Below are 56435 nucleotides of genomic sequence, written 5' to 3'. Positions count from 1 at the left end.
GGACAGAAGATACATCCAACCGGTTTCCGTCTGGCCGTAACCCGTAACTGGGCTTCGCGCTGGTACGCTGGCAATGGCAACTTTGCTGCCATGCTGAATGAAGACCTGAAAGCACGCGCTTTCCTGAAAACCAAGCTGAAGAACGCTTCGGTCGGCCGCATCGTGATCGAGCGTCCAGCCAAGAACGCGCGCTTCACCATCTACAGCTCGCGTCCGGGCGTGGTCATTGGTAAAAAAGGCGAAGACATCGAAGTACTGAAGTCGTCGCTGACCAAGATCATGGGCGTGCCTGTGCATGTGAACATCGAAGAAATCCGCAAGCCAGAAATCGACTCGCAGCTGATCGCTGACTCGATCGCTCAGCAGCTGGAAAAGCGCATCATGTTCCGCCGCGCGATGAAACGTGCTATGCAAAACGCCATGCGTCTGGGTGCCCTGGGCATCAAGATCATGTCGTCGGGCCGTCTGAACGGTATCGAAATCGCTCGTAAAGAGTGGTATCGCGAAGGTCGTGTGCCTCTGCACACCCTGCGCGCCGATATCGACTACGGTACCAGCGAAGCTTCGACCACCTACGGCATCATCGGTGTGAAGGTTTGGGTTTACAAAGGCGATCGTTCGGCTAACGGCGACGCACCAGTGATCGATACCCCACCAGACGAGAAGAAGCCACGTGGCCCACGTCGCGACGACGGTAAACCAGCTGGCCGTCGTCCAGCCGGTGCCGGCCGTGTGCGTAGCGCCGCCAAGCCGGCCGAGAAAGCAGGAGAATAATCATGCTGCAACCAGCACGCAGAAAGTATCGTAAAGAGCAGAAAGGCCGTAACACCGGCATTTCGCACACCGCCGGCACTTCGGTGTCGTTCGGCGAATTCGGTCTGAAAGCCGTGGCCCGTGGTCGTATCACGGCCCGTCAAATCGAGGCTGCACGTCGCGCCATGACCCGTCACATCAAACGTGGCGGCCGTATCTGGATTCGCGTGTTCCCGGACAAACCGATTTCGAACAAACCTGCCGAAGTCCGTATGGGTAACGGTAAAGGTAATCCGGAATACTACGTCGCCGAAATCCGTCCAGGCAAAGTCCTGTACGAAATGGATGGCGTCGCAGAAGAACTGGCGCGCGAAGCATTCCGCCTGGCCGCTGCCAAACTGCCACTGGCAACCACCTTCGTGGTTCGTCAAGTTGGTCAATAACAGGAGTGAAATATGAAAGCATCTGAACTCCGCGGCAAAGACCAGGACGCTCTGCAAAAAGAGCTGAATGACCTGTTGAAGGCCCAGTTTGGCCTGCGTATGCAAATCGCTACGCAACAACTGAGCAACACTTCGCAGCTCAAGAAGGTACGTCGCGATATCGCACGTGTAAAAACGGTAATGAACACGAAGGAAGCCAAATGACTGATCAAGTAAAGCTGAAGCGTACTCTGATCGGTAAGGTGGTGTCCGATAAAATGGACAAAACCGTTACCGTTCTGATCGAACGCCACGTCAAACATCCTTTGTACGGTAAGATCATCGTCCGCTCGAACAAGTATCACGCGCACGACGAGACCAACCAGGTGAAAGCCGGTGACACGGTGGAAATCACGGAAGGTCGTCCGATCTCCAAAACGAAGGCATGGACCGTAACGCGTGTGGTGCAAGCCGCACAAATCGTTTAATTGACGATCTCGCCTCCGACCTTAGGGCCGGGGGCGGTTTTTCAATTAGTTCTTGCAAGCCCGCAAATTGTATGTAATACTTGCGGGCTTCGTTCATGTAACGCCGCAAAGTGTCTGGCCACAGACGCAGAACCGCGCGGTCAGTAGCAGTACGAAGGTCAAGCACCCAAACAGTGGGCTCTGCATGAGCACTCTGGCGGGACCAAGACTGACCGCAGGTCCGCATTGTGTGGATTCTTCGGCTTAAGTTGGGAAAGAGAATACTATGATTCAAACTGAAAGCCGGCTCGAAGTGGCCGACAACACCGGTGCAAAAGAAGTTCTGTGCATCAAGGTGTTGGGCGGCTCCAAGCGCCGTTATGCAAGCATTGGCGATGTGATCAAAGTAACCGTTAAGGTTGCTGCGCCACGTGGCCGTGTTAAAAAAGGTGAAATTTATAACGCCGTGGTTGTGCGTACCGCTAAAGGTGTGCGCCGCCAAGATGGTTCCCTGGTGAAGTTCGACGGCAATGCCGCCGTTCTGCTGAACGCCAAACTGGAACCAATCGGTACCCGTATTTTTGGACCAGTAACGCGCGAACTGCGTACTGAAAAGTTCATGAAGATCGTGTCCCTGGCACCTGAAGTCCTGTAAGGAGTCGTAATGGATAAGATTCGTAAAAACGACGAAGTCATCGTTCTGGCCGGGAAAGACAAGGGCAAGCGTGGCGTCGTTCAGCGTCGTGTAGATGCTGAGCACGTCGTGGTTGAAGGCGTCAACGTTGCTAAAAAAGCGACCAAGCCTAACCCAATGACTGGCGTACAAGGTGGTATCGTCGATAAGACTATGCCGATTCACGTGTCCAACGTTGCACTGTTCAATGCAGCGACTGGCAAGGCAGACCGTGTTGGTTTCAAAGAAGTGGATGGTAAAAAAGTCCGCGTCTTCAAATCGTCCGGCGAAGTAGTGAAGGCTTAAGAAATCATGGCACGTCTCCAAGAGTTCTATAAAGAAAAAGTCGTTGCTGACCTGACCGCTAAGTTCGGTTACAAGTCGGTAATGGAAGTTCCACGTCTGACCAAAATCACCCTGAACATGGGTGTGGGTGAGGCTGTTGCGGACAAGAAGGTCCTCGAGCACGCTGTCGGCGACCTGACCAAGATCGCTGGTCAAAAACCAGTGACCACCAAATCGCGTAAAGCAATCGCGGGTTTCAAAATCCGTGAAGGCTACCCGATCGGTACCATGGTTACCCTGCGCGGCGCTCGTATGTACGAGTTCCTGGATCGCTTCATCACCGTGGCCCTGCCACGCGTGCGCGATTTCCGCGGTGTGAATGGCCGTGCGTTCGATGGTCGTGGTAACTACAACATCGGCGTGAAAGAGCAGATCATCTTCCCGGAAATCGAGTACGACAAGATCGATGCGCTGCGTGGTCTGAACATTTCGATCACCACCACCGCCAAGACCGACGACGAAGCGAAAGCTCTGCTCGCCGCCTTTAAATTCCCGTTCAGGAACTAAGTAGATCATGGCAAAACTCGCACTGATTAACCGTGAACAGAAGCGCATTGACCTGGCAAACAAGTTTGCTCCAAAGCGCGCTGCACTGAAGGCCATCATTGATGACCAGTCGAAGTCGGAAGAAGAACGTTACGAAGCGCGCCTGAAGCTGCAAGCGCTGCCACGTAACTCGGCACCGACCCGCCAGCGTAACCGCTGCGCCGTCACCGGTCGTCCACGCGGCACCTTCCGTAAATTCGGTCTGGGCCGTATCAAGCTCCGTGAATTCGCCATGCGTGGTGAAATTCCGGGTATGACTAAAGCAAGCTGGTAATAGGAGAATATGCAATGAGTATGAGCGATCCTATCGCCGATATGCTGACCCGCATTCGTAACGCCCAAGGCGTGCAAAAAGCGACCGTGGCTATGCCATCGTCGAAAGTTAAAGTTGCGATTGCCAACGTCCTGAAGGACGAGGGTTACATTGAAGATTTCGCTGTTGCCGAAGCTGGTGGCAAAGCGGAACTGAAAATCGGTTTGAAGTATTATGTTGGCCGTCCCGTCATTGAGCGCCTGGAGCGCGTGTCCCGTCCGGGCCTGCGTATCTACAAAGGCAAAGACGAGATCCCTACTGTGATGAATGGCTTGGGTGTGGCGATCGTGTCGACTCCGCAAGGCGTCATGACTGACCGCAAAGCACGCGCTACCGGTGTCGGCGGCGAAGTTATTTGCTACGTCGCATAAGGAGTTACACATGTCTCGAGTAGCTAAAATGCCTATCGCTGTGCCAGCTGGCGCTGAAGTCGCCATCTCCGCACAAGCGATCACCGTCAAAGGCCCGCTGGGCGTTCTGACCCAGTCCCTGAACGGTCTGGTAGCAGTAGAAAACAATGCAGGTACCCTGAGCTTTACGCCAGCTAATGACTCCCGCGAAGCCAATGCCATGTCCGGCACGCTGCGCGCTCTGGTCAACAACATGGTGAACGGCGTTACCAAGGGTTTCGAGAAGAAGCTGAACCTGATCGGCGTGGGCTACAAAGCTCAAGCACAAGGCGACAAGCTGAACCTGTCGCTGGGCTTCTCCCACCCTGTTGTGCACACCATGCCAGAAGGCGTGACCTGCGCAACGGCCACCCCGACCGAGATCGTCATCAAAGGCATCGACCGTCAAAAAGTGGGCCAAGTGGCTGCTGAAGTTCGTGCTTACCGCGCTCCTGAGCCATACAAAGGCAAGGGCGTCCGTTATTCGGACGAAGTGGTTAAGATCAAAGAAACCAAGAAGAAGTAATTTAGGGGCTGACGATGGACAAGAAAGAATCACGTCTGCGCCGCGGACGCCAAACCCGGATCAAGATCGCGCAATTGAAAGTGAACCGCCTGTCGGTACACCGCACCAATCAGCACATTTACGCGAACCTGACCTCGCCAGATGCCAAAGTACTGGTATCGGCCTCCACGGCAGAAGTCGAAGTGCGCAACGAACTGGCTGGCAAGTCGGGCAAAGGCGGCAATGCTGCTGCTGCCGCTCTGGTTGGCAAGCGCGTCGCAGAGAAAGCACTGAAAGCAGGGATTACCGAAGTAGCGTTCGATCGCTCCGGTTTCCGTTACCACGGCCGTGTGAAGGCGCTGGCAGAAGCCGCGCGCGAAGCCGGTCTGAAGTTCTAAGGAACGATCATGGCAAAAATGCAAGCAAAAATGGCAAGCGACAAGCCGGATGATGGCATGCGCGAAAAAATGATCGCGATCAACCGCGTGACCAAAGTGGTCAAAGGTGGTCGTATCATGGGTTTCGCCGCGCTGACCGTAGTTGGTGACGGCGATGGCCGCATCGGCATGGGCAAAGGCAAGTCGAAGGAAGTTCCAGTCGGTGTGCAGAAGGCAATGGAAGAAGCCCGTCGCAACCTGATCAAGGTTTCCCTCAAAAACGGTACCCTGCAACACACCGTGACCGGTCGTCACGGCGCATCGAAAGTGATGATGTCGCCTGCGAAACCTGGTACCGGCGTGATCGCTGGCGGCGCTATGCGCGCAATCTTCGAAGTAATGGGCGTGACCGACGTGGTGGCAAAATCCACCGGTTCGAGCAACCCTTACAACCTGGTGCGTGCAACGCTGGACGGTCTGGCAAAAATGAGTACTCCTGCTGAGATTGCTGCTAAACGCGGCAAGTCGGTAGAAGACATCCTGGGCTAAGGTGAACGCGATGACACAAAAAACCATCAAAGTACAATTGGTCAAGGGCTTGATCGGCACGCGTGAAGATCACCGTGCTACCGTTCGCGGTCTGGGTCTGCGTCGTGTTAACTCGGTTTCCGAGCTGCAAGACACCCCATCCGTGCGCGGCATGATCAACAAAGTCTCGTACCTCGTTAAAGTTGTTGCGTAAGCCCCCGGGCTTACACACGGAGAAATCATGGAACTGAATACCATTCAACCAGCCGAAGGCGCGAAGCACGCTAAGCGTCGCGTAGGCCGCGGTATCGGCTCCGGCCTGGGTAAAACCGCAGGTCGTGGTCACAAGGGTCAAAAATCGCGTTCGGGCGGCTTCCACAAAGTCGGCTTCGAAGGCGGTCAGATGCCTCTGCAGCGCCGTCTGCCTAAGCGCGGTTTCAAGTCGCTCAACGCTACCTTCAAAGCTGAAGTGCGTCTGTCCGACCTGAACAACCTGGCTGTTGGCGATGTCGACATCCTGGTACTGAAACAAGCTGGCGTACTGAGCGTGCTGGCACGCGATGTGCGCGTCATTCTGTCCGGCGAGATCACCAAAGCGGTGAACCTCAAAGGCCTGAAAGTGACCGCTGGCGCGAAAGCCGCCATCGAAGCAGCCGGCGGCTCGGTAGCCTGAGTTGACCGCTAACAGCTTGATCGGAGCGAAAATTGGCGACTAACCCACAATTAGCTAAAAGTGCAGCAGCTGGTTTCCCTTGGGGCCGGCTCTGGTTCTTGCTTGGCGCATTGGTGGTGTATCGTATCGGTGCTCACATCCCCGTTCCGGGGATTGATCCGGTGCAATTGGCCGCGCTGTTCAAGTCGCAAGAGGGTGGCATCCTGGGCATGTTGAACATGTTCAGCGGTGGCGCTCTCGCGCGCTTCACAGTCTTTGCGTTGGGTATCACGCCTTACATCTCGGCATCGATCATCATGCAACTGGTGTCGATCGTTTCGCCACAGATGGAAGCGCTCAAAAAAGAAGGCGAAGCAGGCCGTCGCAAGATCACCCAGTACACCCGTTATTTCACGGTGGTGCTGGCGACGTTCCAAGCGTTGGGCATTGCAGTCGCACTGGAGTCGCAGGCAGGTCTGGTGCTGGATCCAGGCTATGCATTCCGCTTCGTTACGGTCGTGACGCTGTTGACCGGAACTATGTTCGTGATGTGGTTGGGCGAGCAAATTACTGAGCGTGGTCTCGGTAATGGTATCTCGATCATCATCTTTGCAGGTATCGCGGCTGGTCTGCCGGGTGCACTGGGAGGCCTGGCCTCGTCGGTTGCCAACGGTTCGATCGGTGCCTTCTCTGCAATCGTCATCATGATCCTGGTTGTGGCGGTAACGTTCTTCGTAGTCTTTGTCGAACGTGGCCAACGCAAGATTCTGGTGAATTATGCGAAACGTCAAGTGGGCAACAAGATTTACGGTGGTCAAACCTCGCACCTGCCATTGAAGTTGAATATGGCCGGCGTGATTCCACCGATCTTCGCTTCGTCGATTATCTTGTTCCCGGCAACGATCGTGGGCTGGTTTACCACGGGCGCCGATACGGCGAATCCCGCGGTCCGGTTCCTGAAAGATTTGGCTGCATCGATGGGGCCAGGCGAGCCCATCCACGCACTGTTGTACGCCATTGCGATCGTGTTTTTCTGTTTCTTCTATACAGCGCTGGTATTTAACAGCAAGGAAACAGCGGATAACTTGAAGAAGAGCGGGGCCTTTGTGCCAGGGATCCGTCCCGGTGAGCAGACTGCCCGTTACATCGACAAGATCCTGACACGTTTGACACTGGCTGGCGCCATCTACATTACCCTGGTGTGTTTGTTGCCGGAATTCATGCAAGCCGAGTGGAAAGTACCGTTCTATTTTGGTGGTACTTCTCTGTTGATTATTGTAGTTGTGACCATGGATTTCATGGCCCAGGTACAAAACTATGTAATGTCGCAGCAATATGAATCGCTGCTGCGCAAAGCAAACTTCAAAGGCGGAATTCCGACGCGATAAGCGCGGTAAACATACCGAATGGCAAAAGACGACGTCATACAGATGCAGGGCGAGATTCTTGAGAATCTGCCAAATGCAACATTTCGAGTAAAGCTGGAAAACGGACACGTGGTGCTCGGGCATATTTCGGGTAAAATGCGGATGAACTATATCCGCATTCTTCCTGGCGACAAGGTGACGGTAGAGCTGACACCTTACGATCTGAGCCGCGCACGTATCGTGTTCCGGACCAAGTAATTTTAGATAATCGAACCAACAAGAGAGTGCAAAATGAAAGTTAACGCCTCAGTCAAGCGGATCTGCCGCAACTGCAAGATCATCAAGCGCAAGGGCGTTGTTCGCGTAATCTGCGTCGAACCACGTCACAAGCAGCGTCAAGGTTAATAACCGTTATTTATCGAGGAATAACGAATGGCACGTATTGCAGGGGTTAATATCCCAAATCATCAGCACACCGTTATCGGCCTGACGGCCATCTACGGTGTAGGCCGTCCACGCGCAAAGTTCATCTGCGCCGCTACGGGTATTGCGACCGATAAAAAGGTCAAAGATCTGGACGACAGCGAACTGGAAAAACTGCGCGATGAAGTAGCTAAATTCATCGTCGAAGGCGATCTGCGTCGCGAACTGTCCATGAACATCAAGCGTTTGATGGATCTGGGTTGCTACCGCGGCCTGCGTCACCGTAAGGGCCTGCCGGTCCGCGGTCAACGCACCCGCACCAATGCACGTACCCGTAAGGGCCCGCGCAAAGCCGCTCAATCGCTCAAGAAATAATCTAGGGAAATCACATGGCTAAGCAACAAAGCAGCGCCGCAGCAGCGCGCGTACGCAAGAAGGTCAAGAAGAACGTTGCCGAAGGTATCGCTCACGTTCACGCTTCCTTCAACAACACCATCATCACCATCACCGACCGTCAGGGCAATGCTCTGTCGTGGGCGACCTCCGGTGGTGCTGGCTTCAAGGGTTCGCGTAAATCGACCCCGTTCGCAGCGCAGGTTGCGGCTGAAGCAGCTGGTAAAGTCGCAATCGAATGCGGCGTGAAGAACCTGGAAGTACGTATCAAGGGCCCAGGTCCTGGTCGTGAATCCGCAGTGCGCGCACTGAACAACCTGGGCATCAAGATCACCGAGATCCAGGACGTGACCCCAGTACCGCACAACGGCTGCCGTCCTCCAAAACGTCGTCGTATCTAATGGCCTGCCCGCCTCGGCGGGTATGCTGTTAAAAAAAGCTGGAGCAGTAGGCTGGAAACGGCTATACTCTCCGGCTGTTCTCGTCTTGCGGGTACACAAACTGTACACCGCGGATTTTATTTAGCCACCGTCTGGCCCACCCTGAGGATCAGACTAGCGCCTAACCGTCGCAAGATGGCTGGGGCGTTATTATTTATAAAAAGGAAGCATCGTGGCACGTTATATCGGTCCTAAAGCTAAACTCTCCCGTCGTGAAGGTACTGACCTGTTCCTGAAGAGCGCACGTCGCTCGCTGGACAGCAAGTGCAAACTGGACGTCAAACCAGGCCAGCACGGCGTTAAATCGGGTGCCCGTACCTCGGACTACGGCAACCAACTGCGCGAAAAGCAAAAAGTTAAGCGTATCTACGGCGTGCTGGAACGTCAGTTCCGTCGCTACTTCGCTGAAGCTGACCGTCGCAAAGGCAACACCGGTGAAACCCTGCTGAAACTGCTGGAAACCCGTCTGGACAACGTTGCTTACCGCATGGGCTTCGGCTCGACCCGCGCTGAAGCACGTCAGCTGGTTTCGCACAAAGCCTTCACCGTGAACGGCCAGGTTGTGAACATCGCTTCGTACTCGGTTAAAGTCGGCGACGTGATCGCTGTACGCGAAAAATCGAAAAAGCAGACCCGTATCATCGAAGCGCTGTCGCTGGCTGAACAAGTCGGTATGCCTTCGTGGGTATCGGTTGATGCCAAGAAAATGGAAGGTACCTTCAAGTCCCTGCCAGAGCGTAACGAAATCGCTCAAGACGTCAACGAATCGCTGATCGTCGAGCTGTACTCGCGTTAATCTGTAGTTCGCTGCAAAAAACCCCGCCCGCTCCTACGAGTGGGCGTTTTCACTAATGCCATCAGCCTTATCGGCCTAACGCGCCGAGGGTATTGAAAAGGACATTTACATGCAAAACAGTCTGTTGAAGCCACGTATTATCGACGTTGAGGCACTCGGTGCCGGTCACGCCAAAGTCGTGATGGAACCGTTCGAACGCGGCTACGGCCACACCCTGGGTAACGCGCTGCGCCGCGTACTGCTGTCGTCGATGGTAGGCTACGCGCCGACCGAAGTGACGATCGCTGGTGTGGTACACGAATACTCGTCGCTGGACGGCGTGCAGGAAGACGTGGTTGACCTGCTGCTGAACCTGAAGGGCGTGGTCTTCAAAGTCCACAACCGTGACTCCGTCACCCTGACCCTGAAGAAAGAAGGCGAAGGCGCCGTGCTGGCATCGGATATCGATCTGCCGCACGATGTAGAGCTGATCAACCCTGAGCACGTGATTGCCCACCTGACCGCTGGCGGCAAGCTGGACATGCAGATCAAAGTGGAAAAAGGCCGTGGCTATGTGCCAGGTAACGTCCGCCGTCTGTCCGAAGACACCAACAAAACCATCGGCCGCATCATTCTGGATGCCTCGTTCTCGCCTGTGCGTCGCGTTTCCTACGCCGTGGAATCGGCCCGTGTGGAACAGCGTACCGACCTGGACAAGCTGATCATCAACATTGAAACCAATGGTGTGATCTCGCCGGAAGAAGCGATCCGTCAATCGGCTCGCGTACTGGTAGACCAACTGAACGTGTTCGCTGCACTGGAAGGCACCGAAGCTGCTGCCGAAGCGCCATCGCGCGCACCGCTGGTCGATCCTATCCTGCTGCGTCCAGTGGACGATCTGGAACTGACCGTACGTTCGGCCAACTGCCTGAAAGCAGAAAACATCTACTACATCGGCGATCTGATCCAGCGTTCGGAAAACGAACTGCTGAAGACGCCAAACCTGGGTCGCAAGTCGCTCAACGAAATCAAAGAAGTACTGGCTTCGCGCGGCCTGACCCTGGGCATGAAGCTGGAAAACTGGCCACCTGCTGGTCTGGAAAAGTAATTCGCTGTATTGCTGTACCCGTCCGGCACATGGTGTGCCGGACGTCATCCCTAGAACCGGTCCGCGCCTAGTAGCGATATCAGGCGATCGAAGAACTCGGATTTAAACACTGAAAGGAAGTACCATGCGTCACCGTCACGGCCTCCGTAAGCTGAACCGTACCTCGTCCCACCGTCTGGCAATGCTGCGCAACATGACCGTATCTCTGCTGCGTCATGAAGCCATCAAAACCACGCTGCCAAAAGCTAAAGAACTGCGCCGCGTAGTTGAGCCTATCCTGACCCTGGGCAAGACCGACACCCTGGCTAACAAGCGTCTGGCATTCTCGCGTCTGCGCGATCGTGAAATGGTTCTGAAGCTGTTCGCAGAACTGGGCCCACGTTACGCTAACCGCAATGGCGGTTACCTGCGCATCCTGAAAATGGGTTTCCGTGTTGGCGACAACGCTCCAATGGCTTACGTTGAGCTGCTGGACCGTCCAGAAGCAACCGACATCGAAGCCGCTCCAACCGCTGAAGAGTAATCTTCGCGTTAGTGCGCATTAAAAAAGCCGGGTTCGCCCGGCTTTTTTTTCGTCCGGGGTCAGGTCGGGCAAAGTGCAGGTGTCAGGTCGGGCGTTGGTGCGTTATTTGAGAAATCTCAAAAACTGCACTTTGCCCGACCTGACACCGACACTTTGCCCGACCTGACCCCAAGTTGTATTAACGCAGGCGGCGTTGGCCGGCGGCTTTGAACTCGGAACCGTCGCGCCATTGCGGTGTGCTGCCGTTGGCGATCTCAAGTCCTACCTGGAACAGCAGGCCGATATCCTGCACGCCGCCGCTGAAGTCCCAGTCGGTGCGTACGATGTCGCTGGTCTGGTGGTAGTCGTGCGCGACATAGTGGTTGACCACTTCGGCCGCGTAGTTGTCGGGGCGCTCGAGGTAGCCGCTGCGCGCTTTGGTGTACAGCACGGGCACGCCGGCACGGGCGAATTCGAGCTGGTCGGCGCGGTAGAAGCTGCCCAGTTCGGGACGGCTATCGTTTTCCATTTTGCGCCCCTGTGCGGCCGCATATTTGGCCAGCAGCTCGTCGATGCTGGAATGGCCGGAGGTGACGTTCTCGATCTGCGCCGTCTTGCCCCACGCATTGATGCCGTCGATGTTGATGTTGGCTACCGTCTGGCGCAACGGCACTAGCGGGTGGGCGGCGTAGTATTTGGCGCCCAGCAGACCCCGTTCTTCCGCCGTGGTGGCGAGGAACAGAATCGAGCGTTTGGGTGCCTGTGCGGCCGGCAAGGTTTTGTAGGCCTTGGCCAGTGCCAGCAGGGCCGCCGTGCCGGAAGCGTTATCCAGCGCGCCATGGTAGATCTGTTCGGTGCGGCTGCCCGGCAAGCGGGTGTCGATGCCGAGGTGGTCCCAGTGCGCGCTATAGATCACATACTCGTGCTTGAGCTTGGGATCGCTGCCCTCGATCAGCGCCACCACATTGTTCGATTTCAGGCTGCGCGTCTGGTTGTCGATCTGGAAGTCGGCCTTGGCTTTCAGTACCACCGGCTGGAACTCTTTCTTCAGTGCCTGCTGCTTGAGCTGCTCGAAATCATAACCGGCCGTCGCCAGCAGTTCCTTGGCACGCTCCAGCTGTATCCAGCCAGGCACGGTAGGGGCGTCCGGATCGGCGCCTTTGCGCTGCAGGCTGAAATGTTCGCCTACGCCGCCACTGCGCACCACGTCCCACGGGTAGGCGGCCGGTTTGGTTTCATGGATGATGATGGCTGCTGCCGCGCCCAGCTTGGCGGCGATTTCGTATTTGTAGGTCCAGCGCCCGTAGTAGGTCATGGCCTTGCCCTTGAACATGGCCGGATCGAGCTGCTCGGGATTATTCGGGTCGGGTATGGCGGGATCGTTAATCAGCATCAGCAGCGTCTTGCCTTTGACGTCCAGCCCCTTGTAATCATCCCAGCCGTATTCGGGCGCCTGTACGCCGTAGCCGACAAACACGATGTCCGAACCCTTGATCTTGGCGTGATCGCCGGGCGTGGTGGAGTGGGCGACGTAATCCTCGGGGAACTTCAGGCTGACCTGTTTGCCATTCACCGTATAGCTGAACTGCGGCACCGGCTTCTGCCCGCGCATGGGCACACCCTGCACCCAGCTGCCGTCCGGATTGCCGGGGCGCAGACCGAGCTGGCGGAACTGCTGCTTGAGGTAGTCCACGGTGCGGGTTTCGCCCAGCGATCCCGGTGCGCGGCCTTCGAATTCGTCCGAGGCCAGCACCTTGATGTGCTGCAGCAGTTCATCGGCCTTGATGCTGGCCAGCGCCGCATCGGGATTCTGTGCTTGCGCAGCAGCGCAGACCAGCAGGGTAGAGCACAGCAAGGGGCGTATCGTCGCCATGGTTCACTCCGTCTGAAAAAATTTTAGTTTCGCACAGAATGCTGACCTTTACCCAGCTTTAAGGGGGCTATCAGACGGTCTGGGCTGAGTCGGTGTACTATGCGGGAGACCCGTTTTGTCGAAAGAAGTCCATGTTGCGTTTTGTCCGTCTTTGCCTTGCGCTATTCTCTCTGATCGCTGTTCTTGGCCCTGTGCCGACCCGCGCCGAGGATACTTTCCTCGAACCGGAAGCGGCCTTCAAATTCTCGGCGCGCATGGTGGATGGCCATACGGTTGCCGTCACCTTCCAGATTGCCGATGGCTATTATATGTACCGCGAGCGCTTCAAGTTCAGCGCCGTGGGGGCCAAAGTGGGCGCGCTGGCGATACCTGCTGGCACCGTGCATTTCGACGAAACTTTCCAGAAAAATGTAGAAACCTATCGCAAGTCCGTCACCATGACCATGCCGGTCGACGCCGCTGGCAGCTTTACGCTGCAAGGCACGGGGCAGGGCTGCTCGGACAAAGGCCTGTGCTACGCGCCGCAGGACTACAAGATCACGCTGGTCGGCAGTGGTTCGGTGCCGCTGCCGGCCGCTGCTGCCGCGCCGGCGTCTACGCCAGTTGCAGCAGCGAGCGCCGTCGCTGGTGCCAGCGCACCCGCCAGCAAAGGCGCCACAGCCGGCGATAGTGGCGCAGGCGCGCTCGCCTCCGCTGCTGCCAGCGCTGGTCTGGACGGCAAGCCTGCGCCAGTCTCGCCCGGCGTCACCATCCGTGCCATTCCCGAACCTGTGACCACCGTGCTGGCGCCAGAAACCGCACCGGCCGCGGCCGGAGCAGCCGGTAATGAGGCCGGCAAACTGGAAGCCGCGCTCAAGTCCGGCAAGCTGCTGGTGATTCTGCCGCTGTTTGCGCTGCTGGGACTGGGCCTGTCCTTCACGCCCTGCGTGCTGCCTATGGTGCCGATTCTGTCGTCTATCATCGTCGGCGAAGGGGCGAATACCACCCGTGGCCGCGGTCTGCTGCTGTCGGCTACCTACTCGCTAGGCATGGCCATTGTCTACACAGCGCTCGGCGTGGCGGCTGGGCTGGCCGGCGAAGGGCTGGCGGCCGCTTTGCAGAACCCGTGGGTGCTGGGCAGCTTCGGTGTGCTGATGGCCATTTTGTCGCTGTCCATGTTCGGCGTGTACGACTTGCAGGTGCCGGCCGCACTGCAATCGAAACTCAGTGATGTCTCGAACCGCCAGTCGTCTGGCAAACTGGCCGGCGTATTCGTCATGGGCGCCATCTCCGCCCTGATCGTTGGCCCTTGTGTGGCCGCACCGCTGGCTGCCGCGCTGGTCTACATCAGCCAGAGCCGCGATGTGCTGATCGGCGGTAGCGCGCTGTTCGCCATGGCTATCGGCATGAGCGTGCCGCTGATGCTGGTGGGCGTGTCGGCCGGTGCGCTGCTGCCGCGTGCGGGCATGTGGATGGATAGCGTCAAGCGCTTCTTCGGCGTGCTGATGCTGGCCATGGGCTGGTGGCTGGTCGCACCGGTGCTGCCAGCGGCCGTCCAGATGCTGGGCTGGGCCGCGCTGTTCGTCGGCTACGGCATGTATCTGCTGCTCAATCGCGGCCAGTGGCTCGCCAAGTCGGCGGCGCTGGTGTTTATCGCACTGGGGCTGGTGCAACTGGTGGGCGTGGTCAGCGGCGGACGCGATCCGCTCGCACCGCTGGCCCATCTGGGTGCGCAGCAGCATAAGCCGCTGGCATTCCAGCGCATCAAAACGGTACAGCAGCTCGATGCCATGCTGGCCAATACGGGTGGCAAGACCGTGATGCTGGACTTTTACGCTGACTGGTGCGTGTCCTGCAAGGAGATGGAAAAGCTGACCTTCGTCGCGCCATCGGTGCAGGCTGCGCTGGCCAACACCGTGCTGCTGCAAGTGGATGTGACGGCCAATGATGCCGACGACAAGGCCATGCTGAAACGCTTCGGCCTGTTTGGTCCGCCGGGCATCATCCTGTTCGATCGTAGCGGCAAGGAAATCGCCGGTGCCCGCGTGATCGGTTTTCAGGACGCGGCGAAGTTCACCACCTCGCTGGAACGTCTTCGCTAAAAAAGTCTAGAATGGTCTAGAACGGTCTAGAACGACCTAGACCAGTCTAGAACTGGTCTAAAGAAGTCTAGAAAAGTCGAAAAAGTCTAAAAAGTAAGCGGCGTGGCACGGGGTTTAGCCTTCGTGCCGCGCCGTTGCTACTTTACTTGGCCGGTTTGGCCGCCTCCCCGTGATGCTCGCCCCAGCCGCCATGGGCGCGGCGCTGCATCATCCCGTGGCCACCATGGGCGCCACCCATGGTGCGGTCATCGAAGATGGCTTTCTGCTCCGTGCTGAGCTGGCCGTAGAAGGTGTTCAGCGCGGCCAGATGGGTCTCCATTTTGGCCTGGCGCTGTTTGTGATGCTCGAGCATCTTGCTCATGCGCTCAGGCGCTGTCATCTTGGCGGCCGCGCCGCGTTCCGGCCACGCATGATCGCCTGCCGCAGGCTTGATGGCGGCCTGATAGGTGGCCCAGGCCGATTCCTGCTGCGCCGTCAGCTTCAGCAAGTCATGCAGACGGGCCTGACGCTTGGCAAACATATCGCCCATCTTGGCCTGCATCTGGGCCCGCTCCGGCATACCGTGGCCTGCGGCCGGTGCTTTGTCCTGTGCCTGAGCAGCAGCCATGCCCAGTACCGTGAAACCGATCAGTAGAGTAGTGCGTAAGGCTTGCATGGTAGTTCCTTTATCAGTGAATTAATCTGTCGCGCTGCCTCTTTGTGAGCACCGCGCTGGACACCATCTTGGCAGCGCAAGTTTGCCACCAAGTTTCCCTTGCCGCGCTTTTTGTATCGAGATGTTTCGCCGTGGCTCCCATATACAAGACGATACAATTGGCGATTGCCCACAGCTAGGTGAACTGGGGATAATGAGCGCATGGAACCCACATCTACTATCTTGATCGTCGACGACGATCGCGACATCCGCTCCCTGCTGGCCGATTATCTGGAATCGAACGGCTACCGCGCGCTGGCCGCCGCCGACGGGCTGGCCATGTGGAAGCTGCTGGAAGACGCCCGCCCCGATCTGGTGGTGCTAGACCTGAATCTGCCCGGCGACGATGGCCTGACCCTGTGCCGCAAGCTACGCGCCCAGTCCACCCTGCCGGTCATCATGCTGACCGCCCGTAACGAGCCGCTCGATCGCATCCTCGGGCTGGAAATGGGCGCCGACGACTACCTGCCCAAACCGTTCGAGCCGCGCGAACTGCTGGCCCGTATCCGCAGCGTGCTACGCCGCAGTAACGCCATGCCTAGTGGCGGCGCGGCCGACAAAGCCCATCTGCTGCGCTTCTCCGGCTGGACGCTGGATCTGACGGCGCGCCACCTGCTCAATCCGGACGGCATCGTCATCATGCTGTCGGGCGCAGAGTTCCGCCTGCTCAAAGTCTTCCTCGAACATCCGAATCGCGTGCTCAACCGCGATCAGCTGCTGAACCTGACGCAAGGCCGCGATGCCGATCCGTTCGACCGCTCGATCGATATCCAGATCAGCCGTTTGCGCCAGAAGCTGGGCGAAGATGCGCGCCTGCCGCAAATCATCAAGACCGTACGTAACGGCGGCTATGTGCTGGCCGGTCAGGTCACCATGGAGCCGCACGCGTGAGAGTTTTCCTCGGCTCCATGACAGGGCGGGTGTTTATCGTTCTGCTGCTGGGTATCGTCGCGTCGGCCGCGCTGACCCAGTGGCTGGCCGTCGGCGAACGCACCCGCGCCATCGAACGCTACCGCGACTTCCACGCGCTGGAGCGGGCCGAACAGCTGATTACCACGGCAGACGTGCTGCCCGCCGCTTCCCGCCCTACCTATCTGCGCGTGGCCGGACGCGGCACGATCAAGCTGGAGCGCACCGAACTGGCCATGGCCATGGCTCTGCCGCAGACGGATTTTTCCACTGCGCTACAGCAGCGGGTCGGCAGCACCATTTTGCTGGGGCCGCTGGCCGAGCGTCCTGCCGAATGCGATGTGCCCCGAAAAGGGCGCGATTTCTTTGCGCCCACCCAGTGGAAGGGCACGTGCGAAACCATGGCCGTGCAGCTGACGGATGGCGAGGTCATGAAATTGTCCGTGCTGCCACCCCGTTCGCCACCAGCGGCCCAGCACAGCGAATGGCTGGCCTTATTGCCTTTCCTGCTCAGCATCGCGGGGCTGGCCTATCTGGTCACGCGCATGACGGTACGTCCGCTGCGCACGCTGGCACAGGCCGCCAAAGACCTCGGCAACGACATCAACCACCCGCCTGTAGTGCTGAGCGGCGCGGCTGAAATCCGTCAGGCCAGCGCCGCTTTCAATGCCATGCAGGCGCGCATCCGTCAGCATATCCAGCAGCGTACGGAAATGCTGGCTGCCATCACCCACGATTTGCAGACGCCGCTAACGCGCATGCGCTTGCGGCTGGAAAAAGTCCGTGACGAGGAACTGCAGCAGCGCCTGATCGATGATCTGTCCGCCATGCAGCAAATGGTGAAAGAAGGGCTGGATCTGGCGCGCAGCATGGATTCCTCAGAAACCATGCAGGCACTCGATCTCGATGCCCTGCTCGACAGTGTGTGCAGCGATGCCACCGATGTGGGCCAGTCGGTGGAACTGCGCGGCCGTGCCGGTATGGCGCTGATGGGGCGTCCGCTGGCGATCCGGCGCTGCCTGATGAACCTGATCGATAATGCCGTCAAATATGGCCACTATGCCCATGTGTCGGTGGAGCGGCTGGTGGGCGCGGCGCGCATCCGTATCCGCGACGGTGGCCCCGGCATCGATCAGGACCAGATGGCACGCGTGTTCGAGCCGTTCTACCGGGTAGAAAGCTCGCGCTCGCGGTCTTCCGGTGGCACGGGGCTGGGCCTGACCATTGCCCGCAATATCGCCGAACAGCATGGCGGTAGCGTGGTGCTGGCCAATCATGCCGAAGGCGGCCTCGAAGTGACGCTGGTGGTGCCGGAATACTACGCTGGTCGCTGAGGTCGATACTTAGATCGACGGCTAGTCAACAATACTGTGCGACAATGTTTCGCCCTGCTGAGGTGGCCACGCAAGTGGCCACTGTCTCGACTGTAAAACAACTACTACCCATGAAAAAATCATCCCTCGCCATTCTGATCGCTGCAGTCGCCGGAGCCGGTGCTGTCGGCTGGAACATGACCCACCACAGTGCCGAGCCTGCCAAACCGGCAGGCCCCGGCCAGCAGGGCCCGACCACGGTGGCGATTACGGCAGCCAAGCGGCAGGATGTGCCCGTGGTGCTGCAGGCGAACGGCACGGTCACGCCGATCAGCACGGTGGATCTGCATGCCCAGATCACCAGCACCATTGCGCGCGTGCATATCAAGGAAGGCCAGTTCGTTAAAGCAGGCGAGCTGATGTTCACACTGGATGACCGCGCAGCGCGTGCCAATGTGGACAAGGCGCAGGCGCAGGTGGTGCGCGATCAGGCGGCGCTGGCCGATGTGGAGCGCCAGTACAAGCGCGCACAGGAACTGTTTGCCCAGAAATTCGTCGCCCAGAGCGCGCTCGATACGCTTAAGTCCCAGGTCGATTCGGCCCGCGCACTGCTGAATGCCGACATGGCGGCAGCCCGTTCCACCAGCGTGGACGCCAGCTATAACAGCATCCGTGCACCGATGGCAGGGCGGGTGGGGGCCATCAACGTGTATCCGGGCAGTCTGGTACAGGTGGCCACTTCGCTCACCACGATCACCCAGCTTGACCCTATCACGGTGGCGTTCACGCTGCCGGAATCGGCACTGGCCACACTGCTGCAGGCCCAGCGCGATGGTAGCGTGGCCGTCAAAGCCACCACGGGTGATGGTGCGCAGGAAGTCGCCGGTGCACTCAGCTTCATCGATAACACGGTTGATCCGGTGGCCGGCGTGATCCGCGTGAAAGCCCAGTTCGGCAACAAGGACACCCGTCTGTGGCCGGGCCAGTACGTCAACACGCGACTGGTGGCGCAGGTGCTCAAGGATGTCATGGTGATTCCGCAGAACGCCATCATCAGCAACACGCGTGGTACTTTCGTCTACACGGTGGATGAAGAGCAGAAGGCCAAGGTGGTAAACATCAAGCGCCTGTATGCGTTTGGCGAGAGCGCCGCCGTCAGCGGTCTGGATGGCAGCGAAAAAATCATTGTCGATGGCAAGCAGAACCTGCGCCCGGGCGGCAAGGTGCGTATCGCCGCAGCCGGTGGCGCTAATGGAGCTGCCGCCAGTGCGGGTGCCGCGGCCAGTGGCGCTGGCAGTGCGCCGGCCAATGACAAGCAGAAGGGCTAAGACATGAATCTGTCCGAGTTGTGTATCCGCCGGCCAGTGATGGTAGTGCTGCTGTCGCTGACCCTGATACTGGCTGGTATTCTGGCCTATTTCTATATTCCTGTGGCGGCGCTGCCCAGTTATAACACGCCCGTGATCAACGTCTCGGCCGACCTGCCCGGTGCCTCGCCCGAAACCATGGCTTCGTCGGTGGCGCTGCCGCTGGAGAAGCAGTTCTCCACCATCGCCGGTCTGTCGGTCATCACTTCGACCAACACGCTGGGCAATTCCTCGCTGACGCTGGAGTTCGACCCTAGCATCAACGTCAACGAGGCGGCTATCGATGTGCAGGCCGCGCTGCTGCGTGCCCAGCGCCAGTTGCCGATCGAGATGACGGATCTGCCGTCCTACCGCAAGGTCAATCCGGCCGATGCACCCGTGCTGTTCATGACGATGAATTCGCCGTCGCTGACGCTGTCGGAGTTGAACGACTATGCCGAGAATCTGATCGCACCTAGCCTGTCCACCTTGCCCGGCGTGGCACAGGTGACGGTGAATGGCCAGAAGCGTTTTGCCGTGCGTATCCGCGCCAAATCGGAACTGATGAACGCGCGTAACATGACGCTCGACGAATTGCAGCAGGCCATCAAGTCGGCCAATGCGAATACGCCACTGGGTATCCTCGACGGCCCTAGCCAGACCCTGACCATACAGGGCAATGCCCAACTGATGAAGGCGGCCGAGTTTGCCGAACTGATCATCGCCCAGCGCAACGGTCAGCCTGTGCGCCTGAAGGATGTGGCCACCGTCGAGGACAGCTTCCAGTCCGTCAAGACGGCCGGTAGCTACAACGGCGAGCGCTCCATCGTGCTGCTGGTAATGCGCCAGCCCGATGCCAACACCGTGCAGGTCGTCGATGGCGTGCGCCGATTGCTGCCGCGCTTCAAGACGCAAGTGCCCGCGTCCATCAACATCAATCTGGTCAACGACCGTTCCGTCTCGATCCGCGAAGCCATCCATGACGTGAACCTGACGCTGGCGCTTACCATCTTCCTCGTGGTGATGGTGATCTTCCTGTTCCTGCGCCGTGCTGCTGCCACCTTTATTCCCGCCATCACCATGCCGATCTCGCTGCTGGGGGCGCTGGCGCTGCTGTATGCCTTCGGCTACAGCCTCGACAACGTCTCGCTGCTGGGCATCACACTGGCGGTGGGGCTGGTGGTCGATGATGCCATCGTGGTGCTGGAGAACATCGTGCGCCATATCGAGCTGGGCAAGAAGCCTTTGCAGGCGGCGCTGGTGGGCTCGAAGGAAATGGGCTTCACGATTATTTCCATTTCCGTCTCGCTGGTGGCGGTGTTCATTCCCATCTTCTTCATGCCCGGCGTGATCGGTCTGATGTTCCATGAATTTGCCGTGGTGGTGGGCTTGTCCGTGCTGGTGTCGGCGGCCGTCTCGCTGATGCTGGTGCCTATGCTGGCCAGCCGCTTGCTGCCGGCCGATGCGGTCGATCCCGAGCACGACAAGGGTGGCTTTATCGGCCGCTGGTTCGAGGCCGGCTTCACCGCGCTGCGCAACAGTTATGTGCACACGCTTGATATGGCACTGCGTCACCGTAATATCGTGCTGGTGGCGGCGCTGGGTACGTTCGCATTGACGGCGGCACTCTACATCAGCATTCCTAAAGGCTTCTTCCCCGAGGAAGATCTGGGGCAGATACGCGTCAACACGGAAGCGTCGGAAGATATTTCTTCTGCTGCCTTGCAGGAATTGCAGGAACGCGTGGCGGCCGTGATCCAGAAAGATCCCAACGTACAGGATGTGACCTCGTTCGTCGGTGGTGGTAACGGTGGCCGCATGTTCCTTGTGCTCAAGCCGCGCAGCGAGCGCAAGAGCATGCCGGAAGTGCTCGACAGTCTGCGTAAAGCCACCAAGACCGTGCCCGGCATCGCCGTCTACCTGAGCCCCGTGCAGAATCTGCAACTGGGTGGCCGCCAGTCCAAGAGCCGCTACCAGTACACGCTGCAGTCGGTCAGCCCCGGCGCTCTGAACGAATGGGCGCAGAAATATCTCGACCAGCTGCGTGCCGATCCCGACTTCCGCGATGTCACCAGCGATTCGCAGAACCGCGGCCTGCAGGCCACGCTGAAGATAGACCGCGACAAGGCTAACAACCTCGGCGTGGCCATCGGCGATATCCGTACGGCGCTGTATCTGGCCTTTGGCGAGCGTCAGGTGTCGACCATTTATTCGCCTGCGGCCAGCTATAGCGTGATACTGGAAGCGGCCACGGCAGACCGCCAGTTCGACGATGCGCTGACCCGTATTTCGGTACGCAACAAGAGCGGCGCGCTGGTCCAGTTGTCCAGCTTTGCCACGGTGGAGCGCACGGTGGGGCCGACCGCCGTCAACCATCAGGGTCAGTTACAGGCCATCACCATTTCCTTCAATCTGGCGCCCGATGTGCCGCTGGGCAAAGCCACTGCCAAGATCGACAAGATGGGCGTGGACATGCACCTGCCGCCATCCATCATTACCAACTACGGTGGCGATGCGGCCGTGTTCCAGAGTTCGCAAGGTAGCCAGCTGATCCTGATCATCGCTGCGCTGGGCGTGATCTATGTGCTGCTGGGCGTGCTATACGAAAGCTATATCCACCCGCTGACGATTCTGGCCGGTCTGCCCTCGGCGGCGGTGGGCGCGCTGCTGACGCTGCGCCTGTTCAATCTGGATCTGACCATGATCGCCATCATCGGTATCCTGATGCTGATCGGTATCGTCAAGAAGAACGCCATCATGATGATCGACTTTGCCCTGCACGTGCAGCGTAACGAAGGCCGCACGCCGGCCGATGCGATCCGCGAAGCCTGTATCCTGCGCTTCCGCCCCATCATGATGACCACCATGGCGGCGCTGATGGGGGCCTTGCCGATCGCGCTGGGGCTGGGCGCGGGTGCCGAACTGCGCCAGCCGCTGGGTCTGGCCGTGGTGGGTGGGCTGATTTTCTCGCAAGTGATCACGCTCTACATCACGCCTGTGATCTATTTATTCCTCGACAAATACAGTGGTAATGGCCCCATGAGCGACGCCGAGCTGGCCGGCGAGCCCGTGCCGGTGGTGCATGCGGTCGAACTGAAAGCCGTGAGCACGGCCAAGCATTGAGCCGTGACAACTAGCCGGGCGGGCGTTTCTTTATCATAGGCAAGGTCACTATGAGAAAGGACGGCCGCCCATGCAGCGCTACAGCGTCGTCATCATCGGCATGGGGCCGCGTGGCCTGAGTGTGCTGGAACGGCTGGCGGCGCTATGCCGCCACACGGGGCTGGCGCTGGACATCACGGTAATCGAACCGGGACCGTGCGGCGCCGGCGTGCATGACCCCGAACAATCGCAGCATTTGCTGATCAATACGCTCGCCAGTCAGGTCACCCTGTTTCCGCTGGCAGGCAGCGTGCGCTATCCCACCATCAGCCCCGCACCCAGCCTGACGGAATGGGCGCGCCAGCAAGGCTATCGCCGTTACGATGATGGCGACAGCGACAGCGACAGCGACGACGGGGCGGCGAGCGTCATCCGCGATAGCGATTACCTGCCGCGCGGCTGGCTGGGCGCCTATCTGTGCTGGGCTTATGCCCAGCTGGTGGCCGCCATGCCCGCCTGCGTCACCCTGCAGCACCACAGCGCGCACGCCTGCGATCTGACCCTGCAGACCGATGGCCTATGGGCCGTGACACTGGACGACGGCAGCGCGGTGTATACCAGCTTTGTGTTCCTCACCACGGGCCATGACCGCCAGCAGCCGGATCCCGAACAGGAACAGCTGGCCGCTTTCGTGCGCCAGCAGGGCGCGCGCAATCCCCGGCTGGCGCTGGTGCGCGAGCTGTATCCCGCCACCCAGTTGCAGCAGATCGCCGCCGGTGCGCAGGTGGCCATACAGGGGCTGGGCCTGTGCGCCCACGATGTGCTGGCCGAACTGACGCTGGGCCGGGGCGGGCGCTACCAGACGCAAAGTTCCCGCTCAGGTGCGGGCTTGCGCTACCTGCCATCGGGTGCCGAACCACATCTGACGCTATGCTCGCGCCTGTGTCTGCCCGCCGCGGCACGGGGCCAGAACCAGAAAGGGCTGGCAGGCCGCCACGCCGCCCAGTATTTCACCGCGCCGGCGCTGGCCGCCCTGCGCGCCCGCGCCCAGTTGCGTGACGGCAGCCCGCAACTGGATTTCGAGCGCGACGTACTGCCTTTGCTACAGCGGGAAATGGCCTGGGTCTACCGCAGCACACAGGCTGGCCGTGCGCTCGACCCGCAGCGCTTCGTGCTGACGGCCGGCGATGCAGCGCAGATCATGCGCTGGCTATTTCCTTTGCAGCAGCGCCGCTTCGCCACGCTGGGGCAGTTCCGCCACTACGTGCACGACTGGCTGCAGCGCGATCTGGCTGCCGCCCGTCAGGGCAATCTGGGCAATGCCTGCAAGGCGGCGCTGGACGTGCTGCGCGACTGCCGTGCTACCCTGCAGGCGGCACTCGAATACGGCGGTCTGACACCGGCCTCGCACCGCCAGTTCCTGCAGCGCTACCATCCGGCCATCAATCGCATGGCTTACGGGCCGCCGTTGCGGCGCAACCAGCAATTGCTGGCGCTGATGGAGGCGGGCGTGGTGCAATGGCTGGCTGGGCCCGGGTGCCACATCGAAACGGATGCGGCCAGCGCCCGTTTTCAGCTATGCACGCCGCTGGCCAGCGGCTGGGTCAGACAGGGTGTGGATGTGCTGGTGGTGGCGCGGCTGGCGGGCTTCTTCCCTATCCAGACCACATCCTTACTCATCCGTAATATGCTGCAGCGGGGACTGGCGCGGCCTTACCACAATGGCGATTTTCATCCGGGCGGGCTGGATATCGATGCTGCCAGCCAGTTGCTAGATCGGCAAGGCCTAGCCTGTCCGCGCCTGTGGGCACTGGGCTTTCCCGTCGAGGGGGCGCACTACTACACCCATGCATTACCGCGGCCGGGACTGGTTTCGCGCATGGTGCAGGATGCCGAGCGCTGCGTGCTGGCGCTGGCCAGCCAGTTACTGCCGCAGCACCAGAATGGGGCAATTTGTAGCACCGGCTGATACATACGGTAACATCCTTCAAGGCTGGGAACTTGTAAGCTAGCGACGCTAGCATGGCGGGTATGGTCTGGGTTCCCAAAACAGCGCGACTCTGGCACTATGGCCGCTCTTTTGTCGTCGCTCCCCTTCAAGGTTTGTTATTTTGCATCACGATCCTCACATCCACACTGCGCGTTCCGAGTACTGCGAAAGTTGCGGACAGCGCTTGCCGGCCTCGGTCGGCTACGGTACGTGGGAAAGCGAAAACAAGCCTAACCGCATCGGTATCGGTATCTCGATCGCCCTGCACTTGCTGGGCGTGCTGTACTACTTCCTCGCACCGGCCCCCGAGCGCAAGCATGCCGCGCCGCCCAAAGGCGGGGTGATGGTCTACATCGCACCGACCAAGGACAAGAGCCCGAAACAGCCGCAGCCGAAGAAAATCGAAGTGGCCAAGGCCGCTAAAACGCCGCCGCCACCGAAACAGATTAGCCAGCGCGACACGCCAGCAGCCAGCAAGCCCAAGCTGGAAACCTATGTGCCGCCCGTGCAGGCTACGATGACGCCGCCGCCGGAACAGGATATGTCGGAAATGATCGCCAAGCGCCGTGCGGCGCGCGAAGCCAACAACCCGCAACCGGCCCCGCCCGCACCGGCAGAATCGGAAAACGAACGCGCGCTGCGTATCGCCAAGGCCAACATCGCGGGCGCACAGGGCCGTTCGGCTGGTGGCGACCGCGATGATACGGGCGGTATCTTCTCAGTTGATAAGAGCTACCACAGTGCGGAAGTGAAGTTCCGCGGCTGGAATACCAACTTCAAGCGCAACTGGCTGCAGCAGATCCACGTGGAGCAGGGCGCCGAGCAGGATATCGAAACGGCCGTGGTCAAGGAAATGATCAAGGTGATCCGCAAGGAGAAGCAGGGCGACTTCCCGTGGGAATCGCGGCGTCTGGGTAAAGTCGTGACGCTGAGTGCGCGCAAGGAAGACGAAAAGGAACTGATCGCCTTCCTGCTGAAAGAAATGTTCCCCGAATATACCCGGGGATCGGCCCGTTAAGCCTGTGCCTGAGCCTTGAGCAGGCGGGCGATGTCACGCGCGAAGTAGGTCAGCACGCCGTTGGCGCCAGCGCGCTTGAAGGCCAGCATGGATTCCATCATCACCTTGTCATGATCGAGCCAGCCGTTTTGCGCGGCGGCCTTGATCATGGCGTACTCGCCGCTGACCTGATAGGCAAAGGTCGGCACCTTGAATTCATCTTTCACGCGGCGCACCACGTCCAGATACGGCATGCCCGGTTTCACCATCACCATGTCGGCACCTTCGGCCAGATCGAGCCCCACTTCGCGCAGCGCTTCGTCGCCATTGGCAGGGTCCATCTGGTAGGTGTTCTTGTCGCCTTTGCCCAGATTCTTGGCCGAACCCACGGCATCGCGGAACGGGCCGTAGAAGGCCGAAGCGTACTTGGCCGAGTAAGCCATGATGCGGGTGTGGATGTGGCCATGCGCTTCCAGTGCAGCACGGATTGCGCCGATACGGCCATCCATCATGTCCGACGGGGCCACCACGTCCACCCCGGCGGCTGCATGGCACAGCGCCTGACGGATCAGCATGTCGGTGGTGACGTCATTCAGCACATAGCCGTTTTCATCGATCAGACCATCCTGACCGTGGCTGGTGTAAGGGTCGAGCGCGATATCGGTCAGAATGCCCAGTTCAGGGTGAGCCTGTTTCAGCGCACGCACGGCGCGTGGTACCAGACCTTCCGGATTGGTGGCTTCCACGCCGTCCGGGGTTTTCTTGCTGCTGTCGATCACAGGGAACAGCGCCAGTACGGGGATGCCCAGTTGCACGCATTCGGCCGCCACTTCCAGCAGCAGATCAACCGATACGCGCTCCACGCCCGGCATCGAGGCCACTGGCTCGCGCTGCTGCTCGCCATCGAGGATGAATACAGGGTAGATCAGATCGGAAGCCGTCACATGGTTCTCGCGCATCAGCGCGCGCGAGAACGGGTCGCGCCGCATCCGGCGCATACGGACATTGGGAAACTGGGCAGAAACGTGAGGATGAGTCATTGCACTACTTCCTTGCTAGATTAAGGGGCAAACTTCAACTTATTCGGCTGGCGGCGCGTCGTCCGCGGCGCTTGCGTCAGGTTCGGTGTCTTCGCTCAGGCCGGCCAGTTCGAGGATCTTGTCGTTGGCTTCGTCGATGCCGACCCGTTTCAGGGCGGAGAACAATTGCACGGTGAACGGGAAACCTTCGCCATCTTCATCGACATAGCTTTCCAGTTTGGCTTTGGCCTGACGCAGCACATTGACCATTTCGTTGCGGTTGAGTTTATCAACCTTGGTCAAAATGCAATGAATCGGCTTGCCCGTGGGAGCGAACCATTCAAGCATCTGTACATCAAGTTCCGTGAACGGGCGACGCGAATCCATGATCAGGATCAAGGCGGCCAATTGTTCGCGGCGCTGGACATAGTCACCGAGCAGTCGTTGCCAGTGTAATTTTGCCGAGCCGGAAACCTCGGCATAACCGTAGCCGGGCAGGTCGACCAGCAGGGCCTCGATCTCGTCCACGATGGTGGGGTCTTTACGGTGCTGCGCCACATGGGCGCCACCGATGGAGAAGTAGTTAATATGCTGGGTGCGGCCCGGTGTCTTGGATGCGAAGGCCAGACCTTTCTGGTTGCACAGGATGTTAATGGCGGTCGATTTACCGGCGTTGGAGCGACCCGCAAAGGCGATTTCCGGCACTTTGGTGTCGGGTAATTCGCGCAATTGGTTGACGGTCGTGAAGAAGCGGGCTTGCCAGAGTTTGGACATGGGAATGGGGGAAATGCAACAAAAGGGAGCAAATATGCTGGAAAGCTATTGTACAATGAGTAGTTACGAAGCGGCGCTAACCCGGCCTCAGGCCTTAGTGTTAGTCTAGCTTGCGACCAAACTTTTTTGAGGGTGCCTGAATGAATCGTGCGTTTTCACCGTTTGTAAAATCCCTGCTGGTGGCCGTACTGGCTGTGAGCGCAACTGCCCACGCTGAAGACAAGAAACCGGCGCACGCAGAACCTGCGGCACTGAAAGGCGATGCCGCCAAAGGTAGCACCCTGTTCGGTAGCGGCGACGCTGCCCGCGGCCTGCCAGCCTGCGTATCGTGCCACGGTGAAGGCGGCAACTCGACCATCACGGTGAACCCTAAACTGGCAGGCCAGAACGCTGGCTACCTGAACAAGCAGCTGGTCAACTTCACCACCCCTGAGCGTAACCAGCCGGTGATGACCACCTACGCCAAAATGCTGACCGATCAGGAAAAGCTGGACATCGCCACCTATCTGGCAGCGCAGACCTCCAAGCCTAACGCGGCCAAGAACAAGGACACGGTAGAAATCGGCAAGAAGATCTATCGCGGCGGTATCGCCGAGAAGAACGTGCCAGCCTGTGCTAGCTGCCACGGTGCCAGCGGTGCCGGCATTCCGGTGCAATACCCGCGTCTGGCTGGCCAGCATCAGGACTACACGGTAGCCCAGCTGGGTCTGTTCAAGGCCGATGGCCGCAAGAACAGCCCGCAGATGACCACCATTGCCAAGCGCATGACGGAAGACGAAATGAAAGCCGTGGCTGACTACGTCGCCGGCTTGAAGTAAGCACCACCTCGGCTCCGCTCTCGGGCGGAACCGCATGGCCATAAAAAAGGGGCGGCAGCGTAAGCGGGCTGCCCTTTTTGTTGTTATGCTGCCGTCAGCACATTTATCGAGAACTATTTCCTAGCATGAGCAGCAGCCCCAGTACTTCCGGTATTGCCGTAAAAACCCGTCGGCCCCTGATCGGCGAATTGATCGAGCTCATTTCTTCGATGCGCTTTGCGATCGCTTTGCTGGCCATGATCGCCATCGCTGCCGTGGTTGGCACGGTGATGAAGCAGAACGAGGCGACCAATAACTACATCAATCAGTTCGGCCCGTTCTGGTTCGAAGTGTTCCGCAAGTTCGGCCTGTATGCCGTCTACTCGGCATGGTGGTTCTTACTATTGATGGGTATGCTGGTGACCTCCACCACGCTGTGCATCATGCGCAACACGCCCAAGATGCTGCGCGATATGCGTAGCTGGCGCGAGAACGTGCGCGCCACTTCGCTGCTCAACTTCCACCACAAGATGCAATGGCGTGCGCCGCTGGCACGCACCGCGCTGGCCCAGCAGAGCGCCGCGCGACTGGTGGATGCCGGTTATGCCGTGAAAACCGTGGAGCGCGAGGGTGGCACACTGGTGGCCGCTAAACGGGGCGCCGGTAACAAGTTCGGCTACATCTTCGCCCACGCCGCCATCGTCGTCATCTGTATTGGCGGCCTGCTCGATTCCGACATGCCGATCCGTGCGCAGGAATGGTTTGCCGGTAAAGTGCCGTTCAATGGCACGGGCCTGATCGCCAATGTGCCGGCCCAGAGCCGTTTGAGCACGTCCAACCCTAGCTTCCGTGGCAATACGCTGGTGCCGGAAGGCGCCACCAGCGATAGCGCGATCCTCAACCGTCCCGACGGCGTGCTGATTCAGGATCTGCCCATCACCATCTCGCTGAAAAAATTCACCGTCGATTTCTACACCACCGGCATGCCTAAGCTGTTCGCTTCCGAAGTGGAAGTGCGCGACAACGCCAGTGGCGAAAAAGTGAATGCTGTCATCGAAGTCAACAAGCCACTGATCTTCAAGGGGCTGGCGATCTACCAGTCCAGCTTCGATGATGGCGGTAGTAAGCTGAAACTGACGGGCTTCCCCATGGCCGGTAGCAGCAGCACCACCTTTGCGCTGAATGGCGAAGTGGGCACCTCGACCCCGCTGGGCGATGCCTATACGGTGGAATGGACGGGCTTCCGTGCGTTCAACGTGGAAAACATGGGCAATACCCAGGATCCGCGCGCCGTCACCAAGGGTGAAAGTCTGGAGCAGCAACTGAGCGCCACGCTGGACAAGCACACGGGTTCGGCCGCACGCAATGCCAACAACAAGGACATGAAGAACGTCGGCCCCAGCTTTACCTACAAGCTGCGCGACAAGAACGGTCAGGCCCGCGAGTACCAGAACTATATGCAGCCCATCCAGATCGATGGCGCCACCATGTATCTGGCGGGCATGCGCAACAGCCCGTCCGACCCGTTTACCTATCTGCGTATTCCGGCCGATGACGAACACGGCTTGAAAGAGTGGATGCGGCTGCGCGCAGCGCTGCACGATCCGGCCATGCGTACGGAAGCGGCCCAGCGTTATGCGCGCCGTGCTTCGCCACCGTCGGCTAACGCCCAGCAGATCCAGCAGCAACTGCAGGCCTCGGCCGACAAGAGCCTGACTATCTTTGCCGGCGACGGCAAGGTGGGCGGCTTTGTCGCCATCTCGCGCTTCCTCGAAAAGATTCCGCAGGCCGAGCAGGAAAAAGCCGCCGATGTGTTCATGAAGATCCTCAACGGCACCCTGTGGGAACTGTGGCAGGTAGCCCGCGCCAAGGATGGTCTGGCACCTGCGACGCCGGACCAGAACCATGCCCGCTTCCTGCAACTGTCCACCAATGCCCTGTCGGACGGCTATTTCTACGGCGCGCCTATCTATCTGCAACTCGACGACTTTACGCAGGTACAGGCGTCGGTATTCCAGATCACCCGCTCGCCCGGTAAAAATGTGGTGTATCTGGGCTGTCTGTTCCTTGTGATCGGTGTATTCTCCATGTTCTACATCCGCGAGCGCCGCCTGTGGATCTGGATTACCGACCATGCCGACGGCGCCGAAGCGCTGATGGCCATGAGCACCCAGCGCAAAACGCTGGACTTCGAACGCGAATTTGAGAACCTGAAAGAAAAACTGCCGCAATCGGCCTAAGCCGCTTGCCCTGCAGTGACGGAGAATGAAGATGGAACTGACCCAATCGAGCCAGACATACACGCAAGCGCCCGGCTATTTCAAACGCCTGTCGCTGCTGGACTGGGTATTCGCCCTGGCACTGGTAGCCGCCGCGCTGTTCGGCCTGAGCCGCTACGGCCAGTATATGGACGTCTATGAGCAGGGCATCCTGCTGGCGGCGGCGCCCACGTTTGCCGTACTGGGCTGGCACTGGAAGCCGGCGCGCTGGCTGATGCCGCTGGTGGCACTGCTGTCGCTGGGGGCCATCGCCATGTATGGCGGCGTGCTGGATAACGGCAGCAAAAAATTCTGGCTGCGCATGATGCTGTCGAGCCAGTCGGCAATTCTGTGGATGAGCATGATGTTCATCCTGTCCACCCTGTTCTACTGGGTGGGTCTGTTTGGCCGTTCGAGCATGGCATTCAGTATCGGCAACAAACTGTGCTGGGCGGCCGTGATACTGGGTCTGACGGGCATGATGGTACGCTGGTACGAGTCCTACCTGATCGGCACGGACGTGGGCCACATCCCCGTTTCCAATCTGTATGAAGTATTCGTGCTGTTCGCCCTGATCACGGCCATGTACTACCTGTACTTCGAGCAGCGTTATGCCACCAGCCAGATGGGGCCGTTTGTCACCCTCGTGATCACGGCGGCGATCGCCTTCCTGTTCTGGTACACCAATACCCGTGATGCGGCTGAAATCCAGCCCTTGCTGCCGGCCCTGCAAAGCTGGTGGATGAAAATCCACGTACCAGCCAACTTCATCGGCTATGGCAACTTCTCGCTGGCCGCCATGGTGGCTGCTGCCTATCTGCTGAAGACTTCCGGCTATCTGGTCGACCGTCTGCCGTCGGCCGAAGTACTAGACGACGTAATGTACAAAGCCATTTCGGCTGGTTTCGCCTTCTTCACCATTGCCACCATCCTCGGTGCGCTGTGGGCGGCGGAAGCATGGGGCGGCTACTGGTCGTGGGATCCGAAAGAGACGTGGGCGCTGATCGTCTGGCTCAACTACGCGGCGTGGCTGCACATGCGCCTGATGACGGGCCTGCGTGGCCGTCCGGCCGCATGGTGGGCGCTGGTAGGTCTGCTGGTGACGACCTTTGCTTTCCTTGGCGTCAACATGTTCCTGTCCGGCCTGCATTCCTACGGCAAGCTTTAATCGAGGCCTAAACAACGGCTGGCGAAGAATGGTGTAAGGTTGCGTTTTGCCGCGCGACCAAGGTTAAAGACTGACAGTGAGCGCAGTCTTGATCCTTAGTAAATACCTTGACCATCACAGGAGCCAGCATGTTGATCAAACGTAGCCCGAACGGCATCGAACTGCCGTTTTCCTCGGAAATCACCCCGCGCGCCGTCTACGAAGGTCGGCGCGACTTCATCCGCCAGCTGGCGGTCGGTGCCATCGGCAGCGCGGCGCTGATGGAAATGGCCCAGCGCGAAGCGTTTGCGCAGGGCATGCGCCCCAAGCTGGCGGGCAAACTCAATCCGGCCTATTCGGCGCTGGACAAGCCCACGCCCTACAAGGACGCGACCAGCTACAACAACTTCTACGAATTCGGCACCGACAAGAGCGAACCGGCCATGTATGCGGGCACGCTGAAAACCCATCCGTGGACGGTCAGCATCGAAGGCGAAGTGAAAAAGCCCATGACGCTGGATCTGGACAGCCTGCTGAAACTGGCGCCGCTGGAAGAGCGAGTGTACCGCCTGCGCTGTGTGGAAGGCTGGTCGATGGTGATCCCGTGGGTAGGTTATTCCTTCTCCGAGATCATGAAAAAGGTCGAACCGACCAGCAACGCGAAATACGTGGAATTTATTTCGCTGGCCGACAAAAAGCAGATGCCGGGCGTAGGCAGCCGCGTGCTGGACTGGCCGTACACGGAAGGCTTGCGCATCGACGAAGCAGCGCACCCGCTGGCGCTGCTGACCTTGGGCATGTATGGCGAAGTGCTGCCTAACCAGAATGGAGCGCCCGTGCGCATGGTGCTGCCGTGGAAGTACGGCTTCAAATCGGCCAAGTCCATCGTCAAGATCCGTTTTCTGCGCGAACAGCCGCGCACCTCATGGAATCTGTCGGCACCCAACGAATACGGTTTCTATTCCAACGTCAATCCGGAAGTCGATCACCCGCGCTGGTCGCAGGCGTCCGAGCGCCGCATCGGCGAAGACGGTTTCCTCGCCCGCAAACGCAAGACCCTGATGTTCAACGGCTATGCCGACGTGGCGCCGCTATACGCAGGCATGGACCTGAAGAAGTTCTACTAAGCCATGGCCGTGCAACTGACTGCGCGCCAGCTAGGCTGGCTCAAGGGGGCACTGTTCGTGCTGGCGCTAGCGCCGCTTGCGCGCATGGTCTATCTGACCGTAACGGGGCAACTAGTGGAGCCGCTGGAATTCCTCACCCGTGGCACGGGCGACTGGACGCTGTACCTGTTGACCATAACGCTGGCGATCACACCGCTGCGCCGCCTGACGGGCTGGAACTGGCTGGTTAAACTGCGCCGCATGGCGGGGCTATATGTATTTTTCTACGGCCTGCTGCACTTCCTCACCTTCCTGTGGTTCGACCACTTCTTCGACGTGCAGGAAATGTGGAAGGACGTACTCAAGCGCCCCTTCATCACGGTGGGCTTTATCGCCTTCGTGCTGCTGATCCCGCTGGCGCTAACGAGCACCAACGGCATGATGCGCCGGCTGGGTGGCAAGGCATGGCAGCGGCTGCATCAGCTGATCTACCTGATCGCACCGCTAGCCGTGCTGCATTTCTGGTGGATGAAGGCGGGCAAGCACCTGCTGGGCCAGCCCATCCTGTTCGCCTGCATCGTCGCAGGCCTGCTGCTATTCCGCCTGAATGGCAAGTATCAACTACTTGGGGTCAGGTCGGGCAAAGTGTAAGTGTCAGGTCGGGCATTGGTGCGTTTCTTGAGAATTCTCAAAGATCGACACCTTGCCCGACCTGACCCCTGCACCTTGCCCGACCTGACCCCGAGGGGTTATTTTAGGCGCGATTCGAGGGCGTATAGGTCGGCCGGATTTTCGCGTTTGCGCACTTCGTGGCTGGCGCTGCCGTCGACGATGACTTCGGCCGCGCGGCCACGCGTGTTGTAGTTGGAGGACATGGTCATGCCGTAGGCGCCGGCGCAGTGCATCACCAGCAGATCGCCTGCCTGCACGGCCAGCGCACGGTCGCGTGCCAGCCAGTCGCCCGATTCGCAGATCGGACCTACCACGTCATACGTTTGCGCCTCGCTCTGGCCCTGCACGACAGGCTGCATATCCATCCACGCCTGATACAAGGTAGGGCGCGACATGTCGTTCATGGCGGCATCGACGATGCAGAAGTTCTTTTCTTCGCCGTGCTTGAGGTATTCGACGCGGGTCAGCAGTACGCCCGTGTCGCCCACGATGGAGCGGCCCGGTTCGAAAATCACTTTGATCGGTACACCGGCGTGGCGCTCGGCGCGCCAGGCGTCGATACGGGCGAACAGACGGCCCAGATAGTCGCCAACTGGCACAGGGTCGGCTTCACCCGCTTCACCGTACTGGATGCCGATGCCGCCGCCGATGTCGAGGTGGTGCAGGGTGATGCCTTCGCTGTGCAGCTGGTCGATCAGTTCGATCAGGCGGTCTAGCGCTTCCAGCAGCGGCGCGTCGTCCAGCAGCTGCGAGCCGATGTGGCAGTCGATGCCGGTCACTTCCAGATGCGGCAGCTTGGCAGCGGTGCGGTAGGTTTCCAGCGCATCGTCGAAGGCCACGCCGAATTTGTTGGCTTTCAGGCCAGTGGCGATGTATGGGTGGGTCTTGGCATCCACGTTAGGGTTGACGCGCAGCGAGATGCGCGCGGTCTTGCCCATGGCGCCCGCCACTTCGTTCAGGCGGTGCAGTTCGGGGATGGATTCTACGTTGAAGCACAGGATGTCGTGCGTCAGTGCCAGCTGCATCTCCGCCACACTCTTGCCTACGCCCGAGAAAATCACTTTGCGCGGATCGCCGCCGGCGGCCAGTACGCGCAGCAGTTCGCCGCCCGAAACGATGTCGAAACCGGCGCCCTGACGGGCCAGCAGGTCGAGGATGGCCAGATTCGAGTTGGCCTTCATGGCGTAGCACACCAGCGCATCGCGGCCGGCGCAGGCATCGGCGTAGGAGGCGAAATTGGCCAGCAGGGCTGCCTTGGAATACACGTAGGTCGGAGTGCCGAACTGCTCGGCCACGGCGGCTAGCGAGACGCCTTCAGCGTGCAGCACGCCATTAACATAGGAAAAATGCGACGAATTTTGCGACATAAGCTTTACTGTTGAGGGGCGGTAGGGGGAGTCGGTGCCGCTGCCGCATCACCGCTCTTGGCTGGTTTGGCGGGCGGAATCTTGGGCAGATACAGCGGGCCGGGTTGGCCGCACGCGCTCAGCAAGACGGTCAGGCACAGGGTAGCCATGCCAATAACAAAACGGAAACTGGACTTCACGATAGAATCACGCTTGAAGGTTAGATTAATTGCTTAAACATGGAGTGTAGCATGGGCGAATCAGAATTCCTGGCGCAGGCCGACGCAACCTTGAGCCGGATTGCACTGGCCCTCGATGAACTGAACGACGAAGGCATGATCGATGTCGAGTGCAGCCGTAGCGGCAATGTGCTGGAAATCGAGTTTATCGACAATGGTTCCAAGATCATCGTCAACAGTCAGGCCGCCATGCAGGAAATGTGGGTCGCTTCCCGTTCCGGCGGTTACCACTACCGTATGCGCGACGGCAAATGGCGCAACACCCGCGACGACAGCGAGCTATTCAGCGCGCTGTCCGAAATGGTCAGCGCGCAGGGTGGTGCGCCTGTGTGTCTGGAAGGCTGCTCAGAATAATTCGTTTTTCACTGCGTCCCTGGCCTTTTCATCGGCCGGGTTGACGCGGCTGCCACCATCGATATTCGGCACGCCCGTGCCGGGCGGGTTCTCCGCATAATAGTACTCGTCACCGATCAGCATCACGCCTTCCGGAACGGCACGTTCCTCGATCGGGATATTCTTCAGCGCCTTCTGCATATAGCTGATCCAGATCGGCAGGGCCAGACCACCCCCCGTTTCGCGATTCCCCAGATTCTTGGGCTGGTCGTAGCCGATCCACGCCACCCCCACCAGATGCGGCTGATAGCCGGCAAACCACGCGTCGATGGAATCATTGGTGGTGCCCGTCTTGCCCGACAGGTCAGGGCGTTTCAGCACCAGCGCCTTGGTAGCCGTACCGAAGCGCACCACGTCTTTCAGCATGCTGTCCATCAAGAAGGCGTTACGCTCGTCGATCACGCGGTTGGCTTCGTCACCGGCCTTGTCGGGACGTGCCTGCGACAGCACTTTGCCGTTGGCATCCGTCACGCGCGAAATCAGATACGGGTTGACCTTGTAGCCGCCGTTGGCAAACACCGCGTAGGCGCCGGCCATCTGTAGCGGCGTAACGTTGCCTGCACCCAGAGCCAGCGTCAGGTAGGGCGGGTTCTTGTCGGCGTCGAAGCCGAATCGGGTACTGTATTCCTGACCGTATTTGGCGCCGATGCGGTGCAGGATGCGGATCGAGATCATGTTCTTGGACTTGGTTAAGCCCTTACGCATGGTCATCGGCCCTTCGTACTTGCCGTCGTAGTTCTTCGGCTCCCATGCCTGTCCACCCGTCTGGCCCGCATCGAACGAGATCGGCGAGTCGTTGATCATGGTGGCGGGCGATAGTCCCCGTTCCAGCGAGGCGGAATAGATAAACGGCTTGAACGAGGAGCCGGGCTGGCGCCATGCCTGCGTGACGTGATTGAATTTGCTGCGGTTGTAATCGAAGCCGCCCACCATGGCCTTGATGGCGCCGTCGTGCGTGTCGGCCGCGACGAAGGCCGATTCGATTTCCGGCATCTGTGTGACCAGCCAGTCTTTCCCTTCCTGCATCACGCGGATCACGGCGCCACGGCGGATACGCTTGTTCGGCGCAGCTTTATCGGACAGCCACGAGCGGCCCATGTCCAGCCCTGCGCCCGTAATCTTGATTTCTTCGCCGGTGGCGGTGACGGCAACAATCTGCTGCGGCGTGGCGCTCAGCACCATGGCAGCGATGATGTCGTCGCTATCAGGGTGGTCGGCCAGCTCCGTTTCGATGGCGTCGTCGGCTTCTTCCTTGTTCTGCGGGATATCGATGTAGGCTTCCGGACCACGGTAGGCGTGGCGCTTCTCGTAGTCCATCACGCCTTTGCGTAGCGCCAGATAGGCGGCATCCTGATCGGCCTTGGTAATCGTGGTGAACACGTTCAGGCCGCGCGTGTAGGTGTCTTCCTTGAACTGCTCGTAGACCAGCTGGCGCGCCATCTCGGCCACATACTCGGCGTGCACGCCGAACTCGCTGCTGTCGGTTTTGACCTTCAGCTGTTCGGCCTTGGCCGCTTCGAACTGCTTGTCGGTGATGTAGCCCAGATCATGCATGCGCTGCAGGATGTACTGCTGGCGCGTGCGTGCGCGTTTCGGATTGACCACCGGATTGTAGGCCGACGGTGCTTTCGGCAGGCCGGCCAGCATGGCTGCTTCCGCGACGGTCAGTTCCTTGAGCGATTTACCGAAATAGATCTGCGCGGCCGAGGAGAAGCCGTAGGCACGCTGGCCCAGATAGATCTGGTTCATATACACCTCGAGAATCTGGTCCTTGCTCAGATTCTTTTCGATCTTCCATGCCAGCAGTACTTCATAGGCTTTGCGCTTCAGCGTCTGTTCGCTCGACAGGAAGAAGTTACGCGCTACCTGCTGGGTGATGGTGGACGCGCCCTGCTTGGCACCGCCCGTGGCATTGTGCACGGCGGCGCGCAGGATGCCTGTGTAGTCGACCCCGCCGTGTTCGTAGAAGCGGTCATCCTCGATGGCCAGCACGGCCTTCTTCATTACGTCGGGAATCTCGCGGATGTGCACGAGGTTGCGGCGTTCTTCGCCAAACTCGCCGATCAGCACATTATCGGCCGAGAAGATCCGCAGCGGCATCTTGGGCCGGTAGTCGGTCAGCGTGTCGAGTTCGGGCAGGTTGGGGTAGGCCATGGCCAGCCCGAACACCACCAGCAATATCCCGCCCAGACCCAATCCGGCGATGGCAAAAGCCGCCTGCATCAGGAAACGTGTTGCAGGTTTACCCTGTTTGGCCGAATTTGTTGCGTCCGGAGGCGAAGAATTTGAAGAAGTACTCATGCAGTGCAATCTCTGGGTGACGTGTGCGGGCCATTATAAGCGAGCGCCAATGCTGGCGGCACTTCGCGCCCCATTGCTAAAAATATTGCCAGTGAGCAATAAAACAACTGAATTGTTTTTGCTTCTACAGAGTCGCTGAAAAATGTGGCATTAGGGGTACAAATATGCAATTGTGCGCAGAAGAAATACCTTTACACTTAAATTGGCAGGAATTAATGTACGGTCTTACCTTCCCCTTCTAAACACTGGTTTTCAAACGAGTTCCTTTATGCAAACACAACATTTGTTGGGTCGGCGCCAGCCTCGTGCGAAGTCCGGGGAGGTGGCCTCATGATCGATTTTAAGAGCCTGCTGGGTCAGGGCAACCCGCCGCTGGCCGGCGTGGATATCAGCACCTCCAGTATCCGCATGGTGGAACTGGGGCAGGCCGGTAAAGATGGCTACCGGCTGGAGCGCTATGCCAGCGAAGCGCTGCCGCGTGGCGCTGTGGTCGATGGCAATATCGAGAATCTGGAGCAGGTGGTGGACGCCTTGCGCCGGCTGTGGAAAAAGAGCGGCACGCGCGCCCGTCTGGTGGCGCTGGGTATGCCCTCGGCGGCCGTGATTACCAAGAAGATCGTGCTGCCAGCAGGACTGGAAGAAGACCAGCTGGAAGTACAGGTGGAATCGGAAGCGAGCCAGTACATTCCGTTTGCGCTCGATGAAGTGAGTCTGGATTTCGATGTGATCGGTCCGGCCGCCAGTGGTCCGGAAGATATCGAAGTGATGCTGGCCGCAGCGCGGCGCGAAAAAGTCGAAGACCGCGTGGCGATCGCCGAAGCTTCCGGCCTCAAACCTACCGTGATGGATATCGAATCGTATGCGGCGCGCGCAGCGCTGGACCGCATTACGGCGCAACTGCCGAACGGCGGTGCCGGCCAGATCGTGGCGCTGTTCCAGATCGGCGCGCAGGTCACCCAGATTTCCGTGCTGCTCGATGGCGTTACCGTGTACGAGCGCGAACAGCCTTTCGGCGGTCATCTGCTGACGCAGGAAATCGTGCGCAACTACGGTCTGTCGTTCGATGAAGCCGAAGCACGCAAGCGCTCCGGTGATCTGCCCGATGGCTACCACGTCGATGTGCTGATGCCTTTCCTTGAAAGCGCGGCCATGGAAGTGACGCGCGCCATCCAGTTCTTCTACACCTCCACGCCCTACACCCGCATCGACCAGCTGTATCTGGCCGGTGGCTGTGCCGTGCTGCCGGGATTGCTGGAACTGGTGACCAGCCGCACGCGGGTGGCATGCAGCGTGATCTCGCCGTTTCAGGGCATGCAATTCGGCTCTGCTGTGCGCGAGTCGCAGTTGCGCAGCGAAGCGCCGGCCTATCTGGTGGCGTGCGGGCTGGCCTTGCGGAGGTTCGGCTGATGATACGCATAAATCTGCTGCCGCACCGCGAGGAGAAACGCAAGCAAAAGAAGTCGGCCTTCTTCGCGCTGCTGACGCTGGGCGGCATACTCGGTGTGGGTGTGGTGCTGCTGGTGGGCGGCTATAACGCGCGCAGTATCTCGATCCAGAATACGCGCAATCAGGTGATCAAGCAGGCCATCTCCGGCCTGGATAAACAGATCGCCGAGATTGCTACGCTCAAGCAGGAAATCGAAGCGCTGAAAGCGCGCCAGCAGGCGGTGGAGGATCTGCAGGGCGACCGCAACCAGCCCGTGTATCTGCTCGATGAACTGGTGCGCCAGACGCCGGCCGGCGTGTACCTGAAAAGCTTCAAGCAGGAAGGCCAGAAAGTGGCGGTGACGGGCTATGCCCAGTCGCAGGAACGGGTGTCGGAACTGCTGCGCAATCTGGCCGGTGTATCGCCATGGCTGGAACGGCCTGACCTGATCGAAGTGAAATCGACGGGACTGGGACAGGGTAAGACGACCCGCAAGGTGGTGGAGTTCAATCTGCTGGTGTATATCAAGCGCCCGCGTGATCAGGATGCGCCGGCTGGCGGTAAAGCTAAAACGTCCAGCGGCGCCAAGGCAGGGGAGCGCTGATCGCCATGGTTAATCTGAATATCAATCTGAACGATCTGGGCGCGCAACTGGCGGGCCAGTTCCGCAATCTGAGTGGCCGTCATCCGGGCCTGTGGCCGCTGGCCCCCCGTCTGATGTGCAGCGTGGGGGTGATGGCGGCGGTGGTCGGTCTGGGCTACTTCTTCTACTGGAGCGGCCAGTTCGAGGAACAGGATGCCGGCGCCGCGCTGGAGCTCAAGCTGCGCGACGAATACCGCTTCAAGACGGCGCAGGCCGTCAATCTGGAGGCGCTGCGCGCGCAAAAAGTACAGGTCGACCAGTATGTGGACCGGTTGCAGAAACAGCTGCCTAGCAAAGCGGAAATGGCGGCGCTGCTGACCGACATTAATCAGGCCGGTGCTGGCCGCGGCCTGCAGTTCGAGCTGTTCAAGCCGGCGCAGGTGGTGGTGCGCGATTACTACGCCGAGCTGCCTATCGATATCCGCGTTAGCGGCAGCTATCACGACATCGGCGCTTTCGCCGGCGACATGGCCAATCTGCCCCGTATCGTTACGCTCAACAATATGAGCCTGAGCACGGGCAAGGATGGCACGTTGACGCTGGAAGCCGTGGCCAAGACCTTCCGCTATCTGGACCCTGAAGAAGTACAGGCCCAGCGCAAGGCGGCTGCTGACAAGAAAAAGAAAGCGGCGAAAAAACCATGAGCACGCTGATCTCACTCTACTACCCACACTCGCGCTACGTCAGCTTGCTGGCGTTGCTGGCACTGGGTGCCGTGCTGTCCGGTTGCAGCAATAGTGACGAACAGGAAGTGCGCGCGTGGATGAAGCAGGTCGATGCGCAGGCGCGGGTAGCGGTACCGCCGCTGGCCGAGCCTAAGAACTTCATTCCGTTCGCCTATGCGCAGAGCGGAGTGGTCGATCCGTTCAATCCCAACAAGCTGCTGGACGAACTGGCACGCAGCAACGCGCGCGAAGGCAAGGGACTCAAGCCGGATCTGGAGCGGCGCAAGGAGTACCTCGAAGGCTTCCCGCTCGATACCATGAAGATGGTGGGCACGATACAGCAGCGCGGCGTGTATCACGCCATCCTGCAGATTGACCGTTCGGTACATCACGTGGTGGTGGGCCAGCATCTGGGCCAGAACTTCGGGCTGGTGACCGGCATCAACGACAGCACCGTGGTAATCAGGGAAATTGTGCAGGATGCAGCTGGCGACTGGGTCGAGCGGATTTCGAAGCTGGAACTGCAGGAAAGTAAGGAGACGAGCAAATGATGGCGCATACCAAGTCAGGGCCAGCGCTGGCCCGCACCGGCTGGGCGGCCATATTCGCCAGTGTCGCAATGCTGCTGGCCGCTGCGCCGCTGCAGGCACAGAACAGCGCCATCGCCGAGCCGGCTGCCGCAGCAACTACAGCAACTACAGCAACTACAGCAACTACAGCAACGGCTAGCAATGCGATCGAATCGATCACGGCCAACCGGCAGGGCGCCAATGTGATTGTGCGCATAGGCTTGAAGCAGGCGCCTGACAAGCTGCCTATCGGCTTTTCCATTACCAATCCGCCGCGCATCGCGCTGGACTTCGGTGCCACTTCCAACGCCACCGGCGGCAGCGCACAGGAAATCGGCGTGGGCGATCTGCGCAGTGTGAATGTGGTGCAGGCAGGCGAACGTTCGCGTCTCGTGTTCAATCTGAAGCGCAGCCTGAATTACGCCACCGCCATCGATGGCAAGGCGGTGATACTGACCATTGACGGTAGCGGCGGCATCAGCGCGCCGGTGGATGCTGCCGGTCTGCCGGTGGCTGCAGCCAAGCCAGCCCCCGCCAGCCGCCCCATGCTGCGCGATATCGATTTCCGTCGCGGCAGCAATGGCGAAGGCCGTGTGATTATCGATCTGCCTAACAATCAGGTGGCGGCCGATGTGCGCCAGACACCGACCGGTGTGGTGGTGGATTTCCTCAAGACGGGCGTGCCGGAAAATCTGCGCCGCCGTCTCGACGTGGGTGATTTCGGTACGCCGGTAGCGCAGGTCACCACGCTGGCGCAGGGCGAGAACACCCGCCTGACCATCGAAGCACGGGGCCTGTGGGAGCAGACCGTGTACCAGAGCGATACCCAGCTGGTGATCGATGTGAAGCCGATCAAGGAAGACCCGAACAAGCTCACCCAAGGTACCCAGGGTTATCGCGGCGAGAAGCTGTCGTTCAATTTCCAGAACGTGGAAGTACGCGCTGCGCTGCAGGCAATTGCCGATATCTCCGGCCTGAACATCATCACCAGCGACAGCGTGGCCGGCAATCTGACCCTGCGTCTGAAGGAAGTGCCGTGGGATCAGGCGCTCGATGTGGTGCTGCAGGCTAAAGGGCTGGATATGCGCAAGAACGGCTCCGTGCTGTGGATCGCACCCAAGGAAGAACTGCTGACCAAGGAAAAACTGGAACTGGAACAGCGCGCCCAGATCGCCGATCTGGAACCGCTGAAGTCGGAAATTTTCCAGCTCAATTACCAGAAGGCCGACGCGTTCAAGACCGTGTTCGGGCTTGATGGCGGTGCCGATAGCAAGAACCGCGTGCTGTCCAAACGGGGTAGCGCCATTATCGAGCCGCGTACCAATCAGCTGTTCGTGACCGATATTCCGTCCAAGCTGGAAGACATCCGCAAGCTGATCGCCAAGACGGACGTGGCCTCCAAGCAGGTGCTGATCGAAGCACGCATCGTCGAAGCCAGTGACACCTTTACGCGCAATCTGGGCGCCAAGCTGGGCTTCGCTGATCTGCGCACGCTGCGTGGCGGCGATACGGGCTACCAGATCGGCAACGGCAATACCCGCGTGGCGATCGGCGGCAATATGACGGGCATAGGCGAGGTGACGGGGCAGGCCAAGGTGACCGACGCCAGCTACACCAATACCCAGTTCGTCAATCTGCCGGCTTCGGCCATCAATGGTTCGGCTGCCGGCACGCTGGCCGTCAGCCTGTTCTCGTCGGCCGCCAACCGCTTCCTCAATCTGGAGTTGTCGGCACTGGAAGCCGATGGTACGGGCAAGATCATTTCCAGCCCCCGCGTGATCACGGCCGACAAGGCGATAGCGCTGATCGAGCAGGGCATCGAGCTGCCGTATCAGGTGGCCACCAGCAGTGGCGCAACCTCGATCCAGTTCCGCAAGGCCAATCTGCGGCTGGAAGTGACGCCGCAGATTACGCCAGACGGCAATGTGGTGATCGATGTGGATGTGAACAAGGACAGCGTGGGGCAGGAAACCCGCGCCGGTTTCGCGATCGATACCAAGCACGTCAAGACGCAGGTGATGGTGGATAACGGCGGCACAGTGGTGCTGGGCGGGATCTACCAGCAGACCGAGCGCAATACCACCAATAAAGTGCCGTTACTGGGCGATGTGCCGTTGCTGGGCAATCTGTTCCGCAGCAATGGCCGCACCAACGACAAGACCGAACTGCTGGTGTTCATTACACCGAAGATCGTGGCGGACAAGCTGATCTCGCGCTAACGCTGTATTCATCCTCAACCAAATGGGAAGTGCATCATGAATAAATTCCGCGAATGGCTGGCGCTGCTGGTCTGCGCCACTATGCTGTCGGCATGCGGCGGCGGTGGCGGTTCGCCCGGCACCAATAGCAACGGCGTCGCGCCGTCCAAGGCTGCCACGGTGCAGCTGCAGGCCAGTGCCAGCACGCTGGCCTCGTCCGGCCTCGATGGTACGGAAGTGACGCTGACGGTGATTGTCAAGGATGCGGGCGGCAATGCGCTGCCGAATGAGACGGTGAATTTTAACGCTAGCTCGGGTACCATCAGCAATACCAACCGCGTGACCAATAGCTCCGGTCAGGTGACGGAAAAACTCAGCACCAAGGGCGATACCAGCCTGCGCAAGATCACCATTACAGCCAGTGTCGGCTCCGTCAAGTCGACCGAAATTACGGTGGAGGTGATTAATGCCGTTCCTACTCTGAGCCTGACCACGGATTCCGGTACGCTGGCTTCGGCCGGTACGGCCGGTAATGAAGTCAACGTGGTAGCGCTGGTACGCGATGCCAACAACACCGTGATGTCGGGCGTGACGGTCAGCCTGAGCGCAGATTCCGGCAGCCTGTCGCTGACCAGCCGTACCACCAACGCACAAGGCGTGGTGACGGAAAAACTGGGCACGGGTGGCGATCCGACTTCGCGCGCGATCCGCATTACCGCCAGTGTGCCCGGTGCGGTACCCGTCAGTACCATCGTCAATGTGGCAGGCAACCGCCTGACCCTGAATGCCCAGCCCACCATCAATGTGGGCGCGACGGCAGACATCACCCTGAAGCTGGTGGATTCGGCCGGCAATGCGCTGAGCGGCAAGGCCGTGCAATTCTCTTCCAACGCCAATAGTCTGGCCGTCAAGGGCGGCGGCGCAGCGGTGACCAATTCGGCCGGCCAGCTGGTGCTCAGTTATACCGCCAGCGGTGGTTCGGCGGATGTGATTACGGTGAAGGCCGGTGGCGAATCGGCGTCGGCCAGCATCGTCATCAACGCTTCCAGCTTCTCCATCAAGGTGCTGGACGGTGTGGGCAATGTGCAGACTGCGGCTGCCATCGGTGGTTGCCAGCAGGTCGCCGTGACGGGTGGCCCGTCCGGTGCCGTGACTATCAGCAGTTCGCGTGGCACGGTGTACAGCGATGCCGCCTGCAGCGTAGTGCTGAACGGCCCTGTGGCGCTGGTGGGCGGCGCAGCCAATGCCTACCTGAACGCCAGCGGCCCTGGTGTGGCCACGCTGACGGCGACGGCGAGCGGCCAGACTACCCAGACCAGTCTGGAATTCGTTGCGCCGCTGACCAATATCGCCACCATCACCGTGCAGGCCGATCCGGCCGTGATCGGCGCCAATGTGGCCGGTAGCACGGCCCAGCAGGCCAGTCTGCGCGCGGTGGTGCGCGATGGTACGGCACAGAACAATGTGGTGAAGAATGCCAGTGTGGCCTTCTCCATTCTGACCGACCCTAGCGGCGGCACCCTGACCCAGCCTGCGCTGGTGCAGACGGGCGCCGACGGTTCGGCCACGGTGAGCTTTGTGGCGGGCAGCAATCCGTCGCCTTTGAATGGCGTGCAGATACAGGCACGTATCATCGGCGGTTCCGGCGCCAGCGCCGTGGCCAGCCTGACGGTGGCGCAGAAATCGCTGTTCATCAGTGCCGGTACGGGCAATCTGGTGCAGACCCCGGGCAGTGCTTCCTACCAGCTCGACTATCTGGTGCTGGTAACGGACGCGGCCGGCAATGCTGTGCCGGGCGTGAAACTGACGGCTTCCGTACTGCCGACCACTTATTACAAGGGCATGCTGGGCTATGCCTTGCCGCAGGGCCCGTGGACACCCGTGCAGCACGTGGGCTGCGCCAACGAGGACAGCAACCGCAACGGCATACTCGACATCGGCGAGGATCTGAACGGCAATGGCCTGCTCGATCCGGGCATCCCTGTCACCGTCAGCACCAATGTCACCACTGATGCCAAAGGGCAAGCTATTGTGTCGCTGGTCTATCCGCGCGACCGCGCCAACTGGCTGGATGTGAACCTGACTGTGCGTGGTCAGGTGAACGGGAGTGAATCGAATTACACGGGTCTGGTACACTTACCGGGTTTGGCAGCGGATTTCGCGCTGCAGACAGTCACACCGCCGGGGCTGACCAGCCCTTACGGGACATCAACTTCGTGTAGTAACCCGAATTAACTCGGACTGTTCATGCCTAATGTGTTTCTAGTCGGCCTGATGGGGGCAGGAAAAACCACCATCGGCCGCATCCTGGCGCGTAAGCTGGGGCTGCGTTTTATCGATTCCGACCATGAAATCGAAGCCCGTACGGGCGCCACTATCCCGTGGATCTTCGAAATCGAAGGGGAAGCCAGCTTTCGCCGCCGCGAGGCGGAAGTCATCCGGGAACTCACCGGCCAGCAGGACATCGTGCTGGCCACGGGCGGCGGCGCCATTCTGAATCCGGAAAGCCGCGCCTATCTGCAGGAGCGGGGCACGGTGATCTACCTGCGTGCCAGCGTCAACAGCATTCTGCAGCGCACCGCACACGATAAGAACCGTCCGCTGCTGCAAACGGCCGATCCGCGCAAAAAGCTCGAAGAGCTGATGGCCGTGCGCGATCCGCTGTACACGGAAGTCGCCCACATGGTTATCGATACGGGGCGTCCTAACGTACAATCTATGGTATCCACTATTCTGAACCAGCTGGAAACGCGCGCCTGCGAGGCCGCGCCCAACTGTGTGACTCAAGCCCAGCCTTCCATGAACGAAGAATCCACCATCCTGTTAAATGTCGATCTGGGTGAGCGTAGCTACCCGATCTCCATCGGTCCTGCGCTGCTGCAGGATCAGTCCCTGCTGGCGCGTCATGTGCACGGCAATAAAGTCGCCATCGTCACCAACACCACCATCGCGCCGCTGTATCTGGAGCGGGTGGAAGCGGGCCTGCGCGCGGCCGGCAAGCAGATCATCAGCATCGTGCTGCCGGATGGCGAAGAGTTCAAGAACTGGGAAAGTCTGATGAAGATTTTCGACGCGCTGCTGGCCAACAAGGCCGACCGCAAGACCACGCTGGTGGCGCTGGGCGGCGGCGTGATCGGCGATCTGTGCGGCTATGCTGCGGCCAGCTACATGCGCGGCGTGGACTTCATCCAGGTGCCGACCACGCTGCTGTCGCAGGTGGATTCCTCGGTAGGCGGCAAGACGGGCATCAACCACCCGCTGGGCAAGAACATGATCGGTGCGTTCTACCAGCCGCGTGCCGTGCTGGCCGATACCACCACGCTGGAAACCCTGCCGGAGCGCGAACTGGCAGCCGGTCTGGCCGAAGTGATCAAATACGGCGCCGTGATCGACCTGCCGTTCTTCGAGTGGATCGAAGCGAATATCGCCAAGCTGGTGGCGCGAGACAAGGGCGCGCTGGCCTATGCCATCGCCCGCTCGTGCGAAATCAAGGCTGACGTGGTGCGGCAGGATGAACGCGAAGGCGGCCTGCGCGCAATTCTGAATTTCGGCCATACCTTCGGCCACGCCATCGAGGCAGGCATGGGCTATGGTCAATGGCTGCACGGTGAAGCTGTCGGTTGCGGCATGGTGATGGCGGCCGATCTGTCGCAGCGCATGGGCTTTGTCGATGCTGCAACGGTGGAGCGCGTACGCGCGCTGGTGGCGGCGGCTGGTTTGCCCGTGAAAGCGCCCGATCTGGGCACGGCACGCTGGCTGGAACTGATGGAAGTCGACAAGAAGAACGAGGGCGGCGCCATCAAGTTCATTCTGATGAAACCGCTGGGCGCACCGTGCATCACTAACGCACCACAGGAACTGCTGCTGCAAACGCTGGCAGCGAGCATTTAAAAGGCCCTTAGCCATGCTGCCCGACGACTTCCTCGCCCCTTATGCCGCCCACGCATCGGGCGGCGTGGGGCGTCGCTTTGCCGAAACGCCGCACGCCTCGCGCAGCGAATTCCAGCGCGACCGTGACCGCATCATTCACTCGTCGGCATTCCGCCGGCTCGAGTACAAGACGCAGGTGTTCCTCAACCACGAGGGCGATCTGTTCCGCACGCGGCTGACCCATAGTCTGGAAGTGGCGCAGATCGGCCGTTCGCTGGCGCGCAATCTGCGCCTGAACGAAGATCTGGTGGAAGCGATCTCGCTGGCGCACGATCTGGGGCACACGCCGTTCGGCCATGTGGGGCAGGATGTGCTGAACGAATGCATGCAGGAGCATGGCGGCTTCGAGCACAATCTGCAGAGTCTGCGCGTGGTGGACGAACTGGAAGAACACTACGGTGCCTACGATGGCCTGAACCTGATGTTCGAAACCCGCGAGGGCATCCTTAAGCACTGCTCGCTCAACAATGCTCGTCTGCTGGGCCCCGTGGCGCAGCGCTTTATCGACCGCACCCAGCCTTCGCTGGAAGCTCAGCTGACTAATCTGGCCGATGAAATCGCCTACAACAGCCATGATATCGACGATGGTCTGCGTTCCGGCCTGATCACCATAGCCCAGCTGGAACAGGTGGATTTCTTTGCGCGCCTGTGGCGCGATGTGCAGCAGCATTTCCCCGGTCTGTCGGGCCGCCGCGCCATTTACGAAACCTTGCGCCGCCTGATCACGGCGCTGGCCGACGATCTGATCGTCACGTCTAGCCGCCTGCTGGCCGATGCTGCGCCCAAGAGCATAGACGAGGTGCGTGCCGCGCCGCCGTTGATCCGCTTCTCTGACCCGATGCGCAAAGATGCGACGGAACTCAAGCGTTTCCTGCGCGAGAATCTGTATCGCCATTACAAGGTGAACCGCATGCGCGTGAAAGCCAGCCGCATTGTGCGCGAACTGTATGGCGCGTTCATGACCGATCCGGTGCTGCTGCCGCCTGACTATCAGGATAAATCAGGCGATGTCAGCAAACAGGCGCGCAAGATCGCCGACTATATTGCCGGCATGACGGACCGCTACGCTATCCGCGAACACCGCCGCCTGTTCTCGCTCGAAGAACTGTAATTTGAGTTTTCTCAATCGTGCTGCCTTGTTCATCCCACCAACCAAGGGGATGATGAGGCATGGACGAGCAAATTTCAAAACTCGATAAGCGCCTTACTTCGGTTGAAAACGAGGTCGAGACTCTGCGCGCAGTGCGACAGGAAATTCGGCTATGCATAGCCAGCAAAGAAGATTTTTTGCGTCTCGAAAATCACATCGCATTGCTACACGAGCAGGCCGCGACTAAGCAGGATGTGCAGCGTCTGGAACTCAATCTAACTGAGCGGCAGGCGACACTTGAGAAAAATGTCGCCAATGATATGGGCGAATTGCGTTTGCAGATCACCCGCCTCGAATTAAGAATATTGCGTTGGTTGATAGGCACTGTTATCAGTGTCTCTGGCATCATCGTGGCGGTGGTCAAGTTCTGGGTTTGATCAGCCGCCACTGATTGCTGGTGTTAGTTGCTGCCTGCCAGTTCTAGCAGCAGCTTTTTGATGGGGGCAGGCAGGGCGGCTTCGCTCAGTTGTGCCAGCGGGAGCCAGACGTAAGCTGCCTGCGCCGCCATCATGCGCCGTTGTGCCAGCGTGATGCGGTAAGGCGCAATATGCAACTTGTAGTGCGTGAAAACGTGGGTGACTGTATTCAGGCGTTCATAGCTTTCCATCGTGCCGAACGGTTCGACGGCGCGCAGCAGTTCATCGTCCGCTGCCGCATTTACATCTTTGCTCTCGTCGCTATCTTCATCCGGCGCGGCCACATGGCCGGCCAGTTCCGGCAGCGACAGCAGGCCGCCCCAGATGCCCGTCGGTGGACGCTGCTCCAGCAGCACGGCGCCACTATCGATTATCAGCAGCATGACGGCGTGCTTTTCGGGGCTGGCCTTCTTCGGTTTGCGCACAGGCAGTTCAGCCGTGCGCCCCGTGTTATAGGCCACGCAGCGCGGCTGCATGGGGCAGCGCGCGCAATCGGGCTTGCTGCGCGTGCAGAGCGTCGCGCCCATATCCATCAGCCCCTGCGTGTAGGACTCTATGCCCTGTTCGGGTAAGAGTGCTTCGGCACGGCGCCACATCATGTCTTCCGTCTTGCGTTCGCCCGGATAGGTATTCACGCCATACACGCGGGCCAGCACGCGCTTGACGTTGCCATCCATGATGGCGGCGCGGCGGCCGCTGGAGAATGCCGCAATCGCCGCTGCCGTGGAGCGGCCTATGCCGGGCAGGTCGGCCAGCAGTACCGGGTCGGAGGGGAACACGCCGCCGTATTCTGCCACTACGCGCTGGGCACATTTATGCAGGTTGCGCGCACGGGTGTAGTAACCAAGCCCGCTCCACTGCGCCATCACGTCCTCTACCGGCGCGGCCGCCAGGCTGGCCAGATCGGGGAAGCGCGTCAGGAAGCGCTGGTAGTAGCCGATCACGGCCGATACCTGCGTCTGCTGCAACATGATTTCGGATAGCCAGATCAGATAGGCGTCGCGGGTGTTCTGCCACGGCAGCGTGTGGCGCCCATGCTGCTTCTGCCACGCCATCAGAGTGGCGGAAAAAGCGGGATCGTGAAAATCTTCCTGTGCGAATTCGACTGCTAACTTCATAGGGTTCCTGAAATACCGGGGCTGGTGCGACGGGCGCTGACCAGCGTTTTATGCGGCGGCGTCCAGCGCCGTCCAATCCGCGTTGATGGCAAGGCTGACCTGTCCGGCCAGTTCCAGCAGCGTGGTCTTCTGCGCGGCCAGTTCCTGCTGGCTAGCTTCGAAGGCTTCGATCTTCTGCTCCAGACTGTCCGTGGCATCATGGATGCGCTGGATCGAAGCCTGCCGGTGCCTGAGCTGTTCCTTGTGCTGGCGGATCTGCGCTTCCAGCGGCGCCATGATGACTTTCAGCCATGCTTCCGCATCCTGATTGGCCGCTTTGAAGCAGGCCCGCACGCGCGATGCGATGGTATCAAAAAACTTCTCCATCAGTACGACGCGGCTGGTGGTAATCAGCGTGGCCGTGCCGAACTGCTTATTGTAGATGGCTTCGATGGTGGCGATCTCGGAGCGGTAGGGCTGCAGCGTGAACGCCATCGGCATGGCCAGCGACAGTCCGTGTTCGCTGGCGAAGCGGCGGTACATCACCGCCATCATGTCGCTGATTTCGGCGGTCTTGCGTTCGGCTGCATCGAGGTTGGCGTTGACGCGGGCGAAGTACTGGCGCATGGCTTCGCGCACGCCCGTGAAGAAGCGGCTGTGCTGCATATCGCTGCGCACCTGCTCGATATCGTCGCGCACAATGTCCATGCCCATGCAGGTGTATAGCTCGGTGGACAGGCGGGTGAACACGGAGCGGGTGGCCTGCAGCGTGTACAGGCTGGCGTCGAACTCTTTCTTCTCCACCTCGATGCGGCGGATCATGTGGCTGATCATGTTCTGGTTCTTGCCGCGCAGGCTGTTGAGCTCTACCAGCTGCTCGACGATGCCGCGGCTGCGCGCCTGCAGCAGCCCCAGTTGCGCGCTACTGAGCGCCTGCAGTTCATCCTGCAGTTGCTGGCGCACGATGTCTTTCTTGGCTGTGATCAGCTGTTCGAACAGCGCCTGTTCCAGTGCCGGCAGGCGGCTACGTGCGAGCAGGGCGGCATCGCCCGTAATGCGTGCCACCAGACCTTTCTGCGCCGATACGGGGAAGACCTGACGGGTTTCCAGCCCCAGCGTGTGGGCGGCCTGTTCCTGCTGGCGCGCGATGTCGGCATCGATATCGTCCGTGCTGCGCAGTTCGTCCCACAGGCCGTCGATTTTATTCAGTACTACGAGCCGCCCCGCGCTGGCGCCGATATGCTGGCGCCACACGTCGATATCGCTGCGCGTGACACCGGCATCGGCGGCGAGGATGAACAGTACGGCATGCGCATTCGGAATCAGATTCAGCGTCAGTTCCGGTTCCGTGCCGATGGCGTTCAGGCCCGGGGTATCGAGAATCACCAGTCCCTGTTTGAGCAGCGGGTGAGGGAAGTTGATGATGGCATGGCGCCAGCGCGAAATTTCCACCATGCCGGCCTCGTCGATGGTGCTGGCTAGTGCCGGATCTTCCTCGTCATACAGGCCGTAGCGACGGGCTGCTTCCACCGGCACGCGCTGTGTCATGCCAACCTGCTTGAAGACTTCGTGCATGGCCGCGCCATCGGCCAGATCGAGCGGCAGCACGGTCCACGCGTCAGGCTGATCGCGGTAATCGCCGGTGGACAGGTGGTCGGCACGGGTTTCTATTGGCAGCAGACGTAGCGAGGGCGCATAGGCGGCGTCATACATCAGTTCGGTGGGGCACATGGTAGTGCGCCCTGCGGCAGAAGGCAGCAAGCGCTGGCCGTAATCAGCAAAGAAGATGGCGTTGATCAGTTCCGACTTGCCGCGCGAGAATTCCGCCACGAATGCCAGCGATAGCTTGTCGTCGCCCAGCCGTGCCAGCGTGCGGGCGATGCGCTGCTCGGTGGCGCCATCGGACAGGCCAGTGGCGCGCATCCAGCTCTGATAGCCAGTCAGCGCGGTCAGTACGCTGTGGCGCCATGCACTGTAATGTTCGAAATCCCTGACCATGGAGTCTGCCCTTATTTTTGGCAATGCACGCAGTAGAAGGTGGAGCGCTGGCCCTGCTTGATTTGCCGGATCGGTGTGCCGCACACTTTGCACGGCACACCAGCACGATCATAGACGAAATAGGTCTGCTGGAAGTAACCGGATTGCCCATTTACGGCAATAAAGTCACGTAGCGTGCTGCCGCCCTGCACGATGGCTTCGGCCAGCACTTCGCGCACCGTCTGCGCCAGCGTTTCATAGCGGGCCAGACTGATGCGGCCTGCCGGTGTTTTCGGATTGATGCGGGCGCGGAACAGGCTTTCCGATGCATAGATATTGCCGACGCCGACGACGATATCGCCCGCTAGCAGCGCCTGCTTGACGGCGGTGCTGCGGCCGCGCGTGCGGTCATATAGCAGCTTGCCGGTAAAGCCGGCTTCCAGCGGCTCCACGCCCAGTTCGCGCAGCAGCACGTGGTGTTCCAGTGCACCATCGGCAGCGTCATGCCACAGTACGGCGCCGAAGCGGCGCGGGTCTTTCATGCGCAGAGCTTGCAGGCCCTGTGCGCTCGCCACCACCAGATCGATGTGGTCATGCTTTTCCTGCGCCGTGGCGGCTGGCAGGATGCGCAGATGGCCGGACATGCCCAGATGGATGATCAGCGTGCCATGGTCGAAGTGCACCAGCAGGTATTTGCCGCGCCGCCCCGTGCTGCGCACGGTGCGGCCGCTGAGCAGCTGGTTCAGTTCGGGCGGGAAGGGCCAGCGCAGGCCGTCGCGCCGCAGCACGACGGAATGCACGGTACGGCCTTCGAGGTGGGGCGCAACGCCGCGTCGGGTGACTTCAACTTCTGGTAATTCTGGCATCAGTTTCGCTTAGTTTCTGCTGTGGTTGAGCGGGAGCAGGGGAGTCCATGGGCGGCAGTCCGGAATATTTGGTTACACTAGTCAAACACGCCAGTCCGCTGCAGGGCGTAGAATCTGTCCGTAACTATACCGATTGCCAGGATTTACCCTTGAAAAACGCTTTTGCCATTGTAACCTTGTCGGCCCTGCTGTCGGCATGCGCCACCGCCCCGCAACTGGCTCCCCCTGTGAATACTTCTGCTGCCGATGTGCCGCCTTCGGGCGGTGCCGCGAGCGGCGCAACCGTAGCGGCGCCAGTACCAGCTCCGGCACCGGCAGCCGCGTCGGCACCAGCACCGGCACCGTCCGGCGAGGTGCTGACGGCAGGCGAAGCGGCACCCGCCACGCCTGCCGTAGTGCTGCCTAAAGTGGAGCTGACGAGCGAACTGGTATACCGCATCACCAAGGCTGAACTGGAATTCAAGCAGGGCAACTGGCAAGGGCCCTACATCACCATGCTGGCGCTGGCGCAGCAGACGCGCGATCCCCGGCTGGCGCAGCGCGCCACGGAGATGGCAATGGCCGCCAAGCAGGGCGCAGAGGCACTATCGGCCATCCGTCTGTGGCGCGGGCTGGCGCCGGATTCGGACGAAGCGATCCAGCTGCAACTGGGCTTTCTGGTGAATTACCCTGATCTGCGCGAGGCCGAACAGGTGTTTGCCCTGCGCCTGAAGCAGCTGCCGCAGAAATCGCGGCCGCTGGCCATGTTCCAGATGCAGCAACTGCTGCTGCACCTGAAAGACAAGGGTGCCACCTTCGCGCTGCTGGAGCGCGTGCTGGCACCGTATGACGATATGCTGGAAAGCCATCTGATACTGGCGCAGAGCGCATTTGCCCTCAACGATGCGCCACGCGCCTATGCCGAAGCGGAGCGGGCGCTGGCCATCAAGGCCGATTCGGAACTGGCGGTACTGACCAAAGCGCAGGTGTCGGGCAGTCTGGATAAGGCGCTGGCCGTGCTGTCGGACTTCCTTGCCCGGCACCCCCATGCGCAGGAAGTGCGCGCAGCCTATGCGCGCATTCTGATCGACGCCAAGCAGGTGGATGCCGCCCGCGAGCAATTCCTCACCCTGCTCAAAGACCAGCCGGACAATCTGGCCACGCTGTATTCGCTGGGTGCCATGGCTATGCAGAGCAATGATCTGGTTCATGCCGAAAAATATCTGTCCCGTTATGTAGAGTTGCTGGCACAGCAGCCGAATGACGAGCGTGATCCGTCCAAGGTGCTGATCATCCTGTCGCAGATCGCCGAGCACCGTGGCGATCTGGCAGCCGCCTATAACTGGCTGGATCAGATCGAAGAGGGGGATGACAAGGACTATCTGGCAGCACGCCTGAAAATGGCCCAGCTGACGGCACGTCAGGGCAAGGTGGATGAAGCGCGCGCCCAGCTGGCCGCGCTCAAACCGAGCGACCAGAACGATCAGGCGCAAGTATTTCTGGTCGATGCGCAGTTGCTGCGCGATGCGGGCGATGTGCTGACGGCCTTTGTGGTGCTGGAAAACGCCAACAAGCGCTTTCCCGGCAATCCTGATCTGCTGTACGAATTTGCCCTGCTGGCGGAAAAACTGGGGCAGGTGGAACTGATGGAGAAGACGCTGCGGCAGGTGATGATTGCCGCGCCGGATAACCAGCAAGCCTATAACGCGCTTGGTTATTCGCTGGCCGAGCGCAATGAGCGTCTGCCGGAAGCCTATAGTCTGATCGACAAAGCGCTGAAGATGGCGCCCGGTGATCCCTACATCATGGATAGCATGGGCTGGGTGCAATATCGCATGGGCAATCTGGACGAAGCGGAAGCCATGCTGCGTCAGGCCTATGCCGTGCGTAAGGATGCCGAGATCGCCGTTCACCTTGGCGAAGTGCTGTTCGTCAAAGGCGATCAGGCGGGCGCGCGCAAACTATGGCAGGAAGCCCAGCGCAAGGACCCGCAGAATGATGTGCTGAAAAGTACGCTGGCCCGACTGAAACAAAGCCTGTGAGACGGCGCCGATGATGATGAAACGTTTATTTAACCGCCGGGCCGTGCGCTGCGGCACAATGGCCATCAGTCTGGGCGCCAGCCTGCTGCTGGGCGGCTGCGCCACCAGCGGCGGTGCGCCCCTCTCCACGGCCAGCGTGGCCCCTTACCGCAGCACGCTGGCGCTGCAAGGTTCGATAGGCATCAACTATCTGCGTGACGGCAAGCGCGAATCGCTGACCGGTACTTTCCAGTGGCAGCAGACGCCTGCCGCAACGGATGTGACGCTGATCTCGCCTACCGGCCAGACCGTGGCCGTGCTGCATGTGACACCAGCGCAGGCCAGCCTGCAGCAAAGCGGCCAGCCTGTGCGTACGGCCGCCGATCTGGATAGCCTGACCAGTCAGACGCTGGGCTGGAGCTTGCCTGTAGCAGGTCTGCGCGACTGGCTGCAAGGCTATGCCACCGACGCGCAGGGCCAGCGATTCAGTGCTTCGCCTGCCAACAATACGGTGGTCACGCGCGATGGCTGGAAGGTCGACTATATGACGTGGCAGGATGGGCTAGCGCCCGTACCGCAGCCCAAACGTATCGAACTGACCCGCTTGGTGGCGGGTGACGTGGAGGAACTGGCGATCCGTATCGCTATTCGCCCCGCAGTAGAAGAATAGAAGAATAGAAGAATAAAATACTGACATGACTAGCCTGAAACATTGTCCCGCCCCTGCCAAACTGAATCTGTTCCTGCACGTGAATGGTCGCCGTCCCGATGGTTATCACTTGCTGCAGACGGTGTTCCAGATGGTGGACCATGGCGACAGCCTCGATTTCACCCTGCGCGACGATGAGCAGATCGTGCGCGTGACGGAGCTGGCCGGCGTGCCGCAGGAGCGCGATCTGATTATCCGCGCCGCCCGTCTGCTGCAGGCCGAAGTGCAGCGCCGCACGGGCCGCCTGCCGCGTGGCGTGGATATCGCCATCCATAAGGTGCTGCCCATGGGCGGCGGGCTGGGCGGCGGCTCGTCCGATGCCGCCACGACGCTGATGGTGCTCAACCATCTGTGGCAGGCTGGTCTGAGCCGTGAGGAACTGATGGCCATGGGCTTGCCGCTGGGCGCCGATATCCCGTTCTTTATTTTCGGCCAGACGGCTTTTGCGGAAGGTGTGGGCGAGGCGCTGCAACCCGTGCAGGCGGCCGATTGCTGGTATGTGGTGATCGAACCGGGGGTCGAAGTCCCTACGGCAGCAATTTTTTCTTCAGAACATTTGACAAGGGATACTCCGGTCGTCATAATAACGGACTTTTCCAGCCACCTCGAAAATCGAAACGGTTTCAAGGAGTTTGGGAAAAACGACTTACAGCAGGTAGCAACGCAGTTATTTCCGCCAGTAGCAGAAGCGGTAGCGTGGCTAGCAGCGTACGGTGATGCCAGGATGACTGGCTCTGGTGCATGTGTGTTTTGTGCGCTGGCCTCCGAAGCGGAAGCAGAGTCGGTGCTGAAACAGGTGCCGGCAAAGTGGCAAGCATGGAAAGCCAAGGCGCTCCATCATCACCCACTGAATGCGATGTTGTGAAGCGTAAAAAAGATTTGGCTTAGCGTTAAAATGGCTGTATAATATCGGCCTGTAGCGACAAGCAACAAGTTGCGTAGGGGAATCGCCAAGCTGGTTAAGGCACCGGATTTTGATTCCGGCATACCAAGGTTCGAATCCTTGTTCCCCTGCCATTCGTTTGTATCTGGAACCGTCGAGGCTGAAGCAGTCTCCGGCCGGATAGGGCAAAAATGTCTCGCCATGAGCGGGACATTCTACTTAGTACACATAGCGTTGATAGCACTGTCAGCGGCTTTTCAAAAAATTCTTCGACTTTTCTCTGGGACTCCCAATGGCTTTCGAAAACCTGATGGTTTTTACCGGCAACGCTAATCCTGCATTGGCAGAAGGGGTCGTCAAAAATCTCGGCATCCCTCTCGGCAAGGCAAACGTTTCGAAATTCTCGGACGGCGAAGTGATGGTAGAGATTAACGAAAACGTCCGCGGTAAAGACGTCTTCGTTCTGCAATCGACCTGCGCCCCTACTAACGACAGCCTGATGGAACTGATCCTGATGGTCGATGCACTGAAACGTGCGTCCGCTGGTCGTATCACTGCTGCAATTCCTTAC

At 59.9% G+C, this 56435-nt stretch carries 58 protein-coding genes and 1 tRNA gene (2 of these 59 only partly in view); 49 read left to right on the top strand and 10 right to left on the bottom strand.

The window, feature by feature from the left end; all coding sequences use genetic code 11:
* The 22 genes from rpsC to rplQ all read left to right on the top strand — a co-directional run.
* A protein-coding gene (gene rpsC, locus ABNT42_RS05865; RefSeq protein WP_348695224.1) for a 30S ribosomal protein S3 crosses the window boundary here: on the top strand, nt 1-774 show its 3' portion. Its footprint begins 3 nt before the window's first position; only the last 774 of its 777 coding nucleotides appear in the window; the start codon falls outside the window, past its left edge; the stop codon is at nt 772-774.
* A gap of 2 nt (nt 775-776) precedes the next feature.
* On the top strand, nt 777-1196 hold the full coding sequence (gene rplP, locus ABNT42_RS05860; RefSeq protein WP_008444302.1) for a 50S ribosomal protein L16: 420 nt from the start codon (nt 777-779) through the stop codon (nt 1194-1196).
* Nucleotides 1197-1208: 12 nt separating this feature from the next.
* Nucleotides 1209-1400, top strand: a complete 192-nt coding sequence (gene rpmC / locus ABNT42_RS05855) for a 50S ribosomal protein L29 (protein ID WP_155436390.1) — start codon at nt 1209-1211, stop codon at nt 1398-1400.
* Nucleotides 1397-1663 carry a 30S ribosomal protein S17 gene (gene rpsQ / locus ABNT42_RS05850; protein WP_155436389.1) on the top strand — a complete coding sequence of 89 codons (267 nt, stop codon included), beginning with the start codon at nt 1397-1399 and terminating at the stop codon, nt 1661-1663. The genes rpmC and rpsQ overlap by 4 nt, the downstream gene beginning before the upstream one ends.
* A 265-nt stretch (nt 1664-1928) precedes the next feature.
* Nucleotides 1929-2297: a 50S ribosomal protein L14 gene (gene rplN, locus ABNT42_RS05845; RefSeq protein ID WP_155436388.1), complete on the top strand. Its 369-nt coding sequence runs from the start codon at nt 1929-1931 to the stop codon at nt 2295-2297.
* Nucleotides 2298-2306: 9 nt separating this feature from the next.
* A complete protein-coding gene (gene rplX, locus ABNT42_RS05840) occupies nt 2307-2621 on the top strand; it encodes a 50S ribosomal protein L24 (protein ID WP_155436387.1) in 315 nt (104 codons plus the stop codon).
* Nucleotides 2622-2627: 6 nt separating this feature from the next.
* On the top strand, nt 2628-3167 hold the full coding sequence (rplE, locus tag ABNT42_RS05835) for a 50S ribosomal protein L5 (protein WP_155436386.1): 540 nt from the start codon (nt 2628-2630) through the stop codon (nt 3165-3167).
* Between the two features lie 7 nt (nt 3168-3174).
* On the top strand, nt 3175-3480 hold the full coding sequence (gene rpsN, locus ABNT42_RS05830; RefSeq protein WP_155436385.1) for a 30S ribosomal protein S14: 306 nt from the start codon (nt 3175-3177) through the stop codon (nt 3478-3480).
* Nucleotides 3481-3494: 14 nt separating this feature from the next.
* Nucleotides 3495-3890 (top strand): 30S ribosomal protein S8, encoded by a 396-nt coding sequence (gene rpsH / locus ABNT42_RS05825; RefSeq protein ID WP_161036033.1) that lies wholly within the window; start codon nt 3495-3497, stop codon nt 3888-3890.
* Nucleotides 3891-3900: 10 nt separating this feature from the next.
* Nucleotides 3901-4434, top strand: coding sequence for a 50S ribosomal protein L6 (gene rplF / locus ABNT42_RS05820; protein WP_155436383.1), 534 nt, complete (start codon nt 3901-3903; stop codon nt 4432-4434).
* 14 nt (nt 4435-4448) lie between these two features.
* The gene (gene rplR / locus ABNT42_RS05815; protein WP_155436382.1) at nt 4449-4811 is read left to right on the top strand and encodes a 50S ribosomal protein L18; all 363 of its coding nucleotides are present in this window, start codon (nt 4449-4451) and stop codon (nt 4809-4811) included.
* Between the two features lie 9 nt (nt 4812-4820).
* The gene (gene rpsE, locus ABNT42_RS05810) at nt 4821-5339 is read left to right on the top strand and encodes a 30S ribosomal protein S5 (RefSeq protein WP_155436381.1); all 519 of its coding nucleotides are present in this window, start codon (nt 4821-4823) and stop codon (nt 5337-5339) included.
* A 10-nt stretch (nt 5340-5349) separates the two neighbouring features.
* The gene (gene rpmD, locus ABNT42_RS05805) at nt 5350-5532 is read left to right on the top strand and encodes a 50S ribosomal protein L30 (RefSeq protein ID WP_155436380.1); all 183 of its coding nucleotides are present in this window, start codon (nt 5350-5352) and stop codon (nt 5530-5532) included.
* A 27-nt stretch (nt 5533-5559) separates the two neighbouring features.
* Nucleotides 5560-5991 (top strand): 50S ribosomal protein L15, encoded by a 432-nt coding sequence (rplO, locus tag ABNT42_RS05800; protein ID WP_155436379.1) that lies wholly within the window; start codon nt 5560-5562, stop codon nt 5989-5991.
* Between the two features lie 32 nt (nt 5992-6023).
* A complete protein-coding gene (gene secY, locus ABNT42_RS05795) occupies nt 6024-7358 on the top strand; it encodes a preprotein translocase subunit SecY (protein WP_155436378.1) in 1335 nt (444 codons plus the stop codon).
* Between the two features lie 18 nt (nt 7359-7376).
* The gene (infA, locus tag ABNT42_RS05790) at nt 7377-7595 is read left to right on the top strand and encodes a translation initiation factor IF-1 (RefSeq protein ID WP_005663428.1); all 219 of its coding nucleotides are present in this window, start codon (nt 7377-7379) and stop codon (nt 7593-7595) included.
* Between the two features lie 33 nt (nt 7596-7628).
* A complete protein-coding gene (gene rpmJ / locus ABNT42_RS05785; RefSeq protein ID WP_005663407.1) occupies nt 7629-7742 on the top strand; it encodes a 50S ribosomal protein L36 in 114 nt (37 codons plus the stop codon).
* A gap of 27 nt (nt 7743-7769) precedes the next feature.
* A complete protein-coding gene (rpsM, locus tag ABNT42_RS05780) occupies nt 7770-8135 on the top strand; it encodes a 30S ribosomal protein S13 (RefSeq protein WP_155436377.1) in 366 nt (121 codons plus the stop codon).
* Nucleotides 8136-8149: 14 nt separating this feature from the next.
* Entirely contained in the window at nt 8150-8554 is a 405-nt protein-coding gene (gene rpsK, locus ABNT42_RS05775; protein WP_072786827.1) for a 30S ribosomal protein S11, read from the top strand.
* A 211-nt stretch (nt 8555-8765) separates the two neighbouring features.
* On the top strand, nt 8766-9389 hold the full coding sequence (gene rpsD / locus ABNT42_RS05770; RefSeq protein ID WP_348695211.1) for a 30S ribosomal protein S4: 624 nt from the start codon (nt 8766-8768) through the stop codon (nt 9387-9389).
* Between the two features lie 109 nt (nt 9390-9498).
* Nucleotides 9499-10476, top strand: a complete 978-nt coding sequence (gene rpoA / locus ABNT42_RS05765; protein ID WP_155436376.1) for a DNA-directed RNA polymerase subunit alpha — start codon at nt 9499-9501, stop codon at nt 10474-10476.
* A 124-nt stretch (nt 10477-10600) separates the two neighbouring features.
* Nucleotides 10601-10999, top strand: a complete 399-nt coding sequence (gene rplQ, locus ABNT42_RS05760) for a 50S ribosomal protein L17 (protein ID WP_155436375.1) — start codon at nt 10601-10603, stop codon at nt 10997-10999.
* Nucleotides 11000-11177: 178 nt separating this feature from the next.
* On the opposite strand, the gene ABNT42_RS05755 is transcribed toward rplQ, so the two are convergent.
* Nucleotides 11178-12851 carry a M28 family peptidase gene (locus tag ABNT42_RS05755; RefSeq protein WP_348695207.1) on the bottom strand — a complete coding sequence of 558 codons (1674 nt, stop codon included), beginning with the start codon at nt 12849-12851 and terminating at the stop codon, nt 11178-11180.
* Nucleotides 12852-12982: 131 nt separating this feature from the next.
* On the opposite strand from ABNT42_RS05755, the gene dsbD reads away from it, so the two are divergent.
* Nucleotides 12983-14932, top strand: coding sequence for a protein-disulfide reductase DsbD (gene dsbD, locus ABNT42_RS05750; protein ID WP_348695205.1), 1950 nt, complete (start codon nt 12983-12985; stop codon nt 14930-14932).
* Between the two features lie 142 nt (nt 14933-15074).
* Here the strand turns inward: dsbD and ABNT42_RS05745 are convergent, their stop codons facing one another.
* Complete coding sequence (locus ABNT42_RS05745; RefSeq protein WP_348695202.1) at nt 15075-15587, bottom strand: Spy/CpxP family protein refolding chaperone; 513 nt, start codon at nt 15585-15587, stop codon at nt 15075-15077.
* A 201-nt stretch (nt 15588-15788) separates the two neighbouring features.
* On the opposite strand from ABNT42_RS05745, the gene ABNT42_RS05740 reads away from it, so the two are divergent.
* From ABNT42_RS05740 to ABNT42_RS05715, 6 genes are all read left to right on the top strand, one after another.
* Nucleotides 15789-16517, top strand: coding sequence for a response regulator (locus tag ABNT42_RS05740; protein WP_155436371.1), 729 nt, complete (start codon nt 15789-15791; stop codon nt 16515-16517).
* Nucleotides 16514-17869, top strand: coding sequence for an ATP-binding protein (locus tag ABNT42_RS05735; RefSeq protein WP_348695199.1), 1356 nt, complete (start codon nt 16514-16516; stop codon nt 17867-17869). The genes ABNT42_RS05740 and ABNT42_RS05735 overlap by 4 nt, the downstream gene beginning before the upstream one ends.
* Nucleotides 17870-17979: 110 nt before the next feature.
* Nucleotides 17980-19176 (top strand): efflux RND transporter periplasmic adaptor subunit, encoded by a 1197-nt coding sequence (locus ABNT42_RS05730; protein ID WP_348695196.1) that lies wholly within the window; start codon nt 17980-17982, stop codon nt 19174-19176.
* 3 nt (nt 19177-19179) lie between these two features.
* On the top strand, nt 19180-22317 hold the full coding sequence (locus tag ABNT42_RS05725) for an efflux RND transporter permease subunit (RefSeq protein WP_348695195.1): 3138 nt from the start codon (nt 19180-19182) through the stop codon (nt 22315-22317).
* Between the two features lie 70 nt (nt 22318-22387).
* Nucleotides 22388-24265 (top strand): FAD/NAD(P)-binding protein, encoded by a 1878-nt coding sequence (locus ABNT42_RS05720; RefSeq protein WP_348695192.1) that lies wholly within the window; start codon nt 22388-22390, stop codon nt 24263-24265.
* A 142-nt stretch (nt 24266-24407) separates the two neighbouring features.
* Nucleotides 24408-25304, top strand: coding sequence for a hypothetical protein (locus ABNT42_RS05715; RefSeq protein WP_348695190.1), 897 nt, complete (start codon nt 24408-24410; stop codon nt 25302-25304).
* On the opposite strand, the gene hemB is transcribed toward ABNT42_RS05715, so the two are convergent.
* Together hemB and yihA are read right to left on the bottom strand one after the other, a co-directional pair.
* Entirely contained in the window at nt 25301-26323 is a 1023-nt protein-coding gene (hemB, locus tag ABNT42_RS05710; protein WP_348695187.1) for a porphobilinogen synthase, read from the bottom strand. The two genes, ABNT42_RS05715 and hemB, sit on opposite strands and share 4 nt — an antisense overlap.
* A gap of 39 nt (nt 26324-26362) precedes the next feature.
* A complete protein-coding gene (gene yihA, locus ABNT42_RS05705) occupies nt 26363-27076 on the bottom strand; it encodes a ribosome biogenesis GTP-binding protein YihA/YsxC (protein WP_348695183.1) in 714 nt (237 codons plus the stop codon).
* A 140-nt stretch (nt 27077-27216) separates the two neighbouring features.
* Between yihA and ABNT42_RS05700 the strand changes: the two genes are divergently transcribed.
* From ABNT42_RS05700 to ABNT42_RS05680, 5 genes are all read left to right on the top strand, one after another.
* The gene (locus tag ABNT42_RS05700; RefSeq protein WP_348695180.1) at nt 27217-27894 is read left to right on the top strand and encodes a c-type cytochrome; all 678 of its coding nucleotides are present in this window, start codon (nt 27217-27219) and stop codon (nt 27892-27894) included.
* 125 nt (nt 27895-28019) lie between these two features.
* Nucleotides 28020-30113: a cytochrome c biogenesis protein ResB gene (locus ABNT42_RS05695; protein WP_348695177.1), complete on the top strand. Its 2094-nt coding sequence runs from the start codon at nt 28020-28022 to the stop codon at nt 30111-30113.
* 31 nt (nt 30114-30144) lie between these two features.
* Complete coding sequence (gene ccsB, locus ABNT42_RS05690; protein WP_348695174.1) at nt 30145-31299, top strand: c-type cytochrome biogenesis protein CcsB; 1155 nt, start codon at nt 30145-30147, stop codon at nt 31297-31299.
* A gap of 128 nt (nt 31300-31427) precedes the next feature.
* Nucleotides 31428-32405, top strand: coding sequence for a protein-methionine-sulfoxide reductase catalytic subunit MsrP (gene msrP, locus ABNT42_RS05685; protein WP_348695172.1), 978 nt, complete (start codon nt 31428-31430; stop codon nt 32403-32405).
* 3 nt (nt 32406-32408) lie between these two features.
* Nucleotides 32409-33035 (top strand): protein-methionine-sulfoxide reductase heme-binding subunit MsrQ, encoded by a 627-nt coding sequence (locus tag ABNT42_RS05680; RefSeq protein WP_348695169.1) that lies wholly within the window; start codon nt 32409-32411, stop codon nt 33033-33035.
* Nucleotides 33036-33133: 98 nt separating this feature from the next.
* Here the strand turns inward: ABNT42_RS05680 and lysA are convergent, their stop codons facing one another.
* The gene (gene lysA / locus ABNT42_RS05675) at nt 33134-34423 is read right to left on the bottom strand and encodes a diaminopimelate decarboxylase (protein ID WP_348695166.1); all 1290 of its coding nucleotides are present in this window, start codon (nt 34421-34423) and stop codon (nt 33134-33136) included.
* A gap of 5 nt (nt 34424-34428) precedes the next feature.
* Nucleotides 34429-34572 (bottom strand): lipoprotein, encoded by a 144-nt coding sequence (locus tag ABNT42_RS05670; RefSeq protein WP_348695164.1) that lies wholly within the window; start codon nt 34570-34572, stop codon nt 34429-34431.
* Between the two features lie 81 nt (nt 34573-34653).
* Between ABNT42_RS05670 and cyaY the strand changes: the two genes are divergently transcribed.
* A complete protein-coding gene (gene cyaY, locus ABNT42_RS05665) occupies nt 34654-34995 on the top strand; it encodes an iron donor protein CyaY (protein ID WP_348695161.1) in 342 nt (113 codons plus the stop codon).
* On the opposite strand, the gene ABNT42_RS05660 is transcribed toward cyaY, so the two are convergent.
* On the bottom strand, nt 34987-37335 hold the full coding sequence (locus ABNT42_RS05660) for a penicillin-binding protein 1A (protein WP_348695158.1): 2349 nt from the start codon (nt 37333-37335) through the stop codon (nt 34987-34989). The genes cyaY and ABNT42_RS05660 overlap by 9 nt on opposite strands.
* A gap of 330 nt (nt 37336-37665) precedes the next feature.
* Between ABNT42_RS05660 and ABNT42_RS05655 the strand changes: the two genes are divergently transcribed.
* The 9 genes from ABNT42_RS05655 to ABNT42_RS05615 are packed head-to-tail and all read left to right on the top strand — an operon-like array spanning nt 37666 to nt 48293.
* Nucleotides 37666-38742: a pilus assembly protein PilM gene (locus ABNT42_RS05655; RefSeq protein WP_348695155.1), complete on the top strand. Its 1077-nt coding sequence runs from the start codon at nt 37666-37668 to the stop codon at nt 38740-38742.
* Nucleotides 38742-39365 (top strand): PilN domain-containing protein, encoded by a 624-nt coding sequence (locus ABNT42_RS05650; RefSeq protein ID WP_348695153.1) that lies wholly within the window; start codon nt 38742-38744, stop codon nt 39363-39365. The genes ABNT42_RS05655 and ABNT42_RS05650 overlap by 1 nt, the downstream gene beginning before the upstream one ends.
* Nucleotides 39366-39370: 5 nt before the next feature.
* On the top strand, nt 39371-40048 hold the full coding sequence (gene pilO / locus ABNT42_RS05645; protein WP_348695150.1) for a type 4a pilus biogenesis protein PilO: 678 nt from the start codon (nt 39371-39373) through the stop codon (nt 40046-40048).
* Nucleotides 40045-40620, top strand: coding sequence for a pilus assembly protein PilP (locus ABNT42_RS05640; RefSeq protein WP_348695147.1), 576 nt, complete (start codon nt 40045-40047; stop codon nt 40618-40620). Before pilO ends, ABNT42_RS05640 begins: the two co-directional genes overlap by 4 nt.
* On the top strand, nt 40617-42857 hold the full coding sequence (pilQ, locus tag ABNT42_RS05635; RefSeq protein ID WP_348695144.1) for a type IV pilus secretin PilQ: 2241 nt from the start codon (nt 40617-40619) through the stop codon (nt 42855-42857). Before ABNT42_RS05640 ends, pilQ begins: the two co-directional genes overlap by 4 nt.
* A gap of 36 nt (nt 42858-42893) precedes the next feature.
* Nucleotides 42894-45071 carry an Ig-like domain-containing protein gene (locus ABNT42_RS05630; RefSeq protein ID WP_348695142.1) on the top strand — a complete coding sequence of 726 codons (2178 nt, stop codon included), beginning with the start codon at nt 42894-42896 and terminating at the stop codon, nt 45069-45071.
* 12 nt (nt 45072-45083) lie between these two features.
* On the top strand, nt 45084-46727 hold the full coding sequence (aroKB, locus tag ABNT42_RS05625) for a bifunctional shikimate kinase/3-dehydroquinate synthase AroKB (protein ID WP_348695140.1): 1644 nt from the start codon (nt 45084-45086) through the stop codon (nt 46725-46727).
* Between the two features lie 13 nt (nt 46728-46740).
* The gene (locus ABNT42_RS05620; RefSeq protein WP_348695137.1) at nt 46741-47877 is read left to right on the top strand and encodes a deoxyguanosinetriphosphate triphosphohydrolase; all 1137 of its coding nucleotides are present in this window, start codon (nt 46741-46743) and stop codon (nt 47875-47877) included.
* A 59-nt stretch (nt 47878-47936) separates the two neighbouring features.
* Complete coding sequence (locus ABNT42_RS05615) at nt 47937-48293, top strand: hypothetical protein (protein ID WP_348695134.1); 357 nt, start codon at nt 47937-47939, stop codon at nt 48291-48293.
* A 23-nt stretch (nt 48294-48316) separates the two neighbouring features.
* On the opposite strand, the gene mutY is transcribed toward ABNT42_RS05615, so the two are convergent.
* The 3 genes from mutY to mutM are packed head-to-tail and all read right to left on the bottom strand — an operon-like array spanning nt 48317 to nt 52272.
* Nucleotides 48317-49450 (bottom strand): A/G-specific adenine glycosylase, encoded by a 1134-nt coding sequence (gene mutY, locus ABNT42_RS05610; RefSeq protein WP_348695132.1) that lies wholly within the window; start codon nt 49448-49450, stop codon nt 48317-48319.
* Between the two features lie 48 nt (nt 49451-49498).
* Nucleotides 49499-51427 (bottom strand): dynamin family protein, encoded by a 1929-nt coding sequence (locus ABNT42_RS05605; protein ID WP_348695129.1) that lies wholly within the window; start codon nt 51425-51427, stop codon nt 49499-49501.
* Nucleotides 51428-51438: 11 nt separating this feature from the next.
* Nucleotides 51439-52272, bottom strand: coding sequence for a bifunctional DNA-formamidopyrimidine glycosylase/DNA-(apurinic or apyrimidinic site) lyase (gene mutM / locus ABNT42_RS05600; RefSeq protein WP_348695126.1), 834 nt, complete (start codon nt 52270-52272; stop codon nt 51439-51441).
* A gap of 149 nt (nt 52273-52421) precedes the next feature.
* Between mutM and ABNT42_RS05595 the strand changes: the two genes are divergently transcribed.
* From ABNT42_RS05595 to ABNT42_RS05575, 5 genes are all read left to right on the top strand, one after another.
* Nucleotides 52422-54293 carry a tetratricopeptide repeat protein gene (locus ABNT42_RS05595; RefSeq protein ID WP_348695123.1) on the top strand — a complete coding sequence of 624 codons (1872 nt, stop codon included), beginning with the start codon at nt 52422-52424 and terminating at the stop codon, nt 54291-54293.
* A 13-nt stretch (nt 54294-54306) separates the two neighbouring features.
* Nucleotides 54307-54942 (top strand): lipoprotein insertase outer membrane protein LolB, encoded by a 636-nt coding sequence (gene lolB, locus ABNT42_RS05590; RefSeq protein ID WP_348695116.1) that lies wholly within the window; start codon nt 54307-54309, stop codon nt 54940-54942.
* Nucleotides 54943-54967: 25 nt separating this feature from the next.
* Nucleotides 54968-55846, top strand: a complete 879-nt coding sequence (ispE, locus tag ABNT42_RS05585) for a 4-(cytidine 5'-diphospho)-2-C-methyl-D-erythritol kinase (protein WP_348695113.1) — start codon at nt 54968-54970, stop codon at nt 55844-55846.
* A gap of 75 nt (nt 55847-55921) precedes the next feature.
* Nucleotides 55922-55998, top strand: a tRNA-Gln gene (locus ABNT42_RS05580).
* Between the two features lie 158 nt (nt 55999-56156).
* Nucleotides 56157-56435, top strand: the beginning of a protein-coding gene (locus tag ABNT42_RS05575) for a ribose-phosphate pyrophosphokinase (RefSeq protein ID WP_155436342.1). It continues 672 nt past the right edge of the window; only the first 279 of its 951 coding nucleotides appear in the window; the start codon lies at nt 56157-56159; its stop codon lies off the right edge, out of view.

This window comes from Duganella fentianensis (assembly GCF_964031615.1).
Lineage (GTDB): Bacteria > Pseudomonadota > Gammaproteobacteria > Burkholderiales > Burkholderiaceae_D > Rugamonas > Rugamonas fentianensis_A.
The sequence above is the reverse complement of the archived record's forward strand: the minus strand, read 5'-3'. Positions and strand labels throughout refer to the sequence as shown.

Coding starts and splice junctions, on each gene's coding strand:
- lolB (WP_348695116.1), top strand. CDS start 54,307: ATGATGAAACGTTTATTTAACCGCCGGGCCGTGCGCTGCGGCACAATG.
- rplQ (WP_155436375.1), top strand. CDS start 10,601: ATGCGTCACCGTCACGGCCTCCGTAAGCTGAACCGTACCTCGTCCCAC.
- rplR (WP_155436382.1), top strand. CDS start 4,449: ATGGACAAGAAAGAATCACGTCTGCGCCGCGGACGCCAAACCCGGATC.
- rplX (WP_155436387.1), top strand. CDS start 2,307: ATGGATAAGATTCGTAAAAACGACGAAGTCATCGTTCTGGCCGGGAAA.
- rpsK (WP_072786827.1), top strand. CDS start 8,150: ATGGCTAAGCAACAAAGCAGCGCCGCAGCAGCGCGCGTACGCAAGAAG.
- rpmJ (WP_005663407.1), top strand. CDS start 7,629: ATGAAAGTTAACGCCTCAGTCAAGCGGATCTGCCGCAACTGCAAGATC.
- rplF (WP_155436383.1), top strand. CDS start 3,901: ATGTCTCGAGTAGCTAAAATGCCTATCGCTGTGCCAGCTGGCGCTGAA.
- ABNT42_RS05745 (WP_348695202.1), bottom strand. CDS start 15,587: ATGCAAGCCTTACGCACTACTCTACTGATCGGTTTCACGGTACTGGGC.
- rpmD (WP_155436380.1), top strand. CDS start 5,350: ATGACACAAAAAACCATCAAAGTACAATTGGTCAAGGGCTTGATCGGC.
- ispE (WP_348695113.1), top strand. CDS start 54,968: ATGACTAGCCTGAAACATTGTCCCGCCCCTGCCAAACTGAATCTGTTC.
- rplN (WP_155436388.1), top strand. CDS start 1,929: ATGATTCAAACTGAAAGCCGGCTCGAAGTGGCCGACAACACCGGTGCA.
- ABNT42_RS05660 (WP_348695158.1), bottom strand. CDS start 37,335: ATGAGTACTTCTTCAAATTCTTCGCCTCCGGACGCAACAAATTCGGCC.
- mutM (WP_348695126.1), bottom strand. CDS start 52,272: ATGCCAGAATTACCAGAAGTTGAAGTCACCCGACGCGGCGTTGCGCCC.
- rpsM (WP_155436377.1), top strand. CDS start 7,770: ATGGCACGTATTGCAGGGGTTAATATCCCAAATCATCAGCACACCGTT.
- ABNT42_RS05670 (WP_348695164.1), bottom strand. CDS start 34,572: ATGGCTACCCTGTGCCTGACCGTCTTGCTGAGCGCGTGCGGCCAACCC.
- ABNT42_RS05725 (WP_348695195.1), top strand. CDS start 19,180: ATGAATCTGTCCGAGTTGTGTATCCGCCGGCCAGTGATGGTAGTGCTG.
- ABNT42_RS05680 (WP_348695169.1), top strand. CDS start 32,409: ATGGCCGTGCAACTGACTGCGCGCCAGCTAGGCTGGCTCAAGGGGGCA.
- rpsQ (WP_155436389.1), top strand. CDS start 1,397: ATGACTGATCAAGTAAAGCTGAAGCGTACTCTGATCGGTAAGGTGGTG.
- ccsB (WP_348695174.1), top strand. CDS start 30,145: ATGGAACTGACCCAATCGAGCCAGACATACACGCAAGCGCCCGGCTAT.
- ABNT42_RS05655 (WP_348695155.1), top strand. CDS start 37,666: ATGATCGATTTTAAGAGCCTGCTGGGTCAGGGCAACCCGCCGCTGGCC.
- pilO (WP_348695150.1), top strand. CDS start 39,371: ATGGTTAATCTGAATATCAATCTGAACGATCTGGGCGCGCAACTGGCG.
- pilQ (WP_348695144.1), top strand. CDS start 40,617: ATGATGGCGCATACCAAGTCAGGGCCAGCGCTGGCCCGCACCGGCTGG.
- rpsE (WP_155436381.1), top strand. CDS start 4,821: ATGGCAAAAATGCAAGCAAAAATGGCAAGCGACAAGCCGGATGATGGC.
- aroKB (WP_348695140.1), top strand. CDS start 45,084: ATGCCTAATGTGTTTCTAGTCGGCCTGATGGGGGCAGGAAAAACCACC.
- hemB (WP_348695187.1), bottom strand. CDS start 26,323: ATGACTCATCCTCACGTTTCTGCCCAGTTTCCCAATGTCCGTATGCGC.
- lysA (WP_348695166.1), bottom strand. CDS start 34,423: ATGTCGCAAAATTCGTCGCATTTTTCCTATGTTAATGGCGTGCTGCAC.
- ABNT42_RS05615 (WP_348695134.1), top strand. CDS start 47,937: ATGGACGAGCAAATTTCAAAACTCGATAAGCGCCTTACTTCGGTTGAA.
- ABNT42_RS05755 (WP_348695207.1), bottom strand. CDS start 12,851: ATGGCGACGATACGCCCCTTGCTGTGCTCTACCCTGCTGGTCTGCGCT.
- yihA (WP_348695183.1), bottom strand. CDS start 27,076: ATGTCCAAACTCTGGCAAGCCCGCTTCTTCACGACCGTCAACCAATTG.
- rpsN (WP_155436385.1), top strand. CDS start 3,175: ATGGCAAAACTCGCACTGATTAACCGTGAACAGAAGCGCATTGACCTG.
- ABNT42_RS05630 (WP_348695142.1), top strand. CDS start 42,894: ATGAATAAATTCCGCGAATGGCTGGCGCTGCTGGTCTGCGCCACTATG.
- ABNT42_RS05740 (WP_155436371.1), top strand. CDS start 15,789: ATGGAACCCACATCTACTATCTTGATCGTCGACGACGATCGCGACATC.
- rplO (WP_155436379.1), top strand. CDS start 5,560: ATGGAACTGAATACCATTCAACCAGCCGAAGGCGCGAAGCACGCTAAG.
- mutY (WP_348695132.1), bottom strand. CDS start 49,450: ATGAAGTTAGCAGTCGAATTCGCACAGGAAGATTTTCACGATCCCGCT.
- rpmC (WP_155436390.1), top strand. CDS start 1,209: ATGAAAGCATCTGAACTCCGCGGCAAAGACCAGGACGCTCTGCAAAAA.
- ABNT42_RS05695 (WP_348695177.1), top strand. CDS start 28,020: ATGAGCAGCAGCCCCAGTACTTCCGGTATTGCCGTAAAAACCCGTCGG.
- ABNT42_RS05640 (WP_348695147.1), top strand. CDS start 40,045: ATGAGCACGCTGATCTCACTCTACTACCCACACTCGCGCTACGTCAGC.
- rplP (WP_008444302.1), top strand. CDS start 777: ATGCTGCAACCAGCACGCAGAAAGTATCGTAAAGAGCAGAAAGGCCGT.
- ABNT42_RS05620 (WP_348695137.1), top strand. CDS start 46,741: ATGCTGCCCGACGACTTCCTCGCCCCTTATGCCGCCCACGCATCGGGC.
- ABNT42_RS05650 (WP_348695153.1), top strand. CDS start 38,742: ATGATACGCATAAATCTGCTGCCGCACCGCGAGGAGAAACGCAAGCAA.
- infA (WP_005663428.1), top strand. CDS start 7,377: ATGGCAAAAGACGACGTCATACAGATGCAGGGCGAGATTCTTGAGAAT.
- dsbD (WP_348695205.1), top strand. CDS start 12,983: ATGTTGCGTTTTGTCCGTCTTTGCCTTGCGCTATTCTCTCTGATCGCT.
- rpsH (WP_161036033.1), top strand. CDS start 3,495: ATGAGTATGAGCGATCCTATCGCCGATATGCTGACCCGCATTCGTAAC.
- ABNT42_RS05700 (WP_348695180.1), top strand. CDS start 27,217: ATGAATCGTGCGTTTTCACCGTTTGTAAAATCCCTGCTGGTGGCCGTA.
- cyaY (WP_348695161.1), top strand. CDS start 34,654: ATGGGCGAATCAGAATTCCTGGCGCAGGCCGACGCAACCTTGAGCCGG.
- ABNT42_RS05730 (WP_348695196.1), top strand. CDS start 17,980: ATGAAAAAATCATCCCTCGCCATTCTGATCGCTGCAGTCGCCGGAGCC.
- ABNT42_RS05605 (WP_348695129.1), bottom strand. CDS start 51,427: ATGGTCAGGGATTTCGAACATTACAGTGCATGGCGCCACAGCGTACTG.
- rpoA (WP_155436376.1), top strand. CDS start 9,499: ATGCAAAACAGTCTGTTGAAGCCACGTATTATCGACGTTGAGGCACTC.
- msrP (WP_348695172.1), top strand. CDS start 31,428: ATGTTGATCAAACGTAGCCCGAACGGCATCGAACTGCCGTTTTCCTCG.
- rplE (WP_155436386.1), top strand. CDS start 2,628: ATGGCACGTCTCCAAGAGTTCTATAAAGAAAAAGTCGTTGCTGACCTG.
- ABNT42_RS05720 (WP_348695192.1), top strand. CDS start 22,388: ATGCAGCGCTACAGCGTCGTCATCATCGGCATGGGGCCGCGTGGCCTG.